Raw genomic sequence first — 57491 nt, 5'->3', positions numbered from 1 at the left:
GGTCCTGCGTCTCCCCGCCGTCCGGCGTCTCGCCGTCGCCGGCCGGGTCACTGGTGGCCGGGTCGGTGCCGGTGGCGTCGGCGGACGGCTGGGGCCGGTCGGCGCCGGGCTGGAGCCGCAGGTCGAAGTCCTGGACCGGCTCGCCCCGGAGGGCCTCCCGGGTGTACTGGCCCCAGATCTCGGCGGGTGCGCCGCCGCCGTTGATGCGGGGCAGGCCCATGACGCCGTAGAGCTCCTTCTGCGCGGCGGTGACGGGGTCCTGGCCCATGACGGCGACGACGGTGGCCAGTTCGGGGGTGTAGCCGGCGAACCAGGCGGCCCTGTCCTCCTCCGCGGTGCCGGTCTTGCCGGCGGCGGGGCGGCCCGCGGAGAGGGCGGCGGTGGCGGTGCCGTTCTGGACGACGCCGCGCAGGACGTGGGTGGTGGTGTCGGCGGCCTGGCGGCTGACGGCCTGGTGGGTCCTGCGCGCGGGCAGCTCCACCGTCTCCGTCCCGCCCCTGGTGATCTTCTCGATCATCGTGTACGTGCCGTGCTCGCCGTGGTTGGCGAGGGTCGCGTACGCCTGGGCCATGTCCAGCACGCTGGCGGTGGCCACGCCGAGGGCGATGGACGGGCCGGCGTCGTCCAGGCTGGGCGTGTCCGCGGCCAGGCCCAGGTCGATCGCGGTCCGCCTGACCTCGTCGGGGCCGACGTCCACGGCCATCTGCGCGTACACGGCGTTCACCGACTTGTCGGTGGCCTCGCGGACGGTGATGTCGCCGTAGTCGCGGTGGTCCTCGTTCTCGGGGGCGTAGCGGTCGCCGCTCCAGCCCTCGACGGGGCGCTCGCTGGTGCCGTCGTAGACCGTGTTCGGGGTGATGGGGCGGCCGTCCTGGGTGCGGGACCCGTTGTCGACGGCGGCGGTGAACACGAACGGCTTGAAGGAGGAGCCGACCTGGTAGTCCCGGCGGGTGGCGTTGGGGGTGTACTGCTTGACGTAGTCGATGCCGTTGTACATCGCGACGACCTTGCCGGTCTTCGTGTCGATGGAGGCGCCGCCCGCGCGGACGTAGGTGTCGGCCTTGCGGTTCTCCTGGTCGAGCCGGTCGATCAGCTTGTCGTTGACGGCGTCGACGAAGGCGTCCTGCTTGTCCTTGTGGAGGGTGGTGGTGATGCGGTAGCCGCCCGCGTCGAGCGAGGCCTCGTCGACGAGCCCGTTCTCGATCAGGTGGTCCTTCACGATGCGCACGATGTAGCCGCGCTGGCCGGACAGGCCGGTGGAGAGGGTGCTCGCCCTGGGTGCCGGGAACTCCATGCCGGCGCGCTCGGACGCGCTGAGCCAGCCCTCCTCGACCATGCCGTCCAGGACGTAGTTCCAGCGGGCCTCGACGGCCGGGCGGTTCTCCGGGTGGGCGACGACGTCGTACTGGCTGGGGGCGTTGACCAGGGCGGCGAGGTAGGCGGCGCGGCCGGCGTCCAGGTCCCTCGCGTCGATGCCGTAGTAGGCGTGGGCGGCGGCCTGGACGCCGTAGGCGTTGCGGCCGAAGTAGCTGGTGTTGAGGTAGCCCTCGAGGATCTGGTCCTTGGTCTGCTCGCGGTCCAGCTTGATGGCGATGAAGAACTCCTTCACCTTGCGGGTGACGGTCTGCTCCTGGCGCAGGTAGTAGTTCTTCACGTACTGCTGGGTGATCGTGGAGCCGGACTGCTTGCCCTTGCCGGTGGCGGTGTTCCAGGCGGCGCGGACCATGGCCTGGGGGTCGATCGCGGACTCGCTGTAGAAGTCGCGGTCCTCGGCGGCCAGGACGGCGTGCTGGGCGTCCTTCGAGATCCGGTCGAGGGAGACGTTCTCCCGGTTGACCTCGCCGTCGCGGGCGAGGACGGTGCCGTCGGCGTACAGGTAGACGTTGGCCTGCTGGAGGGCGAGGGCGTTGGCGGACGGGATCTGCACCAGCGTGTAGCCGAGGACGAAGCCTCCGACGACCAGCAGGGCGCCGACGAGGAGGGTGCCCAGCACCATGCGCCGGGTGGGGATCAGCCGGCGCCGTCCGGTGCGCCTGTCCTTGCCCCCGCCCCCCGCCGGCCGCTGCGGGGCGTCGGCCGCCTGAGGCTGTCTCGGTGCCCGGCTCGGGCCGGGCTGCTGCGGCTGCGGCTCGTCGCTCATGTCGTGCACGGACTCCTGTTTCGCCTCGTTCGTTCACCTACGCCTGATGCGCCCCTCTTATTCAAGACTGTCGCATCCGGCGACCGGTTCCCCGTCGACGGCGCGCGCCGCGCACACATGTGCCCTGTCACACGGACGGCCCTGCCGGCCCGTGTCCCGGTGCCCCCGCGGCGCCGGAAAATGCGTGGCGGGCGGTCCGCCGTCCCCCTAGGCTCCTGCGCTTCGGTGCCGGGTGCGGGAGGAGGGGTGCGGGCGTGGGTTCGGGGCGGTTGTACCTGGCTGTCGCGGTGGGGGGTTTCCGGCGGTACGCGACGTACCGGGTGGCCACCGCGGCCGGGGTGTTCACCAACACGGTCTTCGGGCTGATCCTCGTCCACACGTACCTGGCGCTGTGGGAGGAGAGACCCCGCCTCGGGGGGTACGACCAGGCGCAGGCCGTCACCTACGTGTGGCTGGGGCAGGCGCTCTACTCGGCGCTGGCCGTCCAGGGCGGCGGCACCGAGAAGGACCTGATGGGCCGCATCCGTACGGGTGAGATCGCCATCGACCTGTACCGGCCGGCCGACCTCCAGACGTGGTGGCTGGCGAGCGACGTGGGGCGGGCGCTGTTCCAGGTGCTGGGGCGGGGGGTGATCCCGTTCGCCGTCGGCGCGCTGTTCTTCCCGACGGCGCTGCCCGGGGACGTCACCACCTGGGCGGCGTTCCTGGTCGCGCTCCTGCTGGCGGTGGTCGTCAGCTTCGCGATCCGCTACCTGTTCGCGCTGAGCGTGTTCTGGCTGCTGGACGGCCACGGCGTCGCGCAGGCCCTGATGGTCACGGGGGTCTTCTGCTCGGGCATGGTGCTGCCGCTGAACGCCTTCCCCGGCGCCCTCGGCGACGTCCTCCGGGCGCTGCCGTGGGCGGCGCAGCTCCAGATGCCGGCGGACGTGCTGATGGGGGAGGCCGACCCCCTGGGGGCGTACGCCTTCCAGGCGGCGTGGGCGGTGGCGCTGCTGGCGGCGGGCCGGCTGGTGCAGTCGGCGGCGACCCGGCGGGTGGTGGTGCAGGGTGGGTGAGGCATCGGCCGGGGAGCTCCCCGGAACGGGGGAGCCCTCCAGGGCGGCGGAGGGACTGCGGGCCTACCGGCTGATCGCCGGGATGTGGATCCGGTCCACCATGACCTACCGCGCCTCCTTCGCCGTCACGGTGCTCGGCAACCTGCTGCTGACCGGGCTGGACTTCGTCACGATCCTGCTGATGTTCTCGCAGGTCGACTCCCTCGGCGGGTGGACGCTGCCCGAGATCGCCTTCCTGTACGGCCTGTCCGTGACGGCGTTCGGGACCGCCGACCTGCTGCTCGGCTCGATGGACGTCCTGGGCGCCCGGATACGCGACGGCTCCTTCGACATCCTGCTGGTACGGCCCGCGCCGGTGCTCGCCCAGGTCGGCGCGGACCGCTTCGCGCTGCGCCGCCTGGGCCGGATCACCCAGGGAGCGGTGGTGCTGGGCTGGGCGCTGACGGCGGTCGACGTCGACTGGACCGCGCCGAAGGCGCTGCTGGTGCCGGTGATGCTGGTCAGCGGCGCGGTGATCTTCGGCGCGCTGTTCGTGGGGGGCGCGGCCTTCCAGTTCCTGGCGCAGGACGCCGCCGAGGTGCAGAACGCGTTCACGTACGGCGGCACCACGCTGCTGCAGTACCCGCCGACCGTGTTCGGCAGGGACCTGGTGCGCGGGGTGACGTTCGTGCTGCCGCTCGCCTTCGTCAACTGGGTGCCGGCCTCCTACGTGCTGGGGCGGCCGTACCCGCTGGACCTGCCGCCGTGGGCGGCGTTCGCGCCGCCGCTGGTGGCGGCGGGGTGCGCCGCGCTGGCCGGGGTGGCGTGGCGGGCCGGGCTGCGGTCGTATCGGAGCACGGGGAGTTAGGGGCGGTCATGACGGACGCGTTCATCGAGCTGGACCGCGTCGAGAAGGTCTTCGACGTGCACAGGAGGACCGGTTTCCTGAGGCGGGAGCGGCGGCGGGTGCGGGCCGTCGACTCGCTCTCCTTCACGGTGGCGCGCGGCGAGATGGTCGGCTACATCGGGCCGAACGGCGCGGGCAAGTCGACCACGGTCAAGATGCTCACCGGGATCCTGACGCCGAGCGGCGGCCGGGTCCGGGTCGCCGGGATCGACCCCTCCCGGGAGCGCATGCGGCTCGCGCACCGGATCGGGGTGGTGTTCGGGCAGCGGACGACGCTGTGGTGGGACCTGCCGCTGATCGACTCGTACAGGCTGGTGCACCGCATGTACCGCATCCCCGACGCGCGGTACCGCGAGAACCTCGACCGGATGGTCGAACTCCTCGGTCTCGGTGAGCTGCTGGACGTCCCGGTGCGGCAGCTGTCGCTGGGGCAGCGGATGCGCGGCGACATCGCGGCGGCGCTGCTGCACGACCCGCAGGTGCTGTACCTGGACGAGCCGACGATCGGTCTGGACGTGGTCTCCAAGGCCAGGGTGCGGGAGTTCCTGCGGGAGTTGAACACCGAGCGGGCCACGACGGTGCTGCTGACCACGCACGACCTCCAGGACATCGAGCAGTTGTGCTCGCGGGTGATGGTCATCGACCACGGCCGGCTGATGTACGACGGCCCGCTCGCCGGGCTGCACGAGGCGGGGGAGAGCGAACGGACGCTGGTGGTGGACCTGGAGCGGGAGCTGCCGCCGATCGACGTGCCCGCGCCCGCGCGGGTGGTGCGGGTGGAGGGGCCGCGGCAGTGGCTGGCGTTCCCGGCCTCCCAGTCGGCGGCCCCGCTCGTGGCGCGGATCGCGGCGGACCATCCGCTGGTCGACCTGTCGGTGCGGGAGCCGGACATCGAGGCGGTGATCGCGAAGATGCTGCACCGACCGGGGGACGCCCCCGAGCCCCCGCCGGAGCGGGCCGGGCGGGCGGCCCCGTAGCCGTGGGCCGGGGACGGGGCGGCCCCGCGGTCGTGGGCCGGGGACGGGGCGGTCTCGTAGCCGTGTGACGGAGGCAACTCGTAGGCTGAGGTGTATGACCGAAGACGCAGCCCCGGACCTCCGCGCCTCCGACGCCGACCGTGAGCGGGTCGCCGAGATCCTGCGGGACGCCCTGGCGGAGGGGCGCCTGGACATGGAGGAGTTCGAGGAGCGGCTGGACGCGACGTACAGGGCGCGGACGTACGGGGAACTGGCGCCGATCACCCGCGACCTGCCGGCCGCCCGGGGTGCGGCCGTCCCCGCCGTCTCCCTGACCAAGGACCCCGAAGCGGCCGGGAGTTGGCCGGACCGGATCGTCGGCGGCGACGACGCGGGGACGTCGACGTGGGCGGTGGCCGTCATGTCGGGCTTCCAGCGCAAGGGGCGCTGGACGGCGCCGCGCCGCTTCAACTGCTTCGCGTTCTGGGGCGGCGGGGAGATCGATCTGCGCGAGGCGAACTTCGCGGACCGCGAGGTCGTGATCAACGCCGTGGCGATCATGGGCGGGATCGACGTCGTCGTCCCGCCCGGCGTCGAGGTCGTCGTGCGCGGCATCGGGATCATGGGCGGCTTCGACCACCGGGAGGAGGGCGTCCCGGGTGAGCCGGGCGCCCCGCGCGTGATCGTCACGGGCTTCGCCTTCTGGGGCGGCGTCGGCGTCCAGCGCAAGCTGCCCCGCGCGGACAAGCAGCGCCTGCGCGAGGAGCGCCGCCGGCAGAAGCTGGAGCGCAAGGCGGCCGGCCACCAACTGGACGGCCCCCGCCGCGACCGGCCGGGCCTGAACCTGCACGGTCTGCACGGCCTGCCCGACCGGCACGCCGAGGAGCACGGCGAGCACGGGCGCGGACGAGGACGCGACGACGACCGCTGACCGCTGACCGCCCGGGTCCCTTTCCGGCGGCCCGGCTCGACGGCCCGGCAGGGCGGCCTCCCGGTCCGGCACGACGGTCCACCGGGCCGGTGCGACCGCCCACCGGCCCCGGCACGGCGGCTCCGCCGGGGCTCACAGCTTCGCCGGCGCGCCGCCCTTCAGGTCGTCCAGGTCGAAGACCTCGGCCATCCTCGTGTACCCCTTGTCGCTCGGGTGGAGGTGGTCGCCGGAGTCGTAGTCGGAGCGCAGGCGGCGCGGGTCGTAGGGGTCGCGCAGCGCCTTGTCGAAGTCGACGACCGCGTCGAAGACGCGCCCCGCGCGGATCTCCGCGTTGATCCGCTGCCGCACCGCCTCGCGCGCGTCGGTGTAACCGCGGTGACCGCCGAAGGGCATCAGCGTCGCGCCGACGGCCCTCAGCCCGCGCGCGTGGGCCTGCTCGACGAGGGCGTTCATCCCCGCGACGATCCTGTCCGGGTCGGCGGTGCCCGGCTGGCGCAGGATGTCGTTGATGCCGAGGACGACGACCACGGTCCTGACGTTCGGGCGGCCCAGGACGTCACGGCCGAAGCGGTTCAGTGCGCCGGGGTTCTCCGGCGGGCGGCCGAGGCCGTCGGCGAGGATCTGGTTGCCGCTGATGCCCTCGTTGACGACGCTGTGGCGCGGCACGTCCCGGCCGGCCTCGAGCGCGGCGCGCAGCCGGTCGGACAGGACGTCCGGCCAGCGGTTGTTGGCGCCGGTGGTGGAGGTGATGCCGTCGGTGAGCGAGTCGCCGAGGACGACGACCGTGCCGTTCGACTCCTTGCTCAGCACGTCCAGTGCCGTCACGTACCGCCAGACGGTGCTCTCCTCGGTGTACGGCGTCCCGGTCGTGTCCCGGGTGTGCTCGCCGTCGGCGACGTAGGAGATCTGGCGCGCGTGCGGGTGGTAGGTGACCGGCCCGGACTCGGTGGGGGAGTACGTGGTGACCAGGACGTCCCCGTCCTGCGGCACGGCGACGCGCACGGCGTCGCTCGTCACCTGCCCGCCGGCCGGGATGACGACCGTCGGTTCGCCGCCGAAGGTGAGGGGCCGCATCGTCCCGGGGAGCGCCGCGGCCGTGCCGGAGCCCGCGGAGACGGCGATCGAGGCGTGGGAGACGGTCAGCGGCGACTGACCGTAGAGATTGGACAGCGTGACGCGGGCACTCGTACCGCCGGTGCCGGTGTGGACGACGTTGCGCACCGAGCGGCCGGCCAGCCCGGTCATCTCGGTGCCGGGCTCGCCGCCGACCGGGGACGTGGCCCAGGAGCCGACCCAGGTGCCGGTGGAGGCGGGCGCGGCCGGGTTGTTGTGCTGGGCGCGGCCGCCGGCGAGGGTGTCGCGCTTCCGCGTGCCGCCGTCGGAGGCGGCACCGACGTAGATGGCGGCGGAAAGGGCCACGATCGCGGCGACGACCGCGGCGAGCAGGGCGCGGTGCTGGGCGGGAGGCGCTCCCGCGCCCCCGTCACGACCACGGGTCATGCTGTTCTGTTCTCCTCGGGAGATGGGAGCCCGAGGCTCCGATCCGATCGATCCCATGATGCGTCATGGGCGGGGGAGGGCCGGCGGTACCCCTGCGCGATCCCCCTCCGGACAGACGCCGGGAACTCCTGTTCCGTTCCGGGAGTCGGTCAGGAAGGGACAATGTGTGAGAGATCACCGGACGGGTGGAGCGGATGGAGCGGCGGATGAAACGGACGAAAGCGGTGGAAGCCGCAGAAGCCGCAGAAGTCGCGGAAGCGGCGGAGACCGAGGAGCGGGGCGCCGACGGGCGGCACGCCCGCCCCGGCGTCTTCGTGAACCGCGCGATGACGACGTTCAGTCCGGCGGACGAGGAGAAACAGCGCGGAGTGCGCCGGATGAAGCTCACCGCCACGGGGCTGCTGCTCTTCGTCGCCCTGGTCTACGTCCTCGCCAAGTGGGGCTCCCACCAGGGCGCCGGCGCCTGGGCGGGCTACGTGGCCGCCGCGGCCGAGGCCGGCATGGTCGGCGCGCTCGCCGACTGGTTCGCGGTCACCGCCCTCTTCCGCCACCCCCTCGGCCTGCCCATCCCGCACACCGCGATCATCCCCACCAAGAAGGACCAGCTGGGCGTCTCCCTGGGCGACTTCGTCGGCGAGAACTTCCTCTCCGAGGACGTCGTGCGCGGGCGGCTGCGCGCCGTCGGCATCGGCAGCCGGCTCGGCGCCTGGCTCTCCGTCCCCGAGCACGCCGACCGGGTCACCGCCGAACTGTCGGCGGCCCTGCGCGGCGCGCTGACCGTGCTGCGCGACTCCGACGTCCAGGCGGTGGTCGGCGAGGCCATCACGCGCCGCGCCGACGCCCAGGAGATCGCGCCCGGCATGGGCAAGATGCTGGAGAAGATCGTCGCCGACGGCGGCCACAAACGGGCCGTGGACCTGATCGTCACCCGCGCGCACGACTGGCTGGTGCTGCACGGCGACTCCGTGATGGACGCCGTGCAGGGCGGCGCGCCCGGCTGGACCCCCCGGTTCGTGGACCGCAAGGTCGGCGAGCGCGTCTACAAGGAACTGCTCCGCTTCACCACCGAGATGCGCGACATGCCCGCCCACCCCGCGCGCGGCGCCCTCGACCGCTTCCTCACCGACTTCGCCTCCGACCTCCAGTCCGACACCGACACCCGCGCCCGGATCGAACGCCTCAAGGGCGAGATCCTCGACCGCGACGAGGTGCAGGACCTGATCGCCTCCGTCTGGACCGCCGTACGGTCCATGATCGTCTCCGCGGCGGAGGACGAGCGCAGCGAACTGCGGCTGCGCGTGCGGGCCTCGCTGCTGTCGCTGGGCGCCCGGATGGCGGCCGACCCCAAGGTGCAGGGGAAGGTCGACGGCTGGCTGGAGAGCGCGGCGGTGTACGTCGTCACCACCTACCGCAAGGAGATCACCTCCCTGATCACGGACACGGTGGCGAGCTGGGACGCCGAGCACACCACCCGGAAGATCGAGGCCAACATCGGCCGCGACCTGCAGTTCATCCGCATCAACGGCACGGTCGTCGGCTCCCTGGCCGGGCTGCTGATCTACACGGTCTCGCGGGCGCTGGGGGCGTAGGGCCTGCCGTCCGGATCACGCCGCGGACGCGGGGCCCGGCACGCGCGTCCGCGGCGTCGTCGGCCCTCGCCGGCGCTCCGCGCCGGCTCCCTCCTCCGCCGTGCGGCCGCACGCACCGGGCCCCGCCCACGGCGACGGCACGTCACCGCCGACGCCCCGCGACCCGATCCGGCCGACGGCCCCGGCGTGCGCCCGGCCGTCCCCGCCGGGCGCACGCCGGTGAGGCGGGGCGGGGGCGGGGCGGGCGTGAAAGTGCCCGACCCAGGGCACCCGACGGGCGTTCACTTCGACGAGGAGGGGGCCCATGACCACCGCGCAGGCCGGGACCGGCCGCACCATCACCACCACCATTCCGGCCCGGCTCGACCGCCTGCCGTGGTCGCGCTGGCACTGGTCGATCGTCATCGGTCTCGGCACCGTGTGGATCCTCGACGGCCTGGAGGTCACGGTCGTCGGCAACATCGCCGGCCGGCTGTCGGAGCCCGGCAGCGGACTGCCCATCACCTCCGGAGAGGTCACCGGCATCGCCGCCGCCCTCTACGTGGCCGGCGCCTGCGCGGGAGCCCTCTTCTGGGGCCGCCTGACCGACATCTGGGGGCGCAAAAAACTCTTCATGATCACCCTCGCGGTCTACCTCGGCGCCACCGCCCTGACCGCGATCGCCTTCGACACCTGGTGGTTCTTCCTCTTCCGCTTCCTCACCGGCTTCGGCATCGGCGGTGAGTACGCGGCCATCAACTCCGCGATCGACGAGCTGATCCCCGCGAAGTACCGGGGCCGCGTCGACCTGATGATCAACGGCAGCTTCTGGCTGGGCGCGGTCGGCGGCTCGCTGCTGTCGATCCTCGCGCTGAACACCGCGATCTTCCCGGCGAACGTCGGCTGGCGGCTGACCTTCGCCCTCGGCGCCGTCCTCGCCCTGGTGATCCTCCTCGTCCGCCGCCACGTCCCCGAGAGCCCGCGCTGGCTGCTGATCCACGGCCGCGACGAGGAGGCGGAACGCATCGTCGGCGACATCGAGCGGCGGATCGAGGCCGAGAAGGGCGAGCCGCTGCCCCGCGCGGAGGGCGAGCTCACCATCCACCAGCGCAAGAACGTCACCTTCACGGAGATCGCCCGCACCCTCTTCGCCCGCTACCGCAGGCGCTCGGTCCTCGGCTTCTCCCTCTTCATCGGCCAGGCGTTCCTCTACAACGCCATCACCTTCGGCTTCGGCGCGATCCTGACGACGTTCTTCGACGTCCCCTCCGGGAACACCGGCTACTACTTCGCCGTCATCGCGCTCGGCAACTTCATGGGCCCGCTGCTGCTCGGCAAGCTGTTCGACACGGTCGGCCGCCGGGTGATGATCTCCGGGACGTACCTGCTCTCCGGCCTGCTGCTGTTCGGCACGGCCTGGCTGTTCGACCGGGGCTCGCTCAGCGCGACCACCCTGACGGCCTGCTGGTGCGCGGTGCTGTTCTTCGCCTCGGCGGGCGCCTCCAGCGCCTACCTCACGGTCTCCGAGATCTTCCCCATGGAGACCCGCGCGATGTCCATCGCCTTCTTCTACGCCCTCGGCACCGCCGCCGGCGGCATCAGCGGCCCCCTGCTGTTCGCCGACCTCACGGGCACCGGCGAGGTCGGCGACACGGTCCTCGCCTTCCAGATCGGCGCCGGCCTGATGTGCGCGGCGGGCCTGGTGGCCGCGTTCCTCGCGGTGAAGGCGGAACGCCGCTCCCTGGAGGACATCGCCGCGCCGCTCACCGCCGCCGCGTCGAAGGCGAGGGACAAGGCGCGCACGGGTGCGGAGACCGGGTCGGGGCCGGGCGCGTCACCGGCGAAGGCCTAGACGAAGGGACCCGTACGACGATGACCGTCCGCAGGATCGTGCCCGACATCCCGGTGGCCTCCCCGGAGGCGATGGACGCCAGCCGCGACTTCTACGGCCTCCTCGGCTTCGAGGAAGTCATGGACATGGGCTGGGTGACGACCATGGCCTCCCCCGCCAACCCCACCGCCCAGATCAGCTTCTTCACCGAGGAGCGCACGGCACCGGTGGTCCCCGACCTCAGCGTGGAGGTGGAGGACGTCGACGCGGTGTACGAGCGGGTGCGGGCGTCGGGCGCGGAGGTCGTGCGGGAGCTGCGGGACGAGGAGTGGGGCGTGCGCCGCTTCTTCGTCCGCGAACCGAACGGCCGGGTGGTGAACGTGCTGAGCCACCGGGCCTGACGAGGGCCGGGACGCGGGCCCGCGTCCCGGCGCCGGGCCCTCCGGGCGGGGCACGAGCCGGTGGGGCCGGTGTCCCGGAGGGTTCAGCCGCGCCGGTCGGCGACCGCCCACGAGGCGAGCGCCACGGCTCCCGCCACCCCGAACACGGCGGGCCACGCGCCCACCTTCCGGGCCAGCGGGTGCGACCCGGCGAACGCGGCGACGTACGCGGCCGACAGCGCCCCCGCGGCCTTCCCGCCGGCCCGCTCCCGCCACTGCTGCGCGGCGGCGGCCCCGGCGACGGCGAGGACGACCCCGCCCAGCTGCCGCTTCCGCGTCCAGCGGGCCACGCCGTACCCGCCGACGAGCCCACTCGCGGCCACCACGGAACTCGGAACCTTCGCCATGTCTGCCTGCCTCCTGCCACTGCGCCCACGGGGGCGGGGTCTCGTGGACTCCGAGGCTAACGCCCCGGGCGGCGGCCCCGGCGACCAGGCCCGGGGCGGGCCGGAGCGAGCCGGGGACACGCCGAAGTGAGTCGGGGCTTGTCAACTTTCCTCCCCCGAGCTATATAAGAAATCGACCGTAGGGCATCGCACGGAACGCGCCAGAAGAGAGGAGATGGACCGTGATGCTCATGCGTACCGACCCCTTCCGCGAGTTCGACCGCCTCGCGCAGCAGGTCTTCGGCACGGCCGCCCGCCCGTCGGCGATGCCGATGGACGCCTACCGGGCGGGGGACGACTTCATCGTCCACTTCGACCTCCCCGGCATCGACCCCGAGACGATCGAGCTGGACGTCGAGCGCAACGTCCTCAACGTGCGCGCCGAGCGCCGGTCCCCGGCCCCCGAGGGCGCGGAGACGGTGGTCGCCGAACGCCCCACCGGCACCTTCACCCGCCAGCTGTTCCTCGGCGAGACCCTGGACACGGAACGCATCGACGCGTCGTACGAGGCCGGCGTCCTGACCCTGCGCATCCCGGTGGCCGAGCAGGCCAAGCCGCGCCGCATCCAGATCACCGGCGGCGACAGCCGCAAGCAGATCAGCGGCTGACGAACTGTCGCACCACACCCACCACGCGTCCCGCGGACACCGGCCGCCCGCGGGGCGCACCCCCATGCCCGTCCGACGCGGAGGGCGACGGAGGCCCCGGAGTACCGGAACACCGGAGAACCGGAGAAGGAGAGGAGCCCCAGATGACCACGCTGACGCCGCAGAAGCCCGCACCCTCGAACCGGGGAGGGAGCATCCCGGCCGAGGCGCCCCCGTCCCCGCTCCCGTCCCCGGCCCCGTCCCCGGACCGCGGCTGGCACGAACTGATCGACGCCGTGAAGGATTCGGGCCAGTACCCGACCCGGTCGGAGGCGGAGAGCGTCACCCGCATCGTCCTCTCCGCCCTCGGCGGCCACGTCGTCGGCGACGAACGCGTCGACCTGGCCCGCGCCCTGCCCGAGGAGGCCGCGAGAGTGGTCGCGTCCCAGATCCCGGCGACCCGCGAGCTGACGGCCGCGGAGTTCGTCGGCTCGGTGGCGGCCCGCATCGAGGGCTCGACCCCGGCCACGGCCCGCTGGGACGTCAGCTCGGTCCTGAGCGTCCTGCCCGGTCTGGTCGGCGACGCCCTGGTGACCCGCATCCTGGCCCAGTTGCCCCCGGGCTACGCCCTGCTCTTCGGCCGGGCGGAGCTGACGCCGGCGGAGTGACCGTCCCGGACTCCCCCCTCACCCGCCGGAACCACCCCGCCGGGCCCCACTCCCGCTCCTGAGCCCGCCCCGCCCGCCGCGGCCCGCGCTCCCCGCCCGGAGGCGTCCCCGCCCCGCCCGGAGGCGTCCTGTGCCGAGACCGCGGAGACCGCGGCGGGCGGGGCGGAGCCCGGCGCGGCGGGCCCGGCCCGCCCGGGCACGCCCCGCCGTCGCCCGGCAAACGGTTCGACACCCTCCCGTGCGCGGGGCATCCTGCGGGTGCACCGCCTTCCCCACTGGCCGGCCCCTCCCGGAGGACCGTTGAACCCCACCATCCGCCACATCACCTTCGACTGCACCGGCGACCCGTACGACCTCGCCTCCTTCTGGAGCGCGCTGCTGGGCAACCCGCTCTCCGACGACGACAAGCCGGGCGACCCGGAGGCCCTGATTGAGGACCCGGACGGCGGTCCGGGCCTGCTCTTCGTCCGCGTGGAGGAGGGCAAGACCGCCAAGAACCGCCTCCACTTCGACCTGAGGCCGACGGGCCGCACCCGCGAGGAGGAAGTGGCCCGCGCCATCGGCCTCGGCGCCCGCCTGCTCGCCGACCGCACCCGCCCCGACGGAACCGGCTGGGTCGTCCTGGCCGATCCGGAGGGCAACGAGTTCTGCGTGGAGCGGGGCGAGAAGGGCTAGCGCCGCTCACCGGACGCGCCGACCGCCGGACACGCCGCCACGCCGCCACGCCGGACGCGCGCCGACCGGCGTGCACGCCCGTGCGCGCCTCCGGAGCGTACGATCGTACGCATGCCGACGGACCACTTCGCCGACGACCCGCGCACCCACCTCGAACGCATGCTCGCGGGCGACCTCTACATCGCCGACGACCCCGAGATCGCCCGCCGGCAGCGGCGCGCCATGCGACTGGCGGCCCGCTACCAGGCCGCCTACCTGGAGGATCCCGCCGAGGCCAGGACGATCCTCACCGAACTCCTCGCCTCCGTCGGCGAGGACGTGGACGTGCGCCCGCCGCTGCACGTCGACTACGGCAGCAACATCACCATCGGCGCCCGCACCTTCGTCAACTACAACCTGACCGCGCTGGACGTCGCGGCCGTCACCATCGGCGAGGACTGCCAGATCGGCCCGAACGTCCAGCTCCTCACCCCCACCCACCCCGTGGAGCCGCAGCCCCGCCGCGACAAGCTCGAAGCCGCGCTCCCCGTCACCATCGGCGACAACGTCTGGCTCGGCGGCGGAGCGATCGTCTGCCCCGGGGTGACCATCGGCGACCACTCCGTCATCGGCGCCGGCGCCGTCGTCACCAGGGACGTCCCCGCGAACGTCGTCGCCGTCGGCAACCCGGCCCGCCCGGTCCGCACCCTCTGAGATCCTCCGCCATGGCCACCGGACACACCGACCCGCGGCGCCGCGAGCGCATCCTCGCCGCCACGCTCGACCTGATCGCCGAGGAGGGCGTCGCCGGCGTCTCCCACCGCAAGATCGCCACCCGCGCGAAGGTGCCCCTGGGCTCGATGACCTACCACTTCACCGGCATCGACGACCTGCTGCGCGAGGCGTTCACCGGCTACGCCGACCACATCGTGGCCGTCTTCGAGGACCACCTCGGCGGCGTCACCACCGCCGACCGGGCCCGCGAAGCGGTCACCGACCTCATCCACACGCTCTCCGAGGGCCCCCGCCGCGACCTGATCCTCGCCCAGGAGCTCTACACCCTCGCCGCCCGGCACGAGCCCTACCGGCAGCTGTGCCGGAGGTGGATGCGGCGCAGCCGCGACCTCCTGGAGCAGCACTTCGCCCCGTCCACGGCCCGCCAACTGGACGCGCTGATCGAGGGCCTGACCCTGCACCGGGCACTGGAGGACGCCCCGTCCGACCGGGAGCTGACCCGCGAGGCGGTGGCCCGCATCACCGCGGCCCCGCAGGGAGTCCCGGCCGGGGCGGCGGGGAGCGCCCGGCCAGCTCGGTAATGTGTTCGTCAAGGGGGGAGAGCCACTGCCGGGCGGTGACGGTTCGTCACGGCCATCGACGCGCCCATGACCAGGGACGTCGGCAGGGCCTCGGCCCCTCGTCGCGCAGGACGGACACACAAGAGGGACGGGGGACACCGGTGACGACTGCTCACGCCGTGTCCGGGACGGGGAGCAGCCCGCCACCGGAGAGCGACACGGTCATCGACGTACGGGACCTGCGGATGCGCTACCGCAGCCAAGAGGTGCTGAAGGGCGTGGACTTCACGGCCCGGCGGGGCGAGGTCCTCGTGCTCCTCGGTCCGAACGGCGCGGGCAAGACGACCACCATCGAGGTCCTGGAGGGCTTCCGGGCGCGCTCGGCCGGTGACGTGAGCGTCCTCGGCGCCGACCCGGCACGCGGGGACGAGCGGTGGCGCGCACGCCTGGGCATCGTCCTGCAGTCCTGGCGCGACCACGGCAAGTGGCGGGTGCGGGAACTGCTGGCCCACCTCGGCTCGTACTACGCGCCGTACTCCACCGACCTCGTCCGGCGGCCGTGGGACACCGACGAGCTCATCGCCGCGGTGGGACTGACCGGACAGGCGGACAAGCGGGTCGGCACCCTGTCGGGCGGGCAGCGCAGGCGCCTCGACGTGGCCGTCGGCATCGTGGGCAGGCCCGAACTGCTGTTCCTGGACGAGCCGACGGCCGGGCTGGACCCCGAGGCCAGGAACGAGTTCCACGGCCTGGTGCGCGGGCTCGCGGACGAGAACACCACCGTCCTGCTGACCACGCACGACCTCGCCGAGGCGGAGAAGCTCGCCGACCGGATCCTCATCCTGGCCGGCGGCCGGATCGTGGCCGACGGCCCGGCCGAGGAGCTGTCCCGGCGGGTGTCGGCCGAGGCCACCGTGCGCTGGACCCGGGACGGACGGCCCTTCGAGCAGGCCACGGCCGAGCCCACCCGGTTCGTCCGCCGGCTGTTCGAGGAGCACGGCGAGGCGATCGGCGGGCTGGAGGTGCGCCGGGCGAGCCTGGAGGACACCTACCTGACGATGGTGCGGGAGCTGGAGGCGGGGAGCGTCCCCGGCGAGCGGGCGGCACGGGTGTTCGGGGAGGGAGCGCGATGAATCCGGTGTGGCACGCGGTGGGGGTGGGGGTGCGGCGCGGCTGGACGGAGCTGAGGCAGACCTTCACCTCCGGCCAGGACGTGTTCGGGTACGTGCTCTGGACGGTCCTGCTCATGGTGCCGCTGTTCCTGGCCGGGGACGAGCCGCTGAAGGGCGCGGGCATCTCGGCCGGCGCGTTCATGCTGCCGAGCATGGTGGGCATGACGCTCGCGTTCACCGGGGTGATGACCACGGCGCAGCTCCTCGCCACCGAGCGCGAGGACGGCACGCTGCTGCGGGCCAAGGCCGTGCCCCACGGCATGGTCGGCCACCTGGTCGGCAAGGTCGTCATGGTGTCGGGCACGGCCCTCGTCTCCATGGCGATCCCCTTCGCCGTCGGCGTGTTCCTGGTGGACGGGGTGGCCCGGCAGGGCGGCGGAGCGCTGCTGACGCTGGTGTGGGTGGTGCCGCTGGGTCTCCTGGCGACCCTGCCCGTCGGCGCCGTCATCGGCTCGCTCGTCGGCAGCCCGCGCACCGTCGGGCTGCTGATGCTCCCGGTCATGGGACTCGTCGTGGTCTCCGGGATCTACTTCCCCCTGTCGGAGCTGCCCGAGTGGCTGCGGACCGTCGGGCAGGTCTTCCCCGTGTACTGGATCGGCCTCGGCGTGCGGGCCGCGCTGCTGCCGGCCGAGGCGGTCGCCGCCGAGATCGACGCGTCCTGGCGGTACCTGGAGACGGTGGGCGTGCTGGGCGCCTGGGCGGTCGCCGGGCTGCTCCTCGCACCGTCCGTCCTGCGCAGGATGGCCCGCCGCGAGTCCGGGGCCACGATGGCGGAACGGCACCGGAAGGCGATGCAGCGGGTCGTCTAGCGGGGCGGCCGCCGTCACGGCGGCGCTCCCGCCGCACCGGCCGAGCGGACGGGGACGGCCGCTCCCGCCCGCCGGGGCTCCGGGCGGAGCGCCGCCCCGTGGCCGCGCACACCGCCCGGGGAGCCGCCCCCGTCCCGTCGCGGCGCGGAGACCGGAAGAGCACGGAGCGCCCGGACGTTGTCCTCCGGCATGAGGATCGGCGAGGCATCCAGAGCCAGCGGCGTGAGCGCCAGGTCGTTGCGGTACTACGAGGACGAGGGGCTGATCACCCCCGGCCGGTGCGCCAACGGGTACCGCGACTACTGCCGGTCCACCGTCGACCGCGTCCGCGTCATCCGCTCCCTGCTGGAGTCCGGGCTGCCCGTGCGGCTGATCAGGGAAGTCCTGCCCCACCTCACCGCCGGACCCGACGCCGACGCGGGTGCGGTGTGCGCGGAGTTCCTGCGGGAGGTGCGCGGGTACCGCGACCGGCTCGCCGCGCGCATCGCCGCGCTCAGCGAGCAGCAGGCGGCGCTCGACGCCTACCTGCGCGAGGCGCACCGGGCCGGCCGATGACCGGACTTGACCTTCACACCGGTGTCAGGCCCCTACCGTCCGGTGCATGGAGACCGACGAGCGGCGGCACGCCGCGGAGCAGACGGTACGGGCACTCGTGCAGCGATCGCACGGCGGACCGGAGGACCTGGCCCTCGTGACCGATCGGCGCCGCCCCGCCCCGGGACCCGGCGAGTACCTGGTCCGGGTGGGCGCCGCCGGGGTCAACTTCGCGGACGTCATGCAGAGCCGCGGCACCTACGGAGGAGGCCCGCGGGCGCCCTACGTGGCGGGCTTCGAGGCCGCCGGCGAGATCGTGGGCGCCGGCCCCGGGATCGAGGACCCGCTCCCACCCGGCACCCACGTCGTCGGCACCGGGCCGGGCGCCTTCGCGCAGTACATGACGATGTCGGCCGCGGGGGTCCTCCCCGTGCCCTCCGGCTGGAGCGACGCCGAAGCCCTCGGCCTGGTGCTGAACTGGGCGACCGCACTGGCGGCACTGAAGCCGCTGGGCGAGCTCGAGGCGGGTGAGACGGTGCTCGTCCACGCCGCGGCCGGAGGCGTGGGGCAGGCCGCCGTCCGCCTCGCCCGCCACTACGGCGCGCGCGTGATCGCCACCGCGTCACCGGACAAGCACGACACCGTCCGAGCACTCGGCGCCGACGAGGTCCTGGACGGCGCGCGCCCCGGTCTGGCCGAGGAGATCACCCGTCTGACCGGCGGTGTCGACCTGGTCCTGGAATCGGTGGGACGCGCCACGTTCGAGGCCAGCCTGTCGGTCACCAGGCCCTTCACCGGACGCGTCGTCGTGTTCGGCGCCGCCTCCGGGGACGCCTGCCTCAGCACGCACGACCTGGTGTTCACCCACCGGGTCCAGCTCAAGGGCCTGCACATCGGCGCGCTGGCGACGGCGGCCCCGTCCCTCCACCGGTCGCTGCTCGCCGAACTCACGGCACTCATCGCCCAGGGCGTGTACCCGCCGGGCACGCCCCGGGTCCATCCCCTGGCCGAGGGACCGGCGGTGCTGCGGCGGCTCGAAGCGGGCCGGACCCGCGGCAAGCACGCCCTCGACCCCTGGCGCTGAGAACCGCCCGCGCCCCACCGCGATACCCCGCCCTCCCGGAGGCGTGGCACCGCGTGGACCCCGGCGGACCCCGGCGGACCCCAGGGGAACGGCGCGGCGATGATGTGCGGGTGTTCTACGAGGATCTCAGCGCGTACGCCTACCAGGACGAGGACGCGTTCACGGACCCGGAGTCGGGCTTCCACGCGCTGTGGTACCGCCCGTCGTACACCCGCCTGAACATCGGGTGGCTGGAGGCCGGCAGGCCGTACCCGACGGGAGCGGTCCCCGCGGCGTTCGTGGAGAAGCTGGAGGCCGTGCGGCGGATCCAGTGGATGAACGTCTGCCTCGGGGTGCACGAGTGCGACCTGTGCCCCGGGGACGGGGCCCCGGAGGGCAACGGGGAGGTGCGGATCCCGGGCGGGCCCGGCATCGCCTACGCGGCGCCGTCCCTCGTCACGCACTACGTCACCGCCCACGGCTACCGCCCGCCCCAGGTCTTCGTCGACGCCGTCCTCGCCGTCGACCTCGACGCGTGGACCGCCGCACGATGGCCCGACGTGCCTTTTCCCTGGGTTCCGGAGGACGCGGAGCGCATGCTGGAGTAGGGGCGGGGAGCCCCCGCGCGCAGCCGGAGGCGGACCGAGGGCGACGGGATCGCGGGGCAGACGGGTCAGTGCGCCCGCCGACCGCCTCGGAGCGCTCGCAGGAAGGAGTCCCAGGCGCGGTGCCCCACGGTGATCACGGGGACTCCCGTGCCCTTGGAGTCCCGCACGAGGATGTGGTCCCGGCTGATCGCACACTCCACGCACTCGCCCCCCGCGCCGTTGCTGTACGACGACCTGACCCACACCGGAGGGCGCCCCGCGGGCTCTGTGGTGTTCACCTCGAGTACTCCTTCACGACGGACTCGATCAGCTGGGCGGAGCGCTGAGGGCTCAGGGCCGCGGCACGCAAACCGTCGAACGCCCGCGTGTACTCCCGCACATGATGCTCGCCCTCCAGGTAGACCGCGTCCGTGATGCCGTCGCGGTACACCAGGTCCGGGTCTTCCGGGGCGGGAAAACCCAGCATGGTGAAGGAGCCGGTGGCCGGGTAGGTGCCGGAGTCGAAGGGGAGGACCTGCAGGGTGACATTCGGCGACTCGGCGGCTTCCAGAACCCGCTCGAGTTGCTCCCGCATGAGTTCCCGATCGCCGATGACGTTGCGCACGGCACCCTCGTTCACGATGAACCAGGCATCGGGGGAGTCCGGCCGCGTCAGCATCTCCTGGCGCTCCAGCCGCACCCGCACGGCCCGGTCGATGTCCTCGGCCGACATGTGCGCGCCGGTCGTGTGGAGTTCACGGGCGTACGCCTCGGTCTGCATGAGGCCCGGCAACAGCTCGCACTGGTACTGGCGGAGCGTGGAGGCGTCCTGTTCCAAGCCGATGTAGATGTTGAACCACTCGGGCACACCCGCACCGTGCACCTGCCACCAACCGCGCGTCTTCGCCTCCCGTGCCAGTGACTTGAGGAACTCACGCAGTTCGTCACTCGTGTCGTAGAACCGGCACAGTGCGTCGACGTCGGACGGTTGGACCCTGCCGCTGCCCGTCTCCATGCGGTTGACCTTGGAGCCGCTCCAGTCCAGCGCCTGTCCGACCTGGGCGCAGGTCAGTGCGCTCCTCTCCCGGAGCTTCTTCAGCTCGATCGACAGACGCCGACGGCGCGCCGTCGGTGAACCGGCCATGTCCATCCCCTCGACCGCATGGTGCGTAGCGAGAGTTCAGTCTCCTGCCAAGAGGACCCCTTGCCAATCACACAGAAGTGGGAATCCCATCGTGCACATTGCACGACGGGATGAGCCAGCTCCATCCTGAACGCATCGGGCGACACAGAGTGAGCGATCGTCACGCTCCGGTGGTGCGTCGCGAAGGGCAGGGCGGAACCCCGATGGGAGAGACCTCGTGATCCAGGAGAGTTGCATGACGCGAAAGCCGTGGGACGTGGAGTTCACCGCCCGCCCCGAGGAGGTGGCCACCCTGCGCCGCGTCGTACGGCTCCGTCTGACGGCGTGGGGTCTGCACGAGCTCGTCGACACGGCCCAACTCTGTGTCAGCGAACTCGTCTCCAACGTCGTCACGCACGTCGGCATCGGCACTCCGGCCTCGCTCGCGGTCTCCATGAACGGCACGTACCTGCGCATCGAGATCCACGACCCCGACACACGGGCCCTGCCCACCCTCGTCGCCGCGGAAGTCGACGCCGAGGGCGGACGGGGCATGGCACTCGTCGACGCCCTCACCGACCGCTGGGGCGTCCAGCTCCACGAGGCCCGCAAGGTGACGTGGTGCGAACTGGCCACCGGGCTCACCCCACCGGCCGGCCACCCGGAGGATCCGTCGGTGACCCGGGCCGAGGCGCTGCTGGACGTGTACGCGACGCTGAGGCCGCCGACCTGCTCCTACGGACCGGGGCCCGGCAGGGTGAGTCGGGCGGTGGCGGAGGAGTCCGTGATCGACGTCATCACGGACTTCCTCCACTGGCTTCAAGCCCACGGCTGCGACGCGGACGAGGTGCTCGACCGCGCGCAGAGCCGTTGCGAAGCCGCCCTGTCGGAGAGTGGGTGGTGAGGCTGCTCGCCTCAGGTCGTCAGGACCTGTCGGAAGAATCCCACCGAGGGTTCCTCCGGAGTGCCCACCAGCAGAGCCCGGTCGAGCAGGATGTTGTTGTGCTCGCAGCTCGTCTCGGGGAGCATCGCGCAGGCGTGACACGCTGCCATGTTCGCGCCCCCGATGCCGGACGACCGTGCCTCTATGCACAGCGGATCGGCCGAGCACCAGGCGGCCCGCCTCAGCGCCGAATGGAGCGCTTCGGCGAGGCGGTCCGGCTCCCCCTGGGCCACCACGCCGCCGAGACTGCCGGCGGAGTCACTGGTCGCCGTGTAGATGAGGAAGCCGGCCATGGTGTCGTCCGTGTACAGGCGCTCGCGCAGTGCTGCGGCAGGGTAACCGGCGTCCAGGCTCCACTCGTTGATCAGCACATGTGCCAGGGTGTGCAGCAACACCAGTCGGGGTGTGGCGGGCGAGGAGGGCACGTCCGCAGGATTCGTGGCCCGTTCTCTCAGCATGCGGTCGTGGTTGGTGCGCACGCGATCGACTCGGGCGGCCACCGCGATCGACTCGGCCCAATCGTCCAGCCGGTTCTCGTCGAGGCGCACGAAGACGCCCTCGCCGCGCACCTCCATCGCCGGGAGCCAGTCGGTGGGAGTCAGGGACAGGGCTGCCTCATGGCCTTCGGAACCCGACTCAGGGTCCGCGATGCGTGTGAATGCCTTGAGTGCCCGTACCTCGCGCAGGCGCTTGACCAGCATCGGCCTGCGGACACCGAACGGATCGAGGACAGCCGGGTCCGAGACCGGTGGTTCACAGATGAACTGTTCCTCGCGTCCCTGGTCCTGCAGAGCGTTGCCGGCACAGAGCCGCTCGTACTCCTGGCGGCGCAGCGCCTGATAGGGGCTCACCGCACTGACGTCGGACTCGCCCTCCTGAGCCGGGTCTTCCGCCTGTTCGGCCGCCAGCAACTCCATGACGGCGTCGACCGAGACGGAGTCGTCGCCCCGGAACGCTCCCTTGAGGTAAATCTCAATCTCCGAGCGGGACGAGTACGCGCGCAGGTTCTCCCAGTGCTCGGAGAGCTTGTCGGCGAGCCCGTCGCTCCACGGGGGGATGGAGAGAGCGGACTTCAGCACCGGCTGCCAGACCGCCGACGAACCGCGCTGAAGCGTACGGGGCGTCTGCTTGCAGAACTCGGCGGGTGCGTTCTTGAGCCAGGGGCGCCTGCCCTCGCACCGCACCCCGAGGTCGGTCAGGGCCGAGCGGCGGAAGGCACCCTCCATGGACACCTCCGGCACACCGCACGTGCACGAGATGATCACGGAACGCAGCGAGGCACTCCGGCCGGAGAAGCGCATGCTCATCTGCCCGCCACAGCGCCCGGTCGCGCCTTCCTCGCGGTTCTTGCGGTGCAGCCACTTCCAATAGGGGAAGTCGGCGAGGTGTCCGTCTTCACAGGCCATGACGAATCGGGACGGTACAAGGGGCTCGTCGTCGCAGTCCGTGCAGACGTTCTTACCGGCGGGAGGATTGAAGTCCCGGACGTGCTGCAGAGCCTGGCACCTCGGGCACGAGTGCCACAGCGGGAAACGCCGGACGCGTACCCCGTCCTTGCTCGTGTCCTCGGAGGAAGGGGGCAGCCGGAAGTGGCTCACCCTCAGGACCCGGGCGAGACGGTGCTCGTGGATGATCGGCGCCTCATCGAGGGGCCAGCTCCGGTAGGCGTCGTCGATGCCGGAGACGATGAACGACTCGTTGTCGACGGCGATCAGCGATCCGACGCCGTACGTGGTGATCATCTGAGAGCGGCGGACCGACCCACGACGAGGCAGGGCGAGGCGGGGCACGGCCGAGTCACCGTCGGTACGGCGGCGGCGCCGCGCGGAGGGCGGGGTCATCGGGAAGCCTCCAGGAAGAGAGCGGACTCGGCGTCGACGTCGCGCAGGCTCCACAGGGTGGACCAGGGGCCGGCGTCCGGGGATTCGTCGTCGAACGGTGTGAGCAGAGCAGGAGTGGGACTGCCGCGGCGCGGCTCGTACAGCAGTCCGCCGTGCCCGTCCGCCATTTGTTCCCACCAGTCGACGAATTCTTCGAAAGCGTCGGAGGTGTCCTGCAGTTCCTCGGGAGCGACCTGGGAGACGCGGCTCGTCAACAACGGCTTGATCTCCGAACGCAGACGATCCACGTACGTGTCGATCCGACCGGCGGCATCGTTCTCGCGGGCCTCGGGAATGAGAATGCGGGCCAGCGCCACGATCACGGCGTGCAGACCGCGGTCGCGCGATCGGGCGGAGAACGGCGTCACGGACGTCGACTCCACCTCACGGTAGAGCGCGGAATGGAAGTGCAGGAAGTTCTCGTAGTGCGAACGGTCCCGGGGACGGGAAGAGTTCAGCATCACGGCGACCAGGCCCGGGTGGGCACGGCCCACGCGGCTGGTGGCCTGGATGTACTCGGCCGTGGTCTGGGGCTGACCCATCACCGCCATCAGGCCGAGACGGTCCACGTCGACGCCGACGGCGATCATGTTGGTGGCCAGGAGGACGTCGCGGACGTCGGGGTCCGGATAGCGCTTCTCGATCTCCTTGAGCCGAGCCGGGATCAGGCTCGCGTCGACCCGGCTCGTCAGCTCCGAGTACCGGTTGGAGGGACGCACTTCGGTGCCGTCGCGGTCGGCGAGGAGCCTCAGATAGTCCTCGACGTCATCGTTCACCTGGAGCTCGGCGGCCGACAGCAGGCGGAGGCTGTTGAAGTAGCCGACCAGTGTCCAGTACGCGTCCCGGACCTCGTCGCTCGTCTCCGCGCACATGGCCTGGTGGAGCAGGGCCGCGTAGGTGCGGATGAGAAGGGTCGACTGGCTGGTACCGGGGGCGAGCAGCCCCACGTAACGTCGACTGGCCTTGGCGTCACGACCGGTCTCCACGGCGAACCAGGAGTCCCGCGCGTCCAGACCGGCCGGCGGGAACTGACGCACGTCCCGGTCGAAGAGGCGCCGTCCCTGGTCGGCCGCACGACGGATGGTCGCCGTGGAGGCGATCACCTTCGGCTGGTCGGCGAGGGCGTCGACGGCCGTCTCGTACAAGCCGGTCAGAGTTCCCAGCGGACCGGAGATCAGGTGGAGTTCGTCCTGGACGATCAGCTCCGGACGTGGAGTCGCGTCGCCGGGACGGTCCAGGTTGAAGAGTGCCGCCGTCTGCTCGCGCCACGGCATGGAGGCGAACTTGTCGACAGTGGCGATGACGAGGGTCGGGCGGGCCCTGTAGACCGTCTGGTCCACGAGGTGAACCGGCAGACCGGAGGCGAACTCGCAGCCGGAGCCGGGGCAACGGACGTCCATACGGACGTTCTCCTCGTCCACCGAGTAGTTGTGAGCGTCCAGTGCCGTGCCGCACCAGGGGCAGGCGTGCAGCTGGACCGGGTTCTCCTTCTGCAGGTTCTGCCCTCCGCGCAGCTTGAGCAGCTTCTCGGCGGCCGTCTTCAGATCGTTCGGCGTAGCCGACTTACCGACCCACATGCCGATCGAGACGCCCTCCTCACCCAGGCGCTCCGGGTCGGCCCTGCGCATCAGCTCCATCGCACAGATGAGGATCGTGGCGCGTTCGAACTGCTGGAGTGTGAGCAGACGCAGCGTGTATCGCATGAGCACGGTGACGCCGCCACCGTCCGCCTCGTGGCGCAGTCGACGCAGGAACGTGGTGAAGGCGATCAGGCCGAGGTAGGCCTCGGTCTTGCCGCCACCGGTGGGGAACCAGAGCAGGTCCGAGATCTTGCGGTCGGGGTGGTTCGGGTCGGCGATGCCACGCAGGCACAGGAGTATGAACGCGATCTGGAACGGCCGCCAGCGCTGGACCGACAGGTCGGGCGTACCCTCACGGCCGCCCTTCACCCAGGCACTGCGCGCACGTTGTTCCGCCATCGCCCGGTTGGCCATCCGGAAGGCCTCCATGACCTCCGGCTTGTCCGTGTCAGCCAGGATCCGGATGCCCTCCCGCATGCGTCCGAGAGCTTCGCGGCAGGCGTCGAGCCGTTCGCGCGCGGGCTCCTCGTAGGGGGTTCCTGCGAGTGCGCCGGCCTCCGAGGCCTTGGCCTCGATCCACTGCTCATAACCCCGGGCCAGCCCGCGCAACGCGTCGAGCACCTCGGAGTCGGGGCGCTCGGCGAGGCCGAGCATGCCGAGTGCCGAGCTGCAGAGCTTCTCGATTTCCGGGTTGGAGTCGGTCAGCAGTACTTCGTGCGTGGGTACGAACTCGGAGCGGATCTCGTCGATCGCGGCACGCTCTATGTCGGTCAGGCCGACCGGCGGGGGCGTCCAGTCCCAATGGGCGGAGCAGCCGTGCCCCACGGCGAAGGTGGGGGCATGGCGGTACAGCAGGCGGCTCGTGGCCAGCTCCGAGTCGACGGCGGACAGAGCGGCGGGACGCTCCACGAAGGCGGAGGCGCCGTTGGCCGCCCGGATCGTCAGGCTGGGCTGGAAGAGGGCGAAAGCGTCCTGGAGTTCCCGCTCGCTTACGACCTGCTTGTTGATCAGGGTGACCGTGACGGTGACAGTGCCGGAGGAAGCGCTGACCGGTCGTACGAGGACGTGCAGTTCCACGCCGTCGGCGAGAACGGGAGCCGGATCGAGAGGACCGGGCCGTGTGATGTCGACCGGGGTGTCCGGCAGCTCCAGTTCCCGGCGACGCCAATGCTCACGTTGGTCACTCGTGGTCCGGGCCTCCGCTCGCTCGGCCGACACCGGCCGGCCTTCGGCGTCCACGGGGTCGTACACGGCGGCTCGCGCGGAGATCACGATCTCGGAGCTCACCTCGGGTGCCACGGCGAAAGTGAGGCCCATGGACGAGGGGCGCCGGTCACCGGAGGCCGGCGGCTCGGCGGGGCCCCCCGTCTCGTCGGGGCTGTCGTTGCCGAGCAGCGGTGCCTCGTCAAGCCCGTCCTCCTCGGCGATGTCCTCCTCCTGCTTCTGACGGGCATCGCGGTCGGCAGCCCTCGGGAACAGCACACCGATCGGGTAGCGGGTGATCGGGGCGTCCTGGGTGAGGACCTCGACCGGATCGTCGCCCGCCTCGACGTCGGGACCGAGAAGCTCGCGGCGCAACCGGGCCACCAATTCCTCACGAACCCGGTAGTGCTCGGCGTGCGGGCCTTTCCCGTGCGTCATCCTTCTTCCTCCCCGACGCGTTCGCCGCGTCGATACCTTCCGATTCCGGTGATCCGAGGCGCGAGCCACACCCCGTGGGGGCCCAGACCCGCGTTGGCCCCGGCCGCCGTACTGCCCGCGACCGTCTCCAGCGTGTCCACCCGCAGGCCGACGATCTCGGCGGGCCACGTGATGTTCCACGACCGCGAGATCATCTCTACCGCGTACAGGTCCCGGCGGAAGCGCTCGGAGGCCTCGCCGATGATCCGGTCACGGTGGACCAGGTCGTACGGTGGGCTCTGGTTCGGTCCGGCGGGCAGCGGGTGACGCATCCGCAACGTCACCGCCTCACCCGGGCGGGCGTGCTCCAGCAGGTAGGTCTGCGTATCGGTCGCGGACATGTCCGCGTCGTGCGCGCCAGGAGGCTCCTCCCTGTGGATGTCTCCGGCCACGGTCTGGATGCCGTAACGCTCGTACTTCTTCCAACCGCCGAGGTACCAGCGGCCGCTGGGACGGTGGCGGCGTATGCGGGAGGTCTCGGGGCCGGTCACGGGGTACAGGTCCTGGCGAGCCCGTGTCATGGCCACATAGAGGGCCCGCGCCTCGGCCGGCACATCCAGATCCTCGTGCGCCTTCCGCAGCTCGGCGACGGAGGGCGGCGACAGCAGCAGCACTCGGTCGTACTCCAGGCCCTTGGCCCGGTGCACCGTCGACACGATCAACCGAGCCGTTTCCGGGTCACCCAACTCGTCGGGGAAGCGCCCCTCGGCCACCAGACGCCGCACGGCGGCGACGTCGACGAGGCCGCGGCCTGTGCGGCGGGTCGCGGCACGCAACGACCGCCAGCACCGTTGGGGCTCGACGCCCTCGGGCAGCGGGATCTCCGCGAGCAGCTCCAGGAACCGGCCTTCGGTGAGCGTCAAGGACTCGGTTCGGCGCAGCAGTTCGGCGACCCAGTACGGCACGGGTCGATCCCGCAGCGAACGCTTCAGCGCGTGTTCCACCCCGTGTTCGTGAAGGAGTTCCGAGACGGCGAGAGCCTGACGATTGTCGCGGGTCAGGATCGCGCAGGTGTCGGGGAACGTCTTCAACACGTCCAACGCGAACCCGCCGGCCAGATCACCGAAGCTCGGCAGGCCGAGAAGACGGTCGCGCAGCTCGGCGTGGAGCTTCTCGGCCGTGGCCTCCTGACCACCCGGGGACACCGCCAGCTTCTGCAGAGAGGAGCCGAGGGGGAGGGCGGTGCGTGCCTCGGGGCTCTTCGCCCGGAAGTTCTCGGTCAGGCTGAGTTCGACGAGGTCGTCGTAGGACTCTCGCAGCCAGGTGAAGAACCGATCTGTCTCCCCGGCCCGCTCCGTCCGGTCCTCGATCTGGAAGCCGTAGATGCCCTGGGCGGAGTCGCCGACGACGGTGAATCCGCACGAACGCTGGAACCGGTCGAGCAACGCCTCCACCAGCTCCCGGCGATCGCCCACCAGGTCCTGCGCCTCGTCGATCACCACATGCGAGGGAGCGCCGAGCTCACTGGCCTCCACAGCGCCCTTCTCGATCGCGTCCGTCGCCGCGCGGATACGATCGTCGAAGCTGCGAGCCGCCCACTCCTCGTCGGGGTAGGCCTGTACGAGAAGCCGGTATGCCCACGAGTCGAAGGTCTGGACCCGCACCCTGCGTGCCCGGTCGCCGTGTCGGGCGATCCGGTCCTGCAGCTCGCGGACGGCGGCGCGGGAGAAGCTGAGGACGAGGATCTCGCCCGCCTCCAGCGCCTCCTCGGGGGCCTCGTGGCCCACGAGGGCGTCGAGGCGCCGTACCACCGTGTGCGTCTTGCCGGATCCCGCCCCTGCCGTGACAAGAAGGCGGGTGTCCCAGGGGAGGTCGACGACAGCCCGCTGCTCGTCGGTGAGCGGAGGGCTGTCGCCGTAGGGGTCGGTCACTTGCTGCTCCACAGGTGCTCGAACTGGGTGAAGGCGAGGGCGGTGTCGAAGTTCTGGATGTTGTCGCGGACGTTCAGGATCAGGCAGGTTTCCTTGCCGCCGTTGAGAGGGCCGCGCAGACCGCGCCCGATCATCTGCTGGTACACGTTGGGGCTGTAGACGGGGCGGGCGACCACGACGGCTCGGGTGGCGGGGGCGTCGAAGCCCTGGGTCAGAACGCCGTAGTTGGTGAGGACCCGGGTGCGTCCCGTCCGGAAGCCGTCGATGCGTCGACGTCGGTCGCTGGCCGAGGTGGTCGAGTCGACGGCGGCGGCCGTGATGTCCAGGTCACGGAGCTTTGCCGCCAGGTACTTGGCGTGGTCGACGGACGTCGCGAAGACCAGCACCGGCCAGTCCTCCGGCATGGCCGAGATCTCGGCGATGATGCGGGTGCTGCGGTCGTGGTCGTCGGCGAGGCGCTGCTCGGCCGCCCTGGACAGGATGCTCAACTGTTCGGCGCGCTGCTTCTCCTCACGGGTCAGGGTGATCGTTCCGCCCGGCAGGAGCCGATGCTCGACCTGTGCCAGCATGCCGAGCCTCTGGAGTTCGGCGTAGGCGTCTCCGCCAGGGAAGACGTCGTCGTCCAGACGCCGGCCACGGCCACCGAAGCGGTTGACCAGGCGACGCGTCTCGTCATCGTTGGTGTTGCGGTACGGCGTCGCGGTGAGCCCCAGGAGATGACGGTCGGTGCGTGAGGCTGTCAGGCCCAGGTGCGCCAGGATCTCGGTGTAGCGGGGCGTGATCGCGGTGTGTGCCTCGTCGATGATGACGAGGGCGGCGTCACGCAACCAGGCGTAGGAGTCGGCGGCGAGACAGTTCGGCTGCTGGAGCTTGGCGTCCGTGGCGACGACCAGCTGCGGTCGGTCGGTGACGGGGGCCGCCTCGTTCGTCGACCACAGTCGGTTGATCGCCAGTGGTGTCTCGGCTCCGACCTTCTCCCAGACGAACTTCCAACTCTGGACTGCCTGTTCGCACAACTCCTCGGTTTGAGCGATCCACAGGATCGGACCGTCGAGCTGCTTCTCCTGTTTCACCCAACGGATCACTGCCTCGGCCGTGACGCGTGTCTTACCCGCGCCGGTCGGCAGGGACAGCATGCCGCGCTGCGGGACGATCCGGTCCAGCATGGCGAAGACGTTGGCGGCCAGCCGCTCCTGGTAGTCGTGCAGTCGCGGGAAGTGGCGCGGACCGTCCACGTCGATCCGAGGCTCCAACGACGGTGCCCGGAATCCGGCGAAGGCATCGGGGAAACGGAGGTCCGCCACGAACGCCACCGCGGTGGAGGCGCCGGTGAACGATGACGGGGCCTGGGCCGGGTAGAGACTCTGCAGGTCACGGGCATGGACCTGCAGGATGCCGTCCCCGTGCGCGTTGAACGCCATCTGCGCGATGCGGTAACCGTCGGGCTCGGCTCCACCGTTCTCCGCGCGCTCGCCGTCCATCAGGCCGGCCGGGAGACGGTCCCGCAAGGTTTCGGCCCCCAACAGCAGCAGCAGTTTGGTCACCACGTCGTCGGCCTCGCGCACGGCCTTCAGCGCGCTCTTGACCTTCTGGTCCTCCTCCTGACGCCGCTGCGCCTCCAACACCTGCCTGCATCCGTGCTCTCCCATGCGCCACTGGAGTTCACGGTCCACGGCCATCAGGGTTTCGAGCGGGGTGACGGGGTCGAGCACGAGGATCGTGGATCCCTGCAGGCTGCTGTTCAGCGTCCGGGGACGCATGCCGTTGGGGGTGCGCGTCACCTCTTCGAGGACGCTGCACCGCTGCAGCGTGTACTGGTCCACCTGTGAGCCGCGCAGCTGCCGCAGCGTGGGGTACACCTCCTTGAGCGGGACCGCCTCGCCGACGGGCTCATGACGGGTCTCACGGCTGATCACGTCGGCGTACGGCAGCATCCCCCACTGCTTGACGAGCAGTGCGGCGTCCTCCGCCGACGCGGTCAGCAGGGCGGGCAGTCCTTCGGAGCGCAGCGTCCGATACTCCTCCTGCGACGAGGCGACGGCGATCTCGCCGTCCGGCCGTGTGCCCCACGCGTCACCGATGCGACAGCGGGTGAGCGAGTCGTCCGGGAAGGACACCTCCAGGCGGGTCAGAAGCACGTACGTGTTGCCGACGAACACGTCGTCCTCGCTCTGCTGGAGCTTGTCGATGAGTTGACTCCAGAACGAGTCGGGCACGTCCTCGACGCTCACGGCGAGACGGAGCTTGCGGGCCTTCTCGGCGCTGATCTGTGCGACCGGCAGCACATCGCTGTATGCCGTGAGCTGAGGACCGACCGCTTCGCCGATCGGACGGATCCCCTGCGAGGTCGGGACGAGGCCGTGTCGCTTGAGCATCCAGCGCATCGGCGAGGCCACGGCCCGACGGGTGCTGACCTGTGCCCCGACCTGCAGCGTCCAGTTGTCGACGAGAGCGTCGTCGGACAACACCTGCAGGAATTTGGCCCTGGCCTCATCCGAGAGTCCGGGCAACAGGTGCAACGGTCCGCCGACCGCGGCGCCCTCCAGTCTTATCCGAGAGAGCGTCGGACGGGATGCCTGGTTGGGCAGGGTCGCGCAGTACGCCTTGTGCATGACCTCGCGGTACTGCTCGAACCACGGCTCCTCCTCGGGACGGTGTCCCCCCGTGGGCCGGTCGCGCAGCCCCACCTCGCGGAAGAAGGCCATGTCATCGGAGTGGAAACGGGCGTCGACGGCGACGGAAGGATCCGATTCCGGCGTCACGACGGGGCCGGGGAGAAGACAGTCACGCATCGGTCGGAAACGGCCGTCCGCGGTGCGCACGTACAGCGTTGACAGGGGGGTGGGAACGCGCCGGACCACCTCGTGCGACAGGTGGTTGCTTCCGGCCTGGTGGAACAGTTCCCAGAACCGGGTCCACTCCTGAGGGCCGTACGAGTCGAAGCCCTGCTCCAGGACGCTGACGAAGCGGCCCCGCACGTCCGCGTCACGGATCCCGAGCACGGCGAGGGCGCTCGCGAGCGACGGATCGTCGGACAGGGCGGCGTCGACGTACACGAGGGATTCGCGCAGTCCGTCCTGGTCCGTGCGGCGGAACACCTTGCCCACGACCGGGGCCACCATGCCGTGGTCCTCGGTCAGCACGATCTTCGCCGTGCGGGCCTCCTCCACGTACGGCGAGGACGACTGGATCATGTCGGCGATGATGCGGACGGCGGTGGCGGACGCCTCGGCGGTGCCGTCCGCCACCAGGGCCTCCAACCATTCCCGCACCGAAGCTCGTCCGCGCTTGGCGGCCTTGAGAATGTGCTCCACCTTGCCGGCGCGAAGGTCCGTGGCCTCCACGGACGGGTGCAGCCAGTTCGTGGGCCGGCCGGGGTACGAGTTCCACATGGTCAGCCAGCGGACCAGCGACTTGTTGTCCTTGCCGAGCGACGGGTGGACGTTCAGGTCGCGGGGCACCTGCAGCCGGCCGTCCTGGTCCGGCAGCGAAGGGCAATGGGCGGTGGCCTCCCAGATCCGTTCGGTGAGGTAGCGGTCTGCCCAACTGACGGTCTCCGACTCGCGGGTACGTCCGGGGAGGAGGGGAAGGTACGCGGCCGGGTCCTCGGCAGGTGCCAGCCCGGGCAGCGACTCGACCACCAGACGAGCTGCCACCTGGATCATCTCCTGGTTGAACGGAGAGGAATCCAACAGGTTTTGTCGGTCCTCATTGGTCTTCCACGCTCCGTTGAGGATTCCGCTCAGCGTCATCTCGTACTTGGTCGGGAAGAACGACCAGAATCTGCCCCGCCCCTTGGGCGAGGACAGGAGCCCGGTGGTGGTGTCCTTCTCGTACTCGCGCACGGCCCACGAGATGTCGAGGGCGACGCGGTCGTGCAACTCGCCCGCGCTGGAACGGGCGGTGGCGGTCGGCTCGTGGGTGAGGGTGAACACCCGCCACTTGCCGGCCGAAGGCTGCCGACCGGGTCGCTCCTCACGTACGGTGTGCAGCTCCTGCTCACGTTCCACGGTGAGGGTCCGCCGTACGACGGGGCGCGGACGACGGTCCTCCAGGATCACCTTGGCGACGTGCGGTGAGAAAAGCTGGAACCCGATGGGAAACTCCTCACGGCCACCGGCCGACTGCCCACCGTGCATATCCTGGCCGAGCCGATCGGCGGCGCCGTCGAGCAGCGGGAGCCGGACGACGGTGGTGGCCCAGCCGAGGAGTTCGTCGAGGACGGGGTCGGCGGCACGCTCGGTGGTCTCGTCCAACGGACGGGCCATGCGCAGCACCGGAGCCTCGAACTTCTCGCCGAGACGGGCCGTGACCTCGGGAACGGAACGAATCTTTCCGTAGGCCCACTCGCGATCGAAACCGAAGGAGCCCGTACGGCTGAAGAACTGCGGGGCGTCGGTCACCACGAGAACGGATTTGACGCCTACACCGAAACGACCGATCTGGCCGCCACGCTTACGCGACATGCTCATCCGGAGAATCGTCTCGGCGCCTTCAGGGGTGACGGGAGTTCCCTCGTTCGCGCAGTAGAGGTAGGTGTCCGTGAGAACGACATGGACGGAGCCACCGGGCTCGGCGGCGATTTCGTCCGCGGCATTCTGGACGAGCTCGAAGAGCTGTCGGTCACCGTACCCGCCTTGAGTGATTCGTCTTTCTCCGTTCGCGTGCTCCGGAACGAGGCCGGGATCGACGGCGGCGTACGTTTTGAGAACGCGGGAGGACTGATCGACCACGGTCTTGAGCACGGGGGTCAGTTCGGGAGACACGGGACTCCGATCCTGAGGTGATGGCCTGATGGAGAAGGAGCTACGAGGGTCGCCCGTCCGTTCGACGTCCTACGTGAACGTCATCCCAGGCGCCATTTCATGTGCTGGTGATGACACGGACGCCTCTTCGATGACGACGGTTCCGAAGTGCGCGGAGCGTTACTCGACGACCTGGAATGTCAGGCTGGTTCAGGGCATGACAAACCTCGTCGGGTGTTATACGTTTTCGCCAGATGGGGTGGGTGAGGGCTGTTTCAATGCGGCCTGCGCTTTCCGGTCGGCGGGCAATAGGAATTTCGCCTGCGGGAGTCGGGTCGGAATCAGCGATGCGGAGAAGCATCCGCACGCTGTTGTCAATGGCGCCGCCTGGACAACTCGAACGAGAAAAAGCGGCACACTTCTACCAGAGCGTCGGAGAAATGTTTCTTCCGAGGCGGGTGGGGCCGCTGAGGGGACAATACACGGCCTCGTCGAGGGTGTACAGGGGCTCGGAAGGACGGGTCATTCGACGAGCGGGGAAACGGGCAATACGGATTGAATGTGATCAAATCTCGCCCGGGATGATGTCCGAGTGGTCACGCCTCCTGTCAAAGGGCGTTTGACAAGAGAGCTGCTGTCAAAGGCGTGGGTATGGTTGGCTGCTGTCCGACGCAGGCGGACCAAGACCCGAGAGCAGGTGACCGTGGAAGCAGGCGAGGACTTCGGTCCATGGCTGGCGCGGCAGTTGAAGCTCGCCGACATGACGCAGACCGAGCTGGCCCAGGCCGTGGACGTGACGCGCGCCGCGGTCTCGGCGTGGATCACCGGGCGTGCCGCCCCTCGACCGGAGACAATCGAACGAATCGCTCGGGCCTTGAACACCGATCTGGCGACGGTGCACACCCGCACCACCGACACTCAGGCCGGCCTTCCCATCGGTTGGTACCACCGTCCCGGACACGCGGACGGCGGACGTGAGTTGGGCAATGCCGCTGCCTTCGCCTTCGACGCCGACGTGGAGGTACTGGCTCGAGAGACCTGCCAGAACAGCCTCGACGAGCGCATCACGGCCAACGGACAGCCCGTGCGTGTGCGTTACACCCTGCACGAGCTCACCGGCGAGAGGCTTGCGAGGTTCCGAGAGGCCATCCAATGGGACGATCTCTTCCCGCACTACGAGACCGCCGCTGCCCAGGAACAGAAGGTGGGCCGGGTCATCGACGCGGGCCTGCGAGACATGTACGAACACGACCGCCTCGTGCTGCTGCGGGTGGACGACTACAACGCCGCCGGCCTGACCGGTGACGACTACGGTGACGGTCGCTTCGCGGCGGTGGTGCGGCGCCAGCTCGACAGTCACAAGTCCGGTAGTTCGGCGGGCGGCTCGTACGGTCTGGGCAAGGCCACCCTCTGGGCCACCAGTCGACTCGGTCTCGTACTCATGAACTCCACCCTGTCCGAACCGCATGAGGGCCGCACCGAGCGCCGCCTTATCGGGCGTCTCGATCTGCCCTGGCGGCAGGTGCACGGTAAGCCGTGGGCAGGGCCGGCCTGGCTGGGGCGGCCCGACCCCGACTCGCCGGGAGCTGCCGTGGCACGCTCGTGGTGGGCTGACGAGGAGACTGTCGAATCCCTGTACCTGGAGCGGGAGAGCGGTGAGCCCGGGACGTCGTTCCTGATCGTGGGAGCCCACGACGTGGCGAGCCTCGCGGACGACAGCCACGCACTCGATGGTGACGAGGGCGAGGACGACGACAGCATCCAGCGGATGCATCACCGGCTCGTGCGGGCCCTGGGCAAGAATTTCTGGGCTGCGATGACGGGTGGTGGTGACCAACTGCCGCTACTGGAGGCCTCCGTGCGCACCCTGCGCAACGGTGAGGTGGTCCTCCCTGAGGAACGCGTGGATCCCACGATCACCCAACCGTCCCGTACACGCGCTCTGAAGGCGTTCCTCGACGGCACAACCGTGGAGAAACTCACGGAGTCCGGGCAGGTCGCCATGACCACCGTCCCCCTCAACCTGCCCGTGCGGGGCGGCGGACGGGCCTCTCAGGGAGAGCATCGCGCCGTGCTCCTGGTGACGGATGCCGAGGACGCGGACGGCAAGCCCAATCGTGTCGCGGGGATGCGTGGCAACCGCATGACAGTGCGGGACGCTGCCGTCCCCGGCCTGCCGCTGTCGGTCAATCCCTTCCAGGCCGTTCTGTTGGTCGGTGAGGCTGCAGGCCCACAGGCACCGTTCGCCACCGAGGCGGAGGAGTTCCTGCGCGCTGCCGAACCCCCGGAGCACAACAAGTGGGGGCAGACCGAGGAACTGACACTCACCTACTCACCCTCGGCGTACCGGCGGATCGCCTCCCTCACCCGGGACACCAACGCGGCGATCAAGGAGCTGGTGGTCCGCCCCAAGAAGAAGCCCAAGACCGGGGGAGGACGCTTGGCCACGAAGCTGACCGTCGGAACGGGGACGAAGAAGCGTCGGCTGACGGCGGCGACACTGCCCGTGTTGGAGGAGTTGGACGCGCAGGTGCTCGACGGCGGAGCCTGGCAGGTGATCGGTGAGGTCAGGATCCCTGCCGGCGGTCACGCCTGGCGGCTCGTTCCGGTGGCCAAGTTCGACGTGCGTTCCGGCCCTCGTCCCACCATCGCGTGGGCCGAGCTCGTGGGAGTCGACAACTGCCAGGTCGTGGACGGCACCCTGCGGTTCACCGATGGGGCACGCTCCGCGACCTTCCGAGGCGTGACCGACCCCACCACGCACGCCGTCAGGACGAGTCTGAGCGGTCTCGTCGTCGAACTGCGCACCGGTGAAGGAGAGTCGCGCGCATGAGGGTTTTCCCGTACTCCCGCTTGCGCGGCACGATCTCTCTGAGGGTGGACGCCGCCAGAGTCAAGGCGTCCGGGCAACCCAGGGAGCAGCTCGACTCCCGTGCGCGCTCCGTGATCGAGCGGGTCGTCGCGCTCGGCCTGACGGAGACGGAGGACTGGGAGACCGCCACGCTGACCGTGTCGGCGACGATCCCGTCGAGGGCCACCGAGCCGGGCGGCCCGTGGTCCGACATCGCCGTGGTCGCGGTGCTCACGGACAGGACGACCAACACCCGTGTCACTTCGAGGCTCGCCCCGGAGACGGAAGGCGGCCGTGAATGGCGTGGTGAACTGCAGGTACTGCGCGCCGACATCTTCGACCGCGCCACACTGACGGTCCAGGTGGTCGCAACGGTCGACGCGGTACCCGGACGGATCATCGGGGAGGCCGCTGACGACTGGATCGTCGATGTGAGCAGTGACACTCCGACACGGGAGCAGAGCTTCGACATCAAGGAAGTCGGGTTTGCCAAGGGCCCGCAGAGACTGCGGAACTTCGCGGACGCTCCGTGGATCGTGAATGCCTCAGGAACGATGCCCACTGTGCACATCAACACCGACTTCGAAGGCATGACGGACCTTCTGAGTGCCGAAGGACGAGGCCCCGAGGGACTCGTCAACGAACTGTTGGTGTCCCAGATGGCGGCCGATGTGTGGATCGCCGTGTTTCACTCGGCCATCGGTGATCTGGAGATGGAGGACGACGGTACTCCTCTGTTCCCCCACGGTTGGCAGGGAGAGGTGCTCAGGGAGATGCTTCCCGACGTCATGCCCGATCGCACGCTCGAGGACGCCTTGCGCGAGGTGCATCGCCGGCGTGTGGGCGCGACGGGGTGGACCGAACTGCAGCCCCACATCCAGTACGCGGCAACGCGACGAGCCGGGGTGCCCAGAGCACTTTCGGAGACAGTGCGCGGTTTGAACAAGCTCAAGCGTGAGGAAGAGGCGTGACCGAGAAGCCTGAGCATCTTCCCGAGTACTTGTCCCGACTCGCCGACGAGGACGCGGCACGGTTCATCACGGACGGAGTGCTGGCCGGAAAGGACAGCGTTCCCGCGATCGCCCTCAACCAGGCTGCCGAGCCTCTTCCCGAGAGTCCGCGGATGCGGCTTCGTGCGATCCGGGACCTGATCGACGACGCGATGTACATCTACCGGGACGACAGGCCCACGCAGGCGGACGCCTGGCTCGCGCCACGTCTGCACGCGATCCTTCGCCTGACGCGTGCGGAGGCCGCGGACCCCGGGTTGTGGAACTACCTGGCACTCGGCGTCGCCCCCGACTTCGTGGTCTGGCGGCACCTGTCCGAAACCAAGAAGACCGTCAACGCCCGGTACTTCAAGGGGCCCTACCACAAGCAGGCCTTCGCCCGACTCTGGTGGTCGGCCGAACTCTTCCGGAACGGATCCGACTACGAGCCGGTCGTCATTGCCTGCGGTAACCAGGACATGTTGAACACGGTGCTGAGGTTGGACGTCATCGATCATCGACCCACGGCGCAGGCGCTGGTCCGGCTGTTGAAGCGGGAGGTCGTACGGACGGGCCGTGATGCGACCGCCATAGGGAAGGCCGTCAACACGGCGGCCGCGACCCTGATGTACGACGTGATCGCGCCGGACACGGGGCGGGACGCCGGGGCCGTGCAGAGGTGGATCGACGAGGGTGACGAGGGCCTCACCGTGCATCACCGTCCCCTGCCCGTGGGGCCCGCCGAGGAGCCGGCTCCCGAGGACTCGGTGGCGCGTCTGACGGAGTACTTCGCGGATCTGTTCGCGGATGCGCCTGTGCGAGGGAAGGACAAGGGCGAGGAGACCCCGGACGAGGACTGACCGAACAGCCCGGAGCGTTCTCCCTGGGAGCAGGGAGGACGCTCCGGGCTTTCAGCGCCCCGCGAGCGGGTGCTCTTTCCAGTCCTTGCGTTCGCGGGCCGCCACCGGCTTCTTGGGTTTCCAATCCTCAAGGGCCGCTGTGACCTGATCCAGCCTGTCCCGGGCTTTTTCGTCGTTCAGTTCGGGTTCGAGCACATGTCGAAGCACGTGCAGGGCAAGCCTCGGTGGTACGGCATTGCCGATCTGCTGCGGTACGTCGTTGCCGGACCAGGGGTATGCGACGGGGAAGGTCTGCAGCACCCCTGCCTCGGCAGAGCTGAAGCGAGCGAGGTATTCGCCGCTGTCCTTCCGGACCACACGGTTCCGTGAGACTTTGCCGGTGACCGTGGCGGCAGGGGTGTCGTGATCGCGTCGGCCGCGCAACTTGGGGTCACCACCGGTCCCGTAGTTCGAGACGACGGTGAAATCAGGGCGGTCGTGAAGCTCCGGAGGCGGATTCAGCTTCAGGCGGTCCGCGACTTCTTTTGCCTTCTCAAGAGCTTTTCCCATGGACACCCAGTTATCTTTCGGGCTTCTTGTTCCGTCCTCCTCCGATGCGCCCGAGAAGAGGGTGTCCGCCTGCTCGGCTCTCGGCTGGTAGCGCATGTGGCTTTCGGGCACTTCTGGCAGGTGGCCGGGGTGGATCTTGTTCGCGATGGCGGTCGGATCGAAACGAGCCATCAGCACAGCGCGCCGTCGGGTCTGCGGAACGCCGAAGGCTTCGGTGTGCATCAGCTGTGTCCTGGTCTTGTAGCCGAGGGTGGCGAGTACCTTGGCGTACTCCTCCCACACGCGCATCACCGTGGGAACCTGTTCCAGGATGACGGCTTCGTAGGGCGTCGAGCCGGGGCGCTTGCTCCGCTCGATCACCCACCAGAGGGGTTGCAGGACCAATCCCGTCCGCTCGTCACCCAACTCCTCGAGTTCGTCCTTCAACTTGGCGAGCTCGTCGTTCAGGTCGCTGAGTTCCTTCAGCAATCCCTTGAGTTCGTAATCCTGGAACTCGAGCTTCTGCGGGTCCTTGAGTCCTTTCAGGATGTTCTTGGCCGCGTCGTCCGAGTTTCCGAGGTGAACCAGCCGTTTCCTTATGGCTCTGCGTTTCGTGGCTCTGATGTCCTCGACCTCGCGCTTGCGGGCCTTGACCTTTTCAGCTTTGCGTTCCTTGTGTCGAAGTTCTTCGGAGATCCTGTGCCAGGTTCGGAAGATTTCTTTCCAGTTCTGGTTCTCGACGCGCACGGCATCATGCAATTGCGCGATGTATTTCAGTACATCGTCCAACGCCCTGCGGCCGGCGCCGTGCCCGGCGACGGTGAAAGTCTGGCAAGGAGGTCCGCCAGTCAGCACTTGGGCGTGCGGGAAGAAGATCGCACGAAATTCACGGACATCGCCTTGGAAGGTGTCCAGCCCTGCCACGCAGCGGGTCTTGCATGCTTCTGGGTCCCATTCGATGCCGGTCACCTGGTGCCCCAGAACGTCTGCTGCCACATCCAACCCACCCGGACCTGCGAAGAGATCCACGATGCGGAAACCCGCAGGTGAGGGAGGTGCGTTTTTGATGTGGCTCATGGGCTTGAAGTGTAGCCGGCGTTCCGAGGTGTATAGGGCGCGTCTCCCTGTACTCGGCTCGGGGAACGCAGGGCGGTCGCGATGGCGACACCCAGCGCCTTGCCCACCGGTGGAGGAGTGGCGTGACCGATCTGCCGGTACCGGACCGTCTTTCGGCCCGTGACGCGCCACTCCGGAGGGAACGACTGCAGGAGGGCCGCCTGGTCCACTGTGATTTTCAGCATCTTCGCCGGGTCGTCCGAGCGCGGCCACACGTAATCAGGCCCCGGCACCTCGTCGCCCAGCGCGCCGGCGTTCACTCCCATCCGCGCCCAGGCCCGCTTGGTGCCTGACGGACCGAGATCCGCGCCACCACGTTTGTCCGAGCCTCCGACCAGAGTGGGGGCCACGGTCGACGCCTGAGACGCCCAGGCGTCCGCGTCACGCCACCCCCGGGCCCCCATCGACCGGCGCAGTGCCCGACCGACCGGGACATGCTCGTCCACCGTCGGCTCGGGCAGGGAAAAGGCGTGGAACCACTGTTCCCTGAGGGCCACGAGAACGCCCTGTCGGCGCTCTTGCGGCACGCCGAAGTCCGCCGCGTTCAGCACAAACCAGCAGAACCGGTAGCCGAGGTGCGTGAGTTCCTTCTGGACGAAGTCGCGGATGTCGGCGTACGCCGGTGACTCGACGAGGGCGGGCAAGTTCTCCAGCAACAGGGCCCGCGGCTGGATCGAGTGGACCAGATAGATCGTGGCCGTGAGGAGTCGCAGCTCCTGATCGCTGTCCGCACGTGCCACCGCGGCCGATGCTTTCACTCGTGGCAGGCCAGCCGACAGGAGATCCACGTCCAGGGTCTGCGGGTGCTCGTCCGGGAGGAAATCGACCAAGTCCTCGCAGACCACGTTCCAGTGCGGACGGTTGGCCAGGAGCGTCTCGCACGCCTGACGCTTGTTGTCGAGCAGGAGAACCGGTGAGAAACCCGCACTCTCCAACCCCGACGCCAACCCGCCCGCACCGGCACAGACGTCCACGAAATCGAGTCGATCACCCACTCGCTCCCCCTCAGCTCTTCCGGCGACCTTGCTCTCGCGCCCTCTGCTCCCGCAGGTCCCGGTCCCGCTTCTCCCGATCCACCGTCGCACGCACGGTCGCCGCGATCTCTTCCGCCGGCGTGTGCTCCCAGAACCGCAGCACTGTCCACCCCGCCGCCAGCAGGTGTTCGGTGGTCTCTCGGTCGCGAGCCATGTTCCGGTCCAGCTTGCTCCGCCACCACTCAGCGTTGGCCTTCGGCTGCGTGGCGTGCTGGGGGCAGCCGTGCCAGAAGCAGCCGTCGATGAGGACGGCGACCTTGGCCCGGGGGAAGGCCACGTCGATCCGTCGCCTGGGTATGCCCGGTACCGGGTACTCCACGCGATAGCGCAGCCCGGCCGCGTGCAGCAGCCGTCGTACGGCCAGCTCGGCCCCCGTGTTTTTGCTCGCCTGCCTGCTCATGCGGGCGGAGACGCCGGGAGAGGAAGGCGTCATGCTGTTCACTGTCGTCAGGCCTCACGCACGTAGGTCGTCACGCTCGATGATCGCAGCTTCCGCCCTGGTCGAGTCGATCGCACGGAACCGCACCAAGGGACGGTCGTCCTGCGCCGTCGACGGCGGTGCGACGAAGGCGAAGGCCATGACGAGGTCACGCGGATCGATCGAACCGTCGGACAGGATCCGGGGCTCGGATTCCACCAAGGGATAGAGCACCAACGCACCCCGACGCGGACGGACGTGTTGCTCGACAGCCGAGTTTCCGGTCAGGCCCGAGGCACCTGCCAGGCGCGTCACCGCGGCGACGTGCTTCGGGTCACGGATCGCGCCGAACAGCGAGCCGCGGCGGCGCTTACGGCGTGCGAGGGAGAAGGGACCGTGTCCTAGGATGCGGCCCTCGTTCCGGCGGGCGGACGTCTGCATCGGAGCGATCACGACCCAGTCGTCGATCGTGCCGGATTCCCGCCCGGCGTCCAGCAAGAATTCCAAGTGGGGTGAGAACTGCCCCGGGGCGGACCAGCGCAGGTCGCACAGCACCGCGAGCAGGTCTTGGTGCGACACCGTGCCCACCCGTGCGTCGTACTGCGGACCGCCGGCCACGCCGAGCGAGACGGGAGCGTGCGACAGAGCCCCGAGAACCGGTGCCCAGCACTCCGTGTTGTGGCGCAGGGCGTCAGGGTCCTCGGGATAGGCCGTGGGCTCCTCCCAGACTCCCGGCGATCGCACCTCCACCAGCTGCGCGTTGAACATCTTGTTCCGAGCCGACGGCTTCACCCACGGCAGGTGCTGGGCCACCAGCGGCGGGATCTGGGCAGGAGTGACCTGAGGGCGGCCGTTCACCATGGGGGCGTAGCGGGCCAGTTCGGTACGGAAGAGCTCCTCGTCGCGGCAGATCGCCTCGAAGGCCTCGTACAGGTCGACCGTCTTGGCGTTGCGGTTACGGCCGAGAGTCTCCTCCCGGCCGATGTAGAGGCGGACGAGGTCGCGGTACCCGGGCCGGAAACCGAACCACCGACCCATCTGCATCAAGGTGTCGGCCTGTTGCGTCGTGCGACGGTAGTACGTGATCGTCAGGCCCTCGACCGTGAAGCCACGGGACAGCTTCGTGCCGCCGACCAGGATCTTCCAGACGTTCGGGGTGCGATCGAAGTCCAGGTCGGGCTGGTTGTAGTCGCGTTCGCTGTCGCCGTTGACGACGATGACGGGGCCGCCGCCCTTGTTGATGAGGTGGCGTGCATCGGTGAGGTACGGCTTCAGTTCGTCGTACGTCGCGGGGGTGGGCAGGGTGGCTCCGTCCGCGTGGGGACGGAAGTCCTTCTCGAAGAGGGAGGCCAGGCGTGCGTGGCCCTCCGGGCGCGTGTACGCGGAGTTGTGCCACATGGTGTTGATGCGCAGGGCGAGCGCGGTGTGCTCGGCCATGCGGACCGATTCGTGCACGAGCATCGTGTGGTGCCGGAACGAGGCGGAGGGGACGCCGTGGGCGGCGCGGTAGCACTTCAGAGCGCCCGTGAGGACGAAGGCGTCCAGGGCTTCCTGAAGACGGTCGCCCGTGGAGTCGTAGATCCCGCGGACGTGCCTCTGCTCGGCCTCGCCCTCACCACCGTCGACACCGTCCAGGTCGTGGAAGTCCTGAACACCCATGTAACCGGTGGGGCGGGGGAGGGAGATCAGGAAGTCGCGCGGGAAGATGTCCTCCTCGTCGCCCGGGTCGATGAAGACGTTGGCGAAGGGAGTCGCGGTGTAGCCGACGTACTGGGCGCGCGGAAGCAGTCCCAGGAGCTGGGATATCAGGCCGTTGATGGCCGTGCGCTCAGTGCTTCCCCGTTCCCACTTCTTCGGGTCCGAGGTGTTCACGGAGGCCTGGTCGGACTCGTCGTCGATGACGAGGGTCGGCAGCTCTCCCAGGATCCCGTGGATCTGCTTGAGGTCCTTGACGAGCTTCGTGAGGACGGCCTTGTTCTTCTTCACCACGAGGATCCGCGCTGCGGCGTGGTGGAGGTTCGCCGGATCGTGCAGCGGGCGAGTGGGGACGCGCTTCTCGAACTCCAGCGCCCGGATGCCCTGGGCCAGGCTCTTGTAGTCGTTGTCGCGGGTGGTCAGGCGCTCGATGTCGAACGCGCCGAGTGTGGAGGGACGGCCACCGTGCTGTACGAACTTCGGCCAGTCCTCGTCGTCACCCACGTAGTCCACACCGACCAGGGAGTCCACGTCTGTGACGTCCGCGCCCCGCAGGATGTTCTCCTGGCCGATCAGCTCCATGTCGAGGCGCCGCTGGGTCTGGGCGCGCAGCAGGTTGAGGGTGCCCCCGAGGACGATGACGAGACGGTAACCGGCGTCGATGGCCTTCGCGGTCACGCCGGTGAAGTTCGCCGTCTTGCCGGACTGGACATAGCCGACGACCAGGCCCTTCGCTTGTCGGGCCGCCGGCTGTTCGGGATCGGTGAGGCGCTCGACGACCGCCCGACTCGCCTGGTCGAGGCCGGCGATGGCGGCCTCGGACCATCCCTTGTCGCGGAGCTTCTGCTCGTACGCCGTCCAGTAGAAGGACCTGGCCGCCGCACGTTCCGCGGTGTACCACGGGGTGAACTCCCGGGTGATCACCGTCGCACCGGGCACCTTCGCCACGGGTACGGCCTCGTCCAGGACCTTGCACAGTTCACTTCCGAACCGGAGCCGTTCGTACACCACGGCACGCCGCTCGTCGGTGCGTGCCGGGGAGTCCGCTCCCCACTGCGGGTTCTCCGCGAAGTCCCAGGCGGTCAGGTGGCGGTCCCACAGGGCGATCAGCGCGTCGTCACCGCTGATGAGCAGGGAGCGGAACAGCTCCTCGCTCAGGTCCGCGTCGGGGTGGGAGTCATCTGCGGCAAGCGCCGCCCAGCGTTCGAAGTGACGCGGCATGCTGCCCATCCCCGCCAACGCGGAGGTGTGGATGTCGAGGAGCACGCCGGACGGAGTGTTGGTCATCTCTTGTCCTCGGTCGGGAGCCGGAGTGGGCCAGGAGCGGGAGCGGTACCGGATCAGTCGGTTGCCTGTGCACGGCGGTCGCGGTGCGCGCCTGCCGCTGCCAGGAGGATGGTGTTCCAGTAGTCCACCCGGTCCTGGCGGCCACGCTCCCAGCGCCCGAGACCGAAGCAGTCCTCGAGCAGCAGGTACAGCAAGGTCTTCGTGACGGGGGCGTCGTTGCTTCCGCCGCGCCTCCCGTCGTTGAAGTCGCTGCGGAAGGCCTTGTTGAGGAGGACGGTGTTGTTCTCGCGGTCCAGATCGAAGAACTTGTCACCGGGAAGGGAGACCCAGGAGAATGCGATGAGCTCCTCACCCGGCTTCTCGGGCAGCTCCTCCTTGATGACCCGCTTGACCTTCGGGTCTATCCCCTTGCCCGGGAGCGTCACGGCCTTGCGGACGATCTCCGTGCGCTTCGCGCCCTCCCGGTAGGCGGCCTCGGCGTCGTTGAGGAACCCGTGGAAGGTGTTTCCGGAGGCGTCCACGGCTTTCTCGACGCCGAGCGTGAAGGCGGGTGTGACGGTCACGCTCTCCTTCTTCACGTCGAGGCTCAGGACACTGTTCTCGTGGGACGGAAGGTCGACGGCCACGCGAGCAAGAGTGAGGTGACCTTCAGGGTTGCGGAGACCGTTCCAGCCACCGGCCTGGACGAGGCGGTCGTTGCGGTAGAAGTAGAAGCCCTGACGGTCGGCGAGGGATCCGATCTGCCGGAAGCCGGCCTGCTTCGACTTGGCGGGCCAGATGTGTGCGGTCAGCTGCACGTCTCCCAGGCCCTCTACGGGAGCCGTGAACGTACGGGGGTAGCCCGCTTTCCCGGGCACCTTGTAACCGAAGGGGTCCAGCGCCTCGACAGCGATGTGGTCCACTTCCTCGCCGAGCCGGCCCTCGCCGCTGCTCACGTCCCACACGGCGATGTCGAGCTTGAGACCGTTCTGAAGGAACCGGTGCAGGTAGAGGCCGAGATGCGTTTCCAGACGCGCGATCGCCTTTGACAAATAGTGGTCGCTCTGGCCGGTCGTCACCGTCTCGAAGGCCCGCACCTGGTCCCAGCGCACGATCGTGCCGTGCCACTCGATGATGCCGTCGTACCGGTCCACGAGTTCCTGTGCGTAGCGAGAGTCGACGGTGTCACAGCGGAAGCCGTCCTCGATGCCCTCCGCGGTGAGACGGCGACCTGCGGCACGGCTGCGCTTGGTACGGCTGACCACGGTCAGCGACGACGCGTGGGACAGTGAAGCGGCCTTCAGGCCTGTGCCGTACATGCCGAGGGCGCTCTCGCCGTAGTCCCGGCGCCGTCCCACCGTCATGGCGGCGTCCAGGCCTGCATCGTCCATGCCCTTGCCGTTGTCGATGATCAGGAGGGTGAGGATGCGCTTGGCGTCGCGCAGGAAGTGCACGACGATCTCGTCAGCGCCGGCGTCGATGGAGTTGTCGATCAGGTCGGCGATGGCGACCTCGAAGCCGTAGCCCTGGTTGGTCAGAGCCTTGCCGTAGCCGGCGTCCGGGGGCAGGTGGGTGCTGCCGGTCGTGGGGACCTCGTACTGCCAGACGGTGCCGGGCTCGTAGGCCATTGCGCTTCCTCGTATACACAGGTCCGGGCCTGCTCAGCGCGTGACGGCCCTCCGGGTCGGTTGGTCTGTGTGACCGTACTGCAAAGGTCGGACATAGAGGTGGTTGGGCTGTGAGGTAGGAGCATTGATCCCAAATGTCCCGATAGGCAATGTCGTGACTCGCGGACGGGAAGGCGAACCTCCTCGCGTATATCGGACGAGTGTGCTGCGTCTCGCAAGAGGGCTGGGCACAAGCTGCTTCATGCTGCAGAGCATGACGGCCAGGCGTGGCAGCAGTGGGACGGTGCCTGTCAGCTGTTCACCTGGTTGCCCTGTTTCCTCGGTGCGGACGAGAAGCAGCGGAGAGCCGGGGCCTGGATGTGTCGCCCGGAGCCCTCACAGGAACGCCCCCACCCCCATCGCCACCCCGAACAGCACGAAGAAGATCCCCCACGTCGTGTTGGCCGTCGCCGAGTACGAGACGTTGCCCGGGCGGCCGTCCTTGGTGTGGACGACCACCACCCGGCGCGGGTCCCCCGGGTCGTAGCGCAGGACGACCGGGATGCCCCGGTGCAGGAGGTGGGACTCGTGGTTGAGGGGGGCGCGGCGGTAGGTCTGGGTGGCGGGGGCGTCGGGACGGTCGACGGGCGGGGCCTTGTAGCGGACCTGAGGGGGGTGGACGGTGGTCCCCTCGCGGCGGGCGCCGCGCGCCACCTCCCCCCGGGTGCGCACGCCCCGGACGCCGAGGCGGCCCAGGGCGCGGCGCTGGCCCCGGGCGAGGCGCAGGACCTTGACGCCCAGGGCCACCGCGCCCGCGGCCGTGATGAGTGTGATCGTGAGCCACGGCTGGTCCACGTGGCCTCCTCCCCCTGGAGCCGACGTCAGCTGTCCATGGGGACGGACGCGGCCCGCGGGCCGGTTCCACGGCGCTCTCCGCGGGGAGGGCGTGCCCTGTCCCGCGCGCCGTTCCTCCGGTGCTCGCGGAGGAGCGGCCGGCCGGGCGGGTGGGGCGCGGGGGGAAGGGCGCCCGCGGTTCCCCGGGGCGGGGACGTCGATCTCGAGCCGGTGGGGGACCCGTTGAGGATGTCCGCGGCTGCGCCGGGGGCGGTCCGCCGGCGGTGGGCGCCGCCCTGCCGCCGGATTCTGGCGTGATGGAGTGGACCGTGCCGGCGAAGTGCGGTAGACACCCTCCCGTGGATCAGGGATGGGCGGCGCTCCTCGGCGCGACGGTCGGCGTGGCGGGCACCGTGCTCGCATCGGCGATCACGGGGTGGTCGGCCCGGCAGCAGGTGCGGGCGCAGGCCAGGGCCGAGCACGCGCACTGGCGGAGACAGGTGCGGCGCGATGCGTACGGTGCCTTCCTCGCGCCGGCGAGTGAGGCGCAGCAGGCGCTGAAGACGGCCGGGCGCGCGTTCGTGGGGGAGCCGGACGTCGAGGAGATCGACCGCAGACTGCAGCAGGCGCAGGAACAACTGGCGTTGGCGCAGGCGGCCTGGGCGAACCTCGCGGTCGAGGGGCCGGAGCCGGTGGAGCAGGCGGCCCGGAGCGTCTACACGACGCTCAAGTCGATGCAGACGACCCTCCTCGCCCTGCGGGACTCCCCGGCGGACGCCCCGGACGACGGCGTCCGCCTCGTGGAACGCCACGCCGTCGAGGTGGCCCGGCTCTCGGAGCGCATCGGCGAGTTCACCGCCGCGGCGCGTTCGGCCCTGGACGACATCGGGGGCTGAGTCCGGGAGGGAGCGGGGGGCCCGTCTGCGACCTCCGGCGGAGTGGTGATGTCGTCCGGGCGGCGGAGGCGGGGGCCGCCGGCGGCGCGTGGAACGAGGGGGTGCGGCCGGGGCGGTCCGGCTGTGCCCCGGGCGGGGCGGGGCTGGTTCGTCGGGGGGGGGCGTCGGGGCTGCCCGGAACGGGAGCGACAGCGTCCATTTAAGTTGCGCACAATTTAGTTGCGTACAACTAAATTGTGCAGTACGTTTCTCTCCGTGCTCGACCCCGCACCCACGCGAAAGGCAGCGACCACCATGCCGTTCATCACCGTCGGCCAGGAGAACTCCGCCCCCATCGACCTCTACTACGAGGACCACGGCACCGGGCAGCCGGTCGTGCTGATCCACGGCTACCCGCTCGACGGCCACTCCTGGGAGAAGCAGGCCGCGGCCCTGCTGGAGGCCGGCTACCGCGTCATCACCTACGACCGGCGCGGTTTCGGCCGGTCCAGCCGGCCCACCACCGGCTACGACTACGACACCTTCGCCGCCGACCTGAACACCGTCCTGGAGACCCTCGACCTCCACGACGCCGTCCTCGTCGGCTTCTCCATGGGCACCGGCGAAGTCGGCCGCTACCTGGGCACCTACGGCTCCGCCCGCATCGCCAAGGCCGCCTTCCTCGCCTCGCTGGAGCCGTTCCTGCTCAAGACCGACGACAACCCCGAGGGGGTCGAAGGGAGCGTCTTCGAGGGCATCGAGCAGGCCGTCGCCGCCGACCGGTACGCCTACTTCACCGCGTTCTACCGGGACTTCTACAACCTGGACGAGAACCTCGGCACCCGCATCAGCGAGGAGGCCGTCCGCAACAGCTGGAACGTCGCCGCCGGCGCCTCCTGGTACGCCTCGCTGGCCTGCGTGTCGACCTGGACCACCGACTTCCGCGCCGACATCCCCAAGATCGACGTGCCGGCGCTGATCCTGCACGGCACCGCCGACCGCATCCTGCCGATCGAGTCCACCGGGGAGCCGTTCCGCCGGGCGCTCCCGCAGGCCGAGTACGTCGTGATCGAGGGCGCCCCGCACGGCCTGCTGTGGACCCACGCCCGGGAGGTCACCGACGCCCTGCTCGCCTTCCTGGCCAAGTAGCCGTACTGAACGGCTCCTCGAGGCCGGTCCGTGCGCCCCCGCCGCTGCCGGCGGGGGCGCACGGCCGGGCCCGCGTCACGTCACGCGGTCCCGTGGCACTCCCCGTACGGGCGGCCCGACCCGCACCAGCACTGCGCGCCCCGCTCCGGCGGCCAGGCGACCGCCCGGCCCCGGGCCGCCAGCGTCGTCGCGTACTGCGGCAGCAGCGTCGCGTCGCCGGGCGTCGCCCCCTCCGACGCCGCGAAGGCCTCGTACGACGGGACCGTGCCCGTGACGACGCCCAGGTTCGGCGTGCCCGACGCCGCCAGCTCCCGCAGGGCCCCCTCCACGGCCGCGAGGTGCTCCCCGTAGGACGGGTACTCCTGCGTCAGGGACGGGTACGCCTGGGTCAGTTCCGCCAGTTCGTCCGCCGGCCAGTGGAGGATCGCCACCGGGAAGGGGCGGGACAGGGCCTCCCGGTACGCGCCCAGCTCCGCCCGCAGCCGCGTGATCTCCGCCTGGAGCTCCACCGGGTTCTCCGAGCCCAGGGACCACACCCGCTTGGGGTCGTGGAGCTCGTCCAGGGTGATCGGGAGGGTGTGGACGGAGTCGGCCAGGGCGTCCCACTCGTCGTGCGCCGCGCCGAGCATCCTGCGGACGCGGTGGCGGCCGAAGAGGAGCGGGTGGGTGGCGCGCGGGGGTTCCCCGGCACCGGTCAGGAGGAGGCGGACCGCCTCCGTGAACGTCTCGTGTGCCTGCTCCAGCTCGTCGTGGGCCTCCAGGGCCTCCGCGACGATCACCCAGGGGGCCGCGTCGCGCGGGGACGCCGTGCGGATGCCGTCGATGATCGCGCGGGCCTCCGCCTCGTGGCCGTACTCCCAGAGGTTCGAGGCCTTCAGGGCGCGGACCAGGAAGGGGGCGTCCAGCGGGGTGCCGGAGGACAGCAGGCGGTCGTAGAGGGCGGTCGCGGCGGGGCGGTCGCCGGAGAGTTCGCGGTGGGCGGCGGCCCGCAGCAGCAGGGCCTCGGCGTCCTCGGGGTAGAGGTCGGCGGTCCGCTCCAGGCGGGCGGCCTCGGTGGTGTGGTCGACGTTTTCGGCAGGCGTGTCGGGGCGCATGGGGGACACCGTACTGCCGGTGGCTGACAGAAGGTGAGGGAGCACGGGAGCGGGCGGGCCGCCTCACGCCCGTTCCCGCAGGCCCACGACCGCCACCGCCGCCACCAGTGCCAGGACCGCGGAGACCACCATCGCGATGTCCGTGCCCCGGGCCGGTCCGCCGCTCGAGGAGGTCGCGACGGCGATGGTCAGGGCGACGCCGGCGCAGGAGCCGACGTAGCGGAAGGTCTGCTGGGCGCCGGAGCCCATCGCGGCCCGGGCCGGCGGGACCGATTCGACGGCGAGCAGCGGGAGCGCCGCGTTGAGCAGGCCGCTGCCGACCCCGGCGACGAGCATGCCCGGGACGAAGCGGGCCGCGGAGCCCGCGCCGACCGCGCCCAGCATCGTCAGGACGCCGGCCGCGTGCAGGACGAAGGCGATCGCCAGCTGGACGCGGGTGGGGACGCGGCCGGCCAGGCGGCGGGCCTGGAGGGCGACGACGAAGGCGAGGCCCGCCCACAGCAGGGTCAGCCATGCCGTGTCCATCGCGGACATGCCGAGGCTGCGCTGGAGCACCGCCGGCAGGAAGCTGAACAGGCCGATCACCGACAGACCCGTGAACAGGCCGCCGACGGAGGAGGCGAGGAAGCCGGGGCGGCGGAGCAGGGACAGGTCGATCATGGGGGTGCCCGTGCGGCGCTCCACCGCGGCGAACACGGCCAGGAGCGCGACGGCCGCCGCGAGCAGCAGCCACACCGGTGTGCGCAGCCAGCCGTCCCGGCCCAGGGTGAGGGCCGCGACCAGGCAGACGAGGGCCAGGCCGAAGGTGACGGCCCCGGCGAAGTCCGGCCGGCCTCCGCGCGGGGAGCGCGACTCGGTGAGCGCGCGGCTGCCGAGGACGGCGGCGATCAGTGCGGCGGCGCCCAGGACGCCGTACACCGCGCGCCAGTCGGGTATCCCCGCGGCGAGCAGCGGGCCCACCGCGATGCCGCCGGTGACGAACGCGCCCCACACCCCCGTCGCCCGCAGCCGGCCGGCCGGTGTCGGGAAGGCGTGCACGATCAGGCCGAGGCTGCTGGCCAGCAGTGCCGCGCTGGCCGCGCCCTGGGCGACACGGGCCAGGGTGAACAGCCAGGTGGTGGTGGCGAGGGCGCCCAGTGCGGTGGTGACGCCGAGGGCGAGCGTGCCGGAGACGAAGATCCGGCGGCGGCCGTGGTCGTCGGCGAGGCTGCCGGCGACCAGGAGCAGGGCGGCGAGGCCCAGCGGGGTGCCGTTGAGCAGCCAGGCCTGGGCGGACAGCGGGGTGTGCAGGGCGGCCGCGGTGTCGGGGAGCGTGACGATCGGCGCGGTGTACGTCATCAGCGCCACGGCGGTGGCGGCGCTGGTCAGGGCGAGGGTGGCGCCGGGGCGCGGGGGCGGGTCCTGGCGGGGGGCGGGGGTGTCCGGCCGTACGGCCGCGGGGGCGTCGGTCCGCGTGGTCGCGGGGGAGGAGTCGGTGCCGGTCATGTCGGTCGGGGTCCTCTGCGGGATCGGCTCGCCGGGGGCGAAGGCTTCCGGAACGAGTGAGTTCGTTCATTGAACCTGGCTGGGCGGCCCACCGTAGCATCCTGGGTTCGGTCATTGAACCAAGGGTGCGAAAAGTGGTTACAGTGGACGACATGGCACTGGGCAAGGACTACGCGACGCAGGAGTGCTCGATCGCGAGCGCCCTCGAGGTCATCGGGGAACGCTGGACGCTGCTCGTCATCCGCGACGCGTTCTACGGCGTGCGGCGCTACAACGACTTCCTCGTCCACCTGGGCATCCCGCGCGCGGTCCTCGCCGCCCGCCTGCGGACGCTGACCGCGCAGGGGATCCTGGAGAAGCGCCGGTACCAGCAGTCGCCGCCGCGGGACGAGTACGTCCTCACCGACCGCGGGACCGCGCTGTGGCCCACCCTGCGGGCGCTCGGGCTGTGGGGGCGCGAGCACATCACACGGGTCCGGTTGCGCGTCTTCCGGCACGCCGACTGCGGCACCGAACTCGGCCCGTACGGCGAGTGCCCGGCCTGCGGAACCATCGTGCCCGTGCCGGACGTTGAGGTGTTGCCGGGACCCGGACTCGATCCGGACCCGGCGGATCCGGTCAGCCGGGCCCTGCTCAAGCCGAAGCGGCTGCTGCAGCCCGTCGAGATCGATCCGGCCTGAGAAGGCGGAGGAGGACAGAGGAGACGAGCGGGGGAGGGGGCGAGCGATGCGCGGACGGACGGTCCGGCTCGTCGCCGTGCTCCTGCCCCTCGTCCAGGTCGTCCTGCTGCTGACGCCCGCCGCCGGCGGGCTCTCCGTGGCCGACGTCGCGCTCGCCGCGACCGCCGCGGCCGGTGCCGCGTTCGCCGCCTGCGCGCTCGTCCTCGCCCGCTGCGCGCCCGCCGTCCCGCCCACCCGGGTGCGCACGGCCATGCGCGACCGTGACCGGCGTACGGCCTTCCTGCCCCAGCGCGACCCCGACGCCAGGGGGCGCACCAGACCCCGGGCCCCGGGGCACGCCCTCCCGGCGACCGCCGCGTAGGGCACCTCCCGTACGTTCACCACGCCCCGCTGCGGGTCGTCATGCCGCCGTTCCGCACCTACTTCCGGCACGACGAGACCCCCGGAGGGCTCACCCATGTCCGTCTTCGCCAGCCTGGTCGAGCACCTGGCCGACCTGCTCCAGCCGCTGTTCGGCGCATCCGCGGCGGCCGCCGCGATCGTCCTGTTCACCGCGCTCGTACGGCTCCTCGTCCACCCCCTGTCCCGGGCCGCCGCGCGCGGCCAGCGGGCCCGGGCCGCGCTCCAGCCGAAGATCGCCGAGTTGCGCCGCAGGCACGGCGGGAACCCCGAGAAGCTCCAGAGGGCCGTGCTGGACCTGCACGCGCGGGAGAAGGTGTCGCCGCTGTCCGGGTGCCTGCCGAGCCTGCTCCAGCTGCCGGCGTTCTTCCTGCTGTACCACCTGTTCTCCAGCGGGACGGTCGGCGGCCGCCCCAACGGACTGCTCGGGCACGAGCTGTTCGCCGCGCCGCTGGGCGGGCGGTGGGCCGACGCGCTGCGCGCGGGCGGACCGTTCGGGGAGGCCGGACTCGTCTACGCCGGGCTGTTCGCGCTCGTCGCGGTCGTGGCCGTCTTCAGCTACCGGCTGACGAAGCGGACGATGGCCGCGCACCCGCCCCTGACGGCGGGCGGCGACGGCGGGGAGCGGGTGCCGGGAACGGCCGCGATGACCAGGGCGATGCCCTTCATGCCCTTCCTGACGCTGATCACCGTGGCCGTGGTGCCGCTGGCCGCCGCGCTGTACGTGGTCACCAGCACGACGTGGAGCGTGGTGGAGCGGGCCGTCCTGTACCGGTGACGGCCCGGGACCGCACCGTGCGCGGGCCCGCCGGTGCGGTCCAGCACGTGAACGGGGTATTGCACGGCGGACGTTCGCCTTGGAGGATCGACCAGTCCTCCGATGGCTGCGCGTGCTCGCCGCACCCGGGCCGTGCGCATCGGCGGGCCCGCGATCGAGGGAGACGTGATCATGAAGCTGCTGCGAGTCGGTACGGCGGGACGGGAGCGGCCCGCGCTGCTCGACGCCGACGGGGTCCTGCGGGACCTCTCGGGTCTCGTCGCGGACATCGACGGGGCGCTGCTCGCCGACGAGGCGGCACTCGGCCGGATCCGGGCCGCCGCCGACACCGGTGAACTGCTCGCGCTGGACGGGACGGGGCTGCGGATCGGGCCGCCGCTGGCACGGATCGGCAAGATCGTCTGCATCGGCCTCAACTACCACGACCACGCGCGCGAGACGGGCGCCGAGCCGCCCGCCGAACCGGTGGTCTTCTTCAAGGCGGCGGACACCGTCGTCGGCCCGGACGACACGGTGCTGGTGCCGCGCGGGTCGGTCAAGACCGACTGGGAGGTCGAACTGGCCGTCGTCATCGGGCGCACGGCGCGGTACCTGGAGTCGGCGCGGGAGGGGCTCGCGCACGTCGCCGGGTACGCCGTCGCGCACGACGTCTCCGAGCGGGAGTTCCAGATCGAGCGGGGCGGCACCTGGGACAAGGGCAAGAACTGCGAGACCTTCAACCCGCTCGGACCGTGGCTGGTCACCGCCGACGAGATCGCCGACCCGCAGGACCTGTCCCTGCGGCTCTGGGTCAACGGCGAGCTCAGGCAGGACGGCACCACCGCCGAGCAGATCTTCCCGGTGGGCGAAGTCGTGCGCTACGTCAGCCAGTTCATGACGCTGTACCCGGGGGACGTCATCAACACCGGTACGCCGGCCGGGGTGGCGCTGGGACAGCCGGAGCCGAAGCCGTTCCTGCGCGCCGGGGACGTGGTGGAGCTGGAGATCGACGGACTCGGGCGGCAGCGGCAGGAGTTCAAGGACGCGTAGCGCTCCGCCGGGTGGGCGGGGCGGCCGCGGGGCGCCGCCGGCCGCGGACCGCCCGCGGCCGGCCGCGCCCGTGCGGCGGGGCCGCACGGGGACGCGGCCCGCGCCCCGTGGCCGGCCGGCTCACCCCAGCAGGGAGGCGAGGCGGCGCCAGCCCTCCCGGGGCAGGGAGTCGCGGGGCCGGTCGTCGACGATCTGCAGGGCCACGTGGTCCGCGCCCGCGGAGAGGAAGGTGTCGACGCGGTCGCGGATCCTGGACTCCTCGCCCCACGCGAACACCGCGTCGACCAGGCGGTCGCTGCCGCCGTCGGCCAGGTCGTCCTCGGTGAAGCCCAGGCGGAGGAAGTTGTTCGTGTAGTTGGGCAGCGCGAGGTACGGGGCCAGGCTCGCGCGGGCGAGCGCGCGGGCCCGGGCCGGGTCCGGCTCGAGGACCACCTTCAGCTCGGGCGCCAGCAGCGGGGCCTCACCGAGGAGGCCGCGGGCCTGCGCGGTGTGCTCCGGGGTGACCAGGTACGGGATCGCGCCGAGCGTCCGGTCGCGGGACAGCTCCAGGGTCCTCGGACCGAGGGCGGCGACGACCCTGCGGCCGGCCGGGACCCCGGCCGCGTCCAGCGCGTCGAGGTAGGCGACGAGGGACGAGTAGGGGCGGCGGTACCGGTCGGCGAGCTTGGCGTGGCTGACGCCGAGGCCGAGCAGGAAACGGCCCGGGTGGGCCGCCTCCAGCTCGGCGAAGCCCGCGGCGGCCTCCTCCGCCTCGTACTGCCAGATGCTCTGGATGCTGGTGCCGACGGTGAGCGCCGAGGTCGCCTCGACGAGCGGCACCGCGTGGCGGGCGGCGCTGTTGCCGCCCAGCCAGACGGCGCCGAAGCCCAGTTCCTCCAACTCGGCCGCCGACTCGGCGAGTTCGCCGCGCCGGGAGGGATCCTCCGAACGCAGTCCGACACTCCAGATGCCGTACCGGCCGATGCTCTGCTTCGGGATGCCCGCGGTGTCGCTCATCGGTTCCTGGTCCCTCCGTGACGGGGTGTGGTACCTGCCGTGGCCGATCACGCCTACGGCAGGCACCAACCGCGCGCAGGGCGCCGGTAATCCCCGGCGCGGCCGGACGGGGGGCCGGGCCCTACCGGTGGCCGTCCAGGAACCGCTCCAGTGCCTCCACCACCAAGCGGTGGTCCTGGAGCTGGGGGAGGCCGGAGACCGTCACCGCACCGATCACGCCCACGCCCTCGACGGTGATCGGGAACGAACCGCCGTGCGCCGCGTACGCGTCCGGGTCCAGCCGCGAGGACTCCTCGAACGTGGTGCCCTTGGCCCGGTGGCGGGCGCCCACCAGGTAGGACGCGCAGCCGTAGCGCTCCACGACCCGGCGCTTGCGGGCGATCCAGGCGTCGTTGTCGGGCGCCGAGCCGGGCAGTGCCGCGTGGAAGAGCTGCTGGCCCGCGCGGTGGATGTCGACGGCGACGGGGGCCCGGCGCTCGCGCGCCATCTCCACCAGCAGGGAGCCGAGCGCCCACGCGTCGTCGTGGGTGAACCGCCGGAAGACCAGGCGGCGTTCCTGCGCCTCCAGCTCCTCCACGCTCGGGACGGGTTCCGGCTCGCGGGACTGGTCGGTCGTCACAGCGTCACCGTCACCTTCTCGAGGGCCGAACGGCGGGCCGCCTCCAGCACGTCCAGGGCGGCGGCCGCCTCCCGCGCGGTCACCGGGTTGGGGCCGTTCTCCCGCAGGGCCTTCGCCACGGCCGCGTAGTAGGCGGGGTAGTCGCCCGGCAGGGTCGGCTCGGGGCGTCCGCCGCCGGTCACCGGGGACTCGCCGGAGCCGACGCGGCCCCACAGCTCCTCGGGCTCCACGCCCCAGCCGGCACCCGTCGCGCCGGGACGCAGGCCGGCGCGCAGGGCGGCCTCCTGCGGGTCGAGTCCGTGCTTGACGTAGCCGGCCCTCGAGCCCAGGACGCGGAACCGCGGGCCGAGCTGGGCCGTGGTCGCGGAGACGTGGAGGTGGGAGCGGACGCCGTTCGCGTGCGTGAGCGCGATGAAGGTGTCGTCGTCGGTCCGCGCGCCCTCGCGGCGGACGTCCGCCTCGGCGTAGACGGCGGTCGCCGGGCCGAACAGGACGAGTGCCTGGTCGACGACGTGGCTGCCGAGGTCGTAGAGCAGACCTCCGATCTCTGCGGGGTCGCCCGACTCCCGCCAGCCGCCCTTGAGCTGCGGCCGCCAGCGCTCGAAGCGGGACTCGAAGCGGTACACGTCGCCGAGCGCGCCGTCGGAGAGCAGCTTGCGCAGGGTGAGGAAGTCGTTGTCCCAGCGGCGGTTCTGGAAGACGGACAGGAGCAGGCCGCGCTCCTCGGCGAGCGCCGCCAGCTCGCGCGCCTCGGCCGCCGTGCCGGCGATCGGCTTGTCCACGACGACCGGCAGACCGGCCTTCAGGGCGGTGGTGGCGAGCGCGACGTGCGTCCTGTTCGGCGACGCGACGACGATCAGGTCGAGCTCGTCGGCACGGCCGAACAGCTCGTCCGGGGTCGCGGCGACGCGGACGTCCGGGAACTCGGTGCGGGCCTGCTGCTGCCGCTCGGGGTTCGAGGTGACCACCGTGTCGAGCGCGAGGCCCTCGGTCGAGGCGATCAGCGGGGCGTGGAACACGGAGCCCGCGAGGCCGTAGCCGACGAGGCCGACGCGCAGGGGGGCGCCGGGGGGAGTACCAGTCATGCGTCTACTTTCGCAACGCTGTTGCCAAAGCGCAAGCGCCGGGGACAATGGGCGGCGTGAACAGGACGAACGACGGGACGGTCACCCCGGGCGGCGGCATCCGGGGCGCGACGGGCGGCGCCAACCTGCTCGCCCTGCGCAGCCACAACACCGCCCTGGTGCTCGACCTGCTGCGCACGGCCGGCGCGGAGGGCATCAGCAGACTCGAACTCGCCGAGCGGACCGGCCTCACCCCGCAGGCGGTCAGCAAGATCACCGCCCGGCTCCGGGAGGACGGCCTCGCCGCCGAGGCCGGGCGCCGCGCCTCCACCGGCGGCAAGCCGCGCACGGTGCTGCGGCTGGTCCCGGAGGCGGGGCACGCGGTCGGCGTGCACCTGGACCGCGACGAGCTGCGGGCGGTGCTGGTCGACCTCGAGGGCACCGTGGTGGGGGAGCGGCGGTCCCCGCTGGACCTGGGGGCGGGCGCGGAGGCCGTGGTGGCGGGGGTGGCACGGGCGGCGGAGGCACTGGTGACGGACGTGCTGCGGCCGTCCGAGGGGCCGCCGGGGGCGGACGTGCCGCCGCCGTCCGACGGTCCGGAGGCGAGCGCACCGCCGCCGCCCGACGGTCCGGTGGCGGACGTGCCGCGGCCGTCGCGGGGGCCGACCGCCCTCGCCGGTGCCCCCACCCTCCTCGGCCTCGGGGTGGCCCTCCCCGGCCCCCTCGACCACGTCCGGGGCGTACTGCACCGGGTCACCGGCTTCCCCGAGTGGGACGGCTTCCCGCTGCGGGACGCGCTGGCGCGGCGGCTGGGGGCGACGGTGCCGGTGGTCGTCGACAAGGACACCAACGCGGCGGCGCTCGGCCTCGCGGTCGGCGGCGAGGGCGGCTCCTTCGCCTACCTGCACCTCGGTACGGGGCTGGGGGCCGGGCTGGTGATCGGGGGCAGCGTGCACCGGGGCGCCCGCACCGGCGCCGGCGAGTTCGGGCACCAGGTCGTCCAGCTCGACGGGCCGCCCTGCACCTGCGGCGCCCGCGGCTGCGTCGAGGCCCTGTGCCTGGGCGCCGTCGCCCGCGGCGACCTCGCCGAGGCGGCCCGGGTGCTGGGCACGGGCGCCGCCAACCTCGCCGGGCTGCTCGACATCGACCTGGTCCTGCTCGGCGGCCGTACCGTCGCCGCCGCGCCCGAGGTGTTCGTCCGGGGGGTCGGTGCCGTCCTCGACGCCCGCGCCCGGCGCGAG

General features: G+C 71.1%; 49 protein-coding genes (2 of these 49 cut by a window edge). 29 read left to right on the top strand and 20 right to left on the bottom strand.

Annotated features, from left to right (window positions below):
- A protein-coding gene (locus GL259_RS15680; RefSeq protein WP_159533236.1) for a transglycosylase domain-containing protein crosses the window boundary here: on the bottom strand, positions 1–2140 show its 5' portion. It extends 242 nt beyond the left edge of the window; only the first 2140 of its 2382 coding nucleotides appear in the window; the start codon lies at positions 2138–2140; its stop codon lies beyond the left edge, outside the window.
- A 254-nt stretch (positions 2141–2394) separates the two neighbouring features.
- Between GL259_RS15680 and GL259_RS15675 the strand changes: the two genes are divergently transcribed.
- The 4 genes from GL259_RS15675 to GL259_RS15660 all read left to right on the top strand — a co-directional run bounded on the left by GL259_RS15675 (position 2395) and on the right by GL259_RS15660 (position 5968).
- Positions 2395–3195 carry an ABC-2 family transporter protein gene (locus GL259_RS15675; RefSeq protein ID WP_159533234.1) on the top strand — a complete coding sequence of 267 codons (801 nt, stop codon included), beginning with the start codon at positions 2395–2397 and terminating at the stop codon, positions 3193–3195.
- Between the two features lie 82 nt (positions 3196–3277).
- Entirely contained in the window at positions 3278–4042 is a 765-nt protein-coding gene (locus GL259_RS15670) for an ABC transporter permease (RefSeq protein ID WP_159538675.1), read from the top strand.
- Positions 4043–4050: 8 nt separating this feature from the next.
- Complete coding sequence (locus tag GL259_RS15665; RefSeq protein WP_159533232.1) at positions 4051–5058, top strand: ATP-binding cassette domain-containing protein; 1008 nt, start codon at positions 4051–4053, stop codon at positions 5056–5058.
- A 94-nt stretch (positions 5059–5152) separates the two neighbouring features.
- Entirely contained in the window at positions 5153–5968 is an 816-nt protein-coding gene (locus GL259_RS15660) for a DUF1707 domain-containing protein (protein ID WP_159533230.1), read from the top strand.
- A gap of 132 nt (positions 5969–6100) precedes the next feature.
- Here the strand turns inward: GL259_RS15660 and GL259_RS15655 are convergent, their stop codons facing one another.
- Entirely contained in the window at positions 6101–7468 is a 1368-nt protein-coding gene (locus GL259_RS15655) for an SGNH/GDSL hydrolase family protein (protein ID WP_159533228.1), read from the bottom strand.
- Between the two features lie 206 nt (positions 7469–7674).
- On the opposite strand from GL259_RS15655, the gene GL259_RS15650 reads away from it, so the two are divergent.
- From GL259_RS15650 to GL259_RS15640, 3 genes are all read left to right on the top strand, one after another.
- Entirely contained in the window at positions 7675–9057 is a 1383-nt protein-coding gene (locus GL259_RS15650; protein WP_243762311.1) for a DUF445 domain-containing protein, read from the top strand.
- A 304-nt stretch (positions 9058–9361) separates the two neighbouring features.
- The gene (locus GL259_RS15645) at positions 9362–10888 is read left to right on the top strand and encodes an MFS transporter (protein WP_159533223.1); all 1527 of its coding nucleotides are present in this window, start codon (positions 9362–9364) and stop codon (positions 10886–10888) included.
- A gap of 20 nt (positions 10889–10908) precedes the next feature.
- Positions 10909–11268, top strand: coding sequence for a VOC family protein (locus tag GL259_RS15640; RefSeq protein WP_159533221.1), 360 nt, complete (start codon positions 10909–10911; stop codon positions 11266–11268).
- An 83-nt stretch (positions 11269–11351) separates the two neighbouring features.
- On the opposite strand, the gene GL259_RS15635 is transcribed toward GL259_RS15640, so the two are convergent.
- Positions 11352–11654: a hypothetical protein gene (locus GL259_RS15635; protein WP_159533219.1), complete on the bottom strand. Its 303-nt coding sequence runs from the start codon at positions 11652–11654 to the stop codon at positions 11352–11354.
- A 224-nt stretch (positions 11655–11878) separates the two neighbouring features.
- Here GL259_RS15635 and GL259_RS15630 point away from each other — a divergent pair, with 224 nt between their 5' ends.
- The 10 genes from GL259_RS15630 to GL259_RS15585 all read left to right on the top strand — a co-directional run bounded on the left by GL259_RS15630 (position 11879) and on the right by GL259_RS15585 (position 19083).
- Entirely contained in the window at positions 11879–12301 is a 423-nt protein-coding gene (locus GL259_RS15630; RefSeq protein WP_208026477.1) for an Hsp20/alpha crystallin family protein, read from the top strand.
- 143 nt (positions 12302–12444) lie between these two features.
- Complete coding sequence (locus GL259_RS15625) at positions 12445–12948, top strand: DUF2267 domain-containing protein (RefSeq protein ID WP_159533215.1); 504 nt, start codon at positions 12445–12447, stop codon at positions 12946–12948.
- Between the two features lie 300 nt (positions 12949–13248).
- Positions 13249–13623, top strand: a complete 375-nt coding sequence (locus tag GL259_RS15620; protein ID WP_159533213.1) for a VOC family protein — start codon at positions 13249–13251, stop codon at positions 13621–13623.
- A gap of 111 nt (positions 13624–13734) precedes the next feature.
- A complete protein-coding gene (locus tag GL259_RS15615; protein ID WP_159533211.1) occupies positions 13735–14316 on the top strand; it encodes a sugar O-acetyltransferase in 582 nt (193 codons plus the stop codon).
- A gap of 11 nt (positions 14317–14327) precedes the next feature.
- Entirely contained in the window at positions 14328–14918 is a 591-nt protein-coding gene (locus tag GL259_RS15610; RefSeq protein WP_159533209.1) for a TetR family transcriptional regulator, read from the top strand.
- A gap of 224 nt (positions 14919–15142) precedes the next feature.
- Positions 15143–16030, top strand: a complete 888-nt coding sequence (locus GL259_RS15605) for an ABC transporter ATP-binding protein (RefSeq protein WP_243762570.1) — start codon at positions 15143–15145, stop codon at positions 16028–16030.
- Positions 16027–16878 (top strand): ABC transporter permease, encoded by an 852-nt coding sequence (locus GL259_RS15600; protein ID WP_166461501.1) that lies wholly within the window; start codon positions 16027–16029, stop codon positions 16876–16878. Before GL259_RS15605 ends, GL259_RS15600 begins: the two co-directional genes overlap by 4 nt.
- A 189-nt stretch (positions 16879–17067) precedes the next feature.
- Entirely contained in the window at positions 17068–17433 is a 366-nt protein-coding gene (locus GL259_RS15595) for a MerR family transcriptional regulator (protein WP_159533206.1), read from the top strand.
- A 46-nt stretch (positions 17434–17479) separates the two neighbouring features.
- On the top strand, positions 17480–18496 hold the full coding sequence (locus tag GL259_RS15590) for an NADPH:quinone oxidoreductase family protein (protein WP_159533204.1): 1017 nt from the start codon (positions 17480–17482) through the stop codon (positions 18494–18496).
- A 110-nt stretch (positions 18497–18606) separates the two neighbouring features.
- A complete protein-coding gene (locus GL259_RS15585) occupies positions 18607–19083 on the top strand; it encodes a hypothetical protein (RefSeq protein ID WP_159533202.1) in 477 nt (158 codons plus the stop codon).
- Between the two features lie 65 nt (positions 19084–19148).
- On the opposite strand, the gene GL259_RS15580 is transcribed toward GL259_RS15585, so the two are convergent.
- Both GL259_RS15580 and GL259_RS15575 read right to left on the bottom strand, forming a co-directional pair.
- Positions 19149–19361, bottom strand: coding sequence for a DUF397 domain-containing protein (locus GL259_RS15580; protein ID WP_159533200.1), 213 nt, complete (start codon positions 19359–19361; stop codon positions 19149–19151).
- Complete coding sequence (locus tag GL259_RS15575; RefSeq protein WP_159533198.1) at positions 19358–20206, bottom strand: helix-turn-helix transcriptional regulator; 849 nt, start codon at positions 20204–20206, stop codon at positions 19358–19360. The genes GL259_RS15580 and GL259_RS15575 overlap by 4 nt, the downstream gene beginning before the upstream one ends.
- 235 nt (positions 20207–20441) lie before the next feature.
- On the opposite strand from GL259_RS15575, the gene GL259_RS15570 reads away from it, so the two are divergent.
- The gene (locus GL259_RS15570) at positions 20442–21089 is read left to right on the top strand and encodes an ATP-binding protein (protein WP_159533196.1); all 648 of its coding nucleotides are present in this window, start codon (positions 20442–20444) and stop codon (positions 21087–21089) included.
- Between the two features lie 11 nt (positions 21090–21100).
- On the opposite strand, the gene GL259_RS15565 is transcribed toward GL259_RS15570, so the two are convergent.
- Genes GL259_RS15565 through GL259_RS15550 form a run of 4 tightly spaced genes read right to left on the bottom strand, consistent with a single transcriptional unit; the run spans position 21101 to position 32605 of the window.
- Positions 21101–22969, bottom strand: coding sequence for a DUF1998 domain-containing protein (locus tag GL259_RS15565; RefSeq protein WP_159533194.1), 1869 nt, complete (start codon positions 22967–22969; stop codon positions 21101–21103).
- On the bottom strand, positions 22966–26229 hold the full coding sequence (locus tag GL259_RS15560; RefSeq protein ID WP_159533192.1) for a helicase-related protein: 3264 nt from the start codon (positions 26227–26229) through the stop codon (positions 22966–22968). Before GL259_RS15560 ends, GL259_RS15565 begins: the two co-directional genes overlap by 4 nt.
- A complete protein-coding gene (locus GL259_RS15555) occupies positions 26226–28139 on the bottom strand; it encodes a UvrD-helicase domain-containing protein (RefSeq protein WP_166461500.1) in 1914 nt (637 codons plus the stop codon). The genes GL259_RS15560 and GL259_RS15555 overlap by 4 nt, the downstream gene beginning before the upstream one ends.
- Positions 28136–32605, bottom strand: a complete 4470-nt coding sequence (locus tag GL259_RS15550; RefSeq protein WP_243762569.1) for a DEAD/DEAH box helicase — start codon at positions 32603–32605, stop codon at positions 28136–28138. The genes GL259_RS15555 and GL259_RS15550 overlap by 4 nt, the downstream gene beginning before the upstream one ends.
- Before the next feature lie 87 nt (positions 32606–32692).
- On the opposite strand from GL259_RS15550, the gene GL259_RS38730 reads away from it, so the two are divergent.
- From GL259_RS38730 to GL259_RS15535, 4 genes are all read left to right on the top strand, one after another.
- Positions 32693–32926 carry a hypothetical protein gene (locus GL259_RS38730; protein ID WP_243762309.1) on the top strand — a complete coding sequence of 78 codons (234 nt, stop codon included), beginning with the start codon at positions 32693–32695 and terminating at the stop codon, positions 32924–32926.
- A gap of 661 nt (positions 32927–33587) precedes the next feature.
- Positions 33588–35717 (top strand): helix-turn-helix transcriptional regulator, encoded by a 2130-nt coding sequence (locus tag GL259_RS15545; protein ID WP_243762568.1) that lies wholly within the window; start codon positions 33588–33590, stop codon positions 35715–35717.
- Complete coding sequence (locus GL259_RS15540; RefSeq protein ID WP_159533184.1) at positions 35714–36706, top strand: hypothetical protein; 993 nt, start codon at positions 35714–35716, stop codon at positions 36704–36706. Before GL259_RS15545 ends, GL259_RS15540 begins: the two co-directional genes overlap by 4 nt.
- Entirely contained in the window at positions 36703–37584 is an 882-nt protein-coding gene (locus GL259_RS15535) for a DUF6339 family protein (RefSeq protein ID WP_159533182.1), read from the top strand. The genes GL259_RS15540 and GL259_RS15535 overlap by 4 nt, the downstream gene beginning before the upstream one ends.
- Before the next feature lie 51 nt (positions 37585–37635).
- Here GL259_RS15535 and GL259_RS15530 read toward each other — a convergent pair whose 3' ends face one another.
- The 6 genes from GL259_RS15530 to GL259_RS15505 form a co-directional block, all read right to left on the bottom strand.
- The gene (locus GL259_RS15530) at positions 37636–39189 is read right to left on the bottom strand and encodes a DNA cytosine methyltransferase (RefSeq protein ID WP_159533180.1); all 1554 of its coding nucleotides are present in this window, start codon (positions 39187–39189) and stop codon (positions 37636–37638) included.
- Positions 39186–40223, bottom strand: coding sequence for a DNA cytosine methyltransferase (locus GL259_RS15525; protein ID WP_159533178.1), 1038 nt, complete (start codon positions 40221–40223; stop codon positions 39186–39188). Before GL259_RS15525 ends, GL259_RS15530 begins: the two co-directional genes overlap by 4 nt.
- Before the next feature lie 10 nt (positions 40224–40233).
- On the bottom strand, positions 40234–40662 hold the full coding sequence (locus GL259_RS15520; protein ID WP_159538673.1) for a very short patch repair endonuclease: 429 nt from the start codon (positions 40660–40662) through the stop codon (positions 40234–40236).
- Between the two features lie 54 nt (positions 40663–40716).
- A complete protein-coding gene (locus tag GL259_RS15515) occupies positions 40717–43662 on the bottom strand; it encodes a Z1 domain-containing protein (RefSeq protein ID WP_159533176.1) in 2946 nt (981 codons plus the stop codon).
- 53 nt (positions 43663–43715) lie between these two features.
- Positions 43716–45269, bottom strand: a complete 1554-nt coding sequence (locus tag GL259_RS15510) for an ATP-binding protein (RefSeq protein ID WP_159533174.1) — start codon at positions 45267–45269, stop codon at positions 43716–43718.
- Positions 45270–45644: 375 nt separating this feature from the next.
- On the bottom strand, positions 45645–46103 hold the full coding sequence (locus tag GL259_RS15505; RefSeq protein WP_159533172.1) for a DUF3592 domain-containing protein: 459 nt from the start codon (positions 46101–46103) through the stop codon (positions 45645–45647).
- A 338-nt stretch (positions 46104–46441) separates the two neighbouring features.
- On the opposite strand from GL259_RS15505, the gene GL259_RS15500 reads away from it, so the two are divergent.
- Together GL259_RS15500 and GL259_RS15495 are read left to right on the top strand one after the other, a co-directional pair.
- Complete coding sequence (locus GL259_RS15500) at positions 46442–46978, top strand: hypothetical protein (RefSeq protein WP_159533170.1); 537 nt, start codon at positions 46442–46444, stop codon at positions 46976–46978.
- A 294-nt stretch (positions 46979–47272) separates the two neighbouring features.
- A complete protein-coding gene (locus tag GL259_RS15495; RefSeq protein WP_159538671.1) occupies positions 47273–48106 on the top strand; it encodes an alpha/beta hydrolase in 834 nt (277 codons plus the stop codon).
- An 80-nt stretch (positions 48107–48186) separates the two neighbouring features.
- On the opposite strand, the gene GL259_RS15490 is transcribed toward GL259_RS15495, so the two are convergent.
- Together GL259_RS15490 and GL259_RS15485 are read right to left on the bottom strand one after the other, a co-directional pair.
- Positions 48187–49200 carry an SEC-C domain-containing protein gene (locus tag GL259_RS15490; protein WP_159533168.1) on the bottom strand — a complete coding sequence of 338 codons (1014 nt, stop codon included), beginning with the start codon at positions 49198–49200 and terminating at the stop codon, positions 48187–48189.
- 63 nt (positions 49201–49263) lie between these two features.
- Complete coding sequence (locus tag GL259_RS15485) at positions 49264–50685, bottom strand: MFS transporter (RefSeq protein WP_159533166.1); 1422 nt, start codon at positions 50683–50685, stop codon at positions 49264–49266.
- A gap of 143 nt (positions 50686–50828) precedes the next feature.
- On the opposite strand from GL259_RS15485, the gene GL259_RS15480 reads away from it, so the two are divergent.
- The 4 genes from GL259_RS15480 to GL259_RS15465 all read left to right on the top strand — a co-directional run bounded on the left by GL259_RS15480 (position 50829) and on the right by GL259_RS15465 (position 53571).
- On the top strand, positions 50829–51365 hold the full coding sequence (locus GL259_RS15480; protein ID WP_159533164.1) for a helix-turn-helix domain-containing protein: 537 nt from the start codon (positions 50829–50831) through the stop codon (positions 51363–51365).
- Positions 51366–51411: 46 nt separating this feature from the next.
- Positions 51412–51726, top strand: coding sequence for a DUF6412 domain-containing protein (locus GL259_RS15475; protein WP_159533162.1), 315 nt, complete (start codon positions 51412–51414; stop codon positions 51724–51726).
- Between the two features lie 96 nt (positions 51727–51822).
- Positions 51823–52542, top strand: coding sequence for a membrane protein insertase YidC (gene yidC, locus GL259_RS15470; protein WP_159533160.1), 720 nt, complete (start codon positions 51823–51825; stop codon positions 52540–52542).
- A 171-nt stretch (positions 52543–52713) separates the two neighbouring features.
- Positions 52714–53571, top strand: coding sequence for a fumarylacetoacetate hydrolase family protein (locus tag GL259_RS15465; protein ID WP_159538669.1), 858 nt, complete (start codon positions 52714–52716; stop codon positions 53569–53571).
- Positions 53572–53691: 120 nt separating this feature from the next.
- On the opposite strand, the gene GL259_RS15460 is transcribed toward GL259_RS15465, so the two are convergent.
- From GL259_RS15460 to GL259_RS15450, 3 genes are all read right to left on the bottom strand, one after another.
- Positions 53692–54567: an LLM class F420-dependent oxidoreductase gene (locus tag GL259_RS15460; RefSeq protein ID WP_159533158.1), complete on the bottom strand. Its 876-nt coding sequence runs from the start codon at positions 54565–54567 to the stop codon at positions 53692–53694.
- 121 nt (positions 54568–54688) lie between these two features.
- Positions 54689–55186, bottom strand: a complete 498-nt coding sequence (locus tag GL259_RS15455) for a heme-degrading domain-containing protein (RefSeq protein WP_159533156.1) — start codon at positions 55184–55186, stop codon at positions 54689–54691.
- Positions 55183–56271 carry a Gfo/Idh/MocA family oxidoreductase gene (locus GL259_RS15450; protein WP_159533154.1) on the bottom strand — a complete coding sequence of 363 codons (1089 nt, stop codon included), beginning with the start codon at positions 56269–56271 and terminating at the stop codon, positions 55183–55185. Before GL259_RS15450 ends, GL259_RS15455 begins: the two co-directional genes overlap by 4 nt.
- A 98-nt stretch (positions 56272–56369) precedes the next feature.
- Between GL259_RS15450 and GL259_RS15445 the strand changes: the two genes are divergently transcribed.
- On the top strand, positions 56370–57491 hold the 5' portion of the coding sequence (locus GL259_RS15445) for an ROK family transcriptional regulator (RefSeq protein WP_159538667.1). 114 nt of this gene lie beyond the right edge of the window; the window shows 1122 of its 1236 coding nt (coding positions 1–1122); it begins with the start codon at positions 56370–56372; its stop codon lies beyond the right edge, outside the window.

Source organism: Streptomyces sp. Tu 3180, assembly GCF_009852415.1.
Taxonomy (GTDB): domain Bacteria; phylum Actinomycetota; class Actinomycetes; order Streptomycetales; family Streptomycetaceae; genus Streptomyces.
This window is presented reverse-complemented; position numbering and strand designations above follow the sequence as displayed.

Excerpts from the sequence above, each read along its gene's own strand:
- GL259_RS15670 (WP_159538675.1), top strand. The coding sequence starts at position 3,278 with ATGTGGATCCGGTCCACCATGACCTACCGCGCCTCCTTCGCCGTCACG.
- GL259_RS15665 (WP_159533232.1), top strand. The coding sequence starts at position 4,051 with ATGACGGACGCGTTCATCGAGCTGGACCGCGTCGAGAAGGTCTTCGAC.
- GL259_RS15660 (WP_159533230.1), top strand. The coding sequence starts at position 5,153 with ATGACCGAAGACGCAGCCCCGGACCTCCGCGCCTCCGACGCCGACCGT.
- GL259_RS15655 (WP_159533228.1), bottom strand. The coding sequence starts at position 7,468 with ATGACCCGTGGTCGTGACGGGGGCGCGGGAGCGCCTCCCGCCCAGCAC.
- GL259_RS15650 (WP_243762311.1), top strand. The coding sequence starts at position 7,675 with ATGAAACGGACGAAAGCGGTGGAAGCCGCAGAAGCCGCAGAAGTCGCG.
- GL259_RS15645 (WP_159533223.1), top strand. The coding sequence starts at position 9,362 with ATGACCACCGCGCAGGCCGGGACCGGCCGCACCATCACCACCACCATT.
- GL259_RS15640 (WP_159533221.1), top strand. The coding sequence starts at position 10,909 with ATGACCGTCCGCAGGATCGTGCCCGACATCCCGGTGGCCTCCCCGGAG.
- GL259_RS15635 (WP_159533219.1), bottom strand. The coding sequence starts at position 11,654 with ATGGCGAAGGTTCCGAGTTCCGTGGTGGCCGCGAGTGGGCTCGTCGGC.
- GL259_RS15630 (WP_208026477.1), top strand. The coding sequence starts at position 11,879 with ATGCTCATGCGTACCGACCCCTTCCGCGAGTTCGACCGCCTCGCGCAG.
- GL259_RS15625 (WP_159533215.1), top strand. The coding sequence starts at position 12,445 with ATGACCACGCTGACGCCGCAGAAGCCCGCACCCTCGAACCGGGGAGGG.
- GL259_RS15615 (WP_159533211.1), top strand. The coding sequence starts at position 13,735 with ATGCCGACGGACCACTTCGCCGACGACCCGCGCACCCACCTCGAACGC.
- GL259_RS15610 (WP_159533209.1), top strand. The coding sequence starts at position 14,328 with ATGGCCACCGGACACACCGACCCGCGGCGCCGCGAGCGCATCCTCGCC.
- GL259_RS15605 (WP_243762570.1), top strand. The coding sequence starts at position 15,143 with ATGCGCTACCGCAGCCAAGAGGTGCTGAAGGGCGTGGACTTCACGGCC.
- GL259_RS15600 (WP_166461501.1), top strand. The coding sequence starts at position 16,027 with ATGAATCCGGTGTGGCACGCGGTGGGGGTGGGGGTGCGGCGCGGCTGG.
- GL259_RS15595 (WP_159533206.1), top strand. The coding sequence starts at position 17,068 with ATGAGGATCGGCGAGGCATCCAGAGCCAGCGGCGTGAGCGCCAGGTCG.
- GL259_RS15590 (WP_159533204.1), top strand. The coding sequence starts at position 17,480 with ATGGAGACCGACGAGCGGCGGCACGCCGCGGAGCAGACGGTACGGGCA.
- GL259_RS15575 (WP_159533198.1), bottom strand. The coding sequence starts at position 20,206 with ATGGCCGGTTCACCGACGGCGCGCCGTCGGCGTCTGTCGATCGAGCTG.
- GL259_RS15570 (WP_159533196.1), top strand. The coding sequence starts at position 20,442 with ATGACGCGAAAGCCGTGGGACGTGGAGTTCACCGCCCGCCCCGAGGAG.
- GL259_RS15565 (WP_159533194.1), bottom strand. The coding sequence starts at position 22,969 with ATGACCCCGCCCTCCGCGCGGCGCCGCCGCCGTACCGACGGTGACTCG.
- GL259_RS15560 (WP_159533192.1), bottom strand. The coding sequence starts at position 26,229 with ATGACGCACGGGAAAGGCCCGCACGCCGAGCACTACCGGGTTCGTGAG.
- GL259_RS15550 (WP_243762569.1), bottom strand. The coding sequence starts at position 32,605 with ATGTCGCGTAAGCGTGGCGGCCAGATCGGTCGTTTCGGTGTAGGCGTC.
- GL259_RS38730 (WP_243762309.1), top strand. The coding sequence starts at position 32,693 with ATGGACGGAGCCACCGGGCTCGGCGGCGATTTCGTCCGCGGCATTCTG.
- GL259_RS15540 (WP_159533184.1), top strand. The coding sequence starts at position 35,714 with ATGAGGGTTTTCCCGTACTCCCGCTTGCGCGGCACGATCTCTCTGAGG.
- GL259_RS15530 (WP_159533180.1), bottom strand. The coding sequence starts at position 39,189 with ATGAGCCACATCAAAAACGCACCTCCCTCACCTGCGGGTTTCCGCATC.
- GL259_RS15520 (WP_159538673.1), bottom strand. The coding sequence starts at position 40,662 with ATGAGCAGGCAGGCGAGCAAAAACACGGGGGCCGAGCTGGCCGTACGA.
- GL259_RS15515 (WP_159533176.1), bottom strand. The coding sequence starts at position 43,662 with ATGACCAACACTCCGTCCGGCGTGCTCCTCGACATCCACACCTCCGCG.
- GL259_RS15510 (WP_159533174.1), bottom strand. The coding sequence starts at position 45,269 with ATGGCCTACGAGCCCGGCACCGTCTGGCAGTACGAGGTCCCCACGACC.
- GL259_RS15495 (WP_159538671.1), top strand. The coding sequence starts at position 47,273 with ATGCCGTTCATCACCGTCGGCCAGGAGAACTCCGCCCCCATCGACCTC.
- GL259_RS15490 (WP_159533168.1), bottom strand. The coding sequence starts at position 49,200 with ATGCGCCCCGACACGCCTGCCGAAAACGTCGACCACACCACCGAGGCC.
- GL259_RS15485 (WP_159533166.1), bottom strand. The coding sequence starts at position 50,685 with ATGACCGGCACCGACTCCTCCCCCGCGACCACGCGGACCGACGCCCCC.
- GL259_RS15475 (WP_159533162.1), top strand. The coding sequence starts at position 51,412 with ATGCGCGGACGGACGGTCCGGCTCGTCGCCGTGCTCCTGCCCCTCGTC.
- yidC (WP_159533160.1), top strand. The coding sequence starts at position 51,823 with ATGTCCGTCTTCGCCAGCCTGGTCGAGCACCTGGCCGACCTGCTCCAG.
- GL259_RS15465 (WP_159538669.1), top strand. The coding sequence starts at position 52,714 with ATGAAGCTGCTGCGAGTCGGTACGGCGGGACGGGAGCGGCCCGCGCTG.
- GL259_RS15460 (WP_159533158.1), bottom strand. The coding sequence starts at position 54,567 with ATGAGCGACACCGCGGGCATCCCGAAGCAGAGCATCGGCCGGTACGGC.
- GL259_RS15450 (WP_159533154.1), bottom strand. The coding sequence starts at position 56,271 with ATGACTGGTACTCCCCCCGGCGCCCCCCTGCGCGTCGGCCTCGTCGGC.